At 40.3% G+C, this 43,861-nt stretch carries 34 protein-coding genes; 26 read left to right on the forward strand and 8 right to left on the reverse strand.

Annotated features, from left to right (window positions below; all coding sequences use genetic code 11):
- Positions 1-263 precede the first annotated feature (263 nt).
- The 17 genes from BM015_RS06180 to BM015_RS06260 all read left to right on the forward strand — a co-directional run bounded on the left by BM015_RS06180 (position 264) and on the right by BM015_RS06260 (position 17,052).
- Entirely contained in the window at positions 264-1,169 is a 906-nt protein-coding gene (locus BM015_RS06180) for a DUF2249 domain-containing protein (protein ID WP_090656042.1), read from the forward strand.
- A gap of 30 nt (positions 1,170-1,199) precedes the next feature.
- Entirely contained in the window at positions 1,200-2,051 is an 852-nt protein-coding gene (locus tag BM015_RS06185; protein ID WP_090656045.1) for a DUF2249 domain-containing protein, read from the forward strand.
- A 19-nt stretch (positions 2,052-2,070) separates the two neighbouring features.
- Positions 2,071-3,339 carry a hypothetical protein gene (locus tag BM015_RS06190; RefSeq protein WP_090656049.1) on the forward strand — a complete coding sequence of 423 codons (1,269 nt, stop codon included), beginning with the start codon at positions 2,071-2,073 and terminating at the stop codon, positions 3,337-3,339.
- Entirely contained in the window at positions 3,336-3,662 is a 327-nt protein-coding gene (locus BM015_RS06195; protein WP_090656052.1) for a metal-sulfur cluster assembly factor, read from the forward strand. The genes BM015_RS06190 and BM015_RS06195 overlap by 4 nt, the downstream gene beginning before the upstream one ends.
- 198 nt (positions 3,663-3,860) lie before the next feature.
- Entirely contained in the window at positions 3,861-4,292 is a 432-nt protein-coding gene (locus BM015_RS06200; protein ID WP_090656055.1) for an RrF2 family transcriptional regulator, read from the forward strand.
- Between the two features lie 46 nt (positions 4,293-4,338).
- Entirely contained in the window at positions 4,339-6,504 is a 2,166-nt protein-coding gene (locus BM015_RS06205) for a cbb3-type cytochrome c oxidase subunit I (RefSeq protein WP_245751257.1), read from the forward strand.
- A 5-nt stretch (positions 6,505-6,509) separates the two neighbouring features.
- Positions 6,510-7,523 (forward strand): cytochrome c, encoded by a 1,014-nt coding sequence (locus tag BM015_RS06210; protein WP_090656059.1) that lies wholly within the window; start codon positions 6,510-6,512, stop codon positions 7,521-7,523.
- Entirely contained in the window at positions 7,523-7,789 is a 267-nt protein-coding gene (locus BM015_RS06215) for a hypothetical protein (protein ID WP_090656062.1), read from the forward strand. Before BM015_RS06210 ends, BM015_RS06215 begins: the two co-directional genes overlap by 1 nt.
- A 1-nt stretch (position 7,790) precedes the next feature.
- The gene (locus BM015_RS06220; RefSeq protein WP_090656065.1) at positions 7,791-8,195 is read left to right on the forward strand and encodes a cytochrome C; all 405 of its coding nucleotides are present in this window, start codon (positions 7,791-7,793) and stop codon (positions 8,193-8,195) included.
- Positions 8,196-8,290: 95 nt separating this feature from the next.
- The gene (locus BM015_RS06225; RefSeq protein ID WP_090656069.1) at positions 8,291-8,722 is read left to right on the forward strand and encodes a hypothetical protein; all 432 of its coding nucleotides are present in this window, start codon (positions 8,291-8,293) and stop codon (positions 8,720-8,722) included.
- A gap of 13 nt (positions 8,723-8,735) precedes the next feature.
- Positions 8,736-9,464 carry an iron-sulfur cluster repair di-iron protein gene (ric, locus tag BM015_RS06230; RefSeq protein WP_090656219.1) on the forward strand — a complete coding sequence of 243 codons (729 nt, stop codon included), beginning with the start codon at positions 8,736-8,738 and terminating at the stop codon, positions 9,462-9,464.
- 65 nt (positions 9,465-9,529) lie between these two features.
- Positions 9,530-11,527, forward strand: a complete 1,998-nt coding sequence (locus BM015_RS06235; RefSeq protein ID WP_245751259.1) for a M1 family metallopeptidase — start codon at positions 9,530-9,532, stop codon at positions 11,525-11,527.
- A 125-nt stretch (positions 11,528-11,652) separates the two neighbouring features.
- Positions 11,653-12,420: an SDR family NAD(P)-dependent oxidoreductase gene (locus tag BM015_RS06240; RefSeq protein ID WP_090656072.1), complete on the forward strand. Its 768-nt coding sequence runs from the start codon at positions 11,653-11,655 to the stop codon at positions 12,418-12,420.
- A gap of 99 nt (positions 12,421-12,519) precedes the next feature.
- Positions 12,520-13,350 (forward strand): 5-dehydro-4-deoxy-D-glucuronate isomerase, encoded by an 831-nt coding sequence (gene kduI, locus BM015_RS06245; protein ID WP_090656076.1) that lies wholly within the window; start codon positions 12,520-12,522, stop codon positions 13,348-13,350.
- 135 nt (positions 13,351-13,485) lie between these two features.
- Positions 13,486-13,944 carry a YciI family protein gene (locus tag BM015_RS06250; RefSeq protein ID WP_218148440.1) on the forward strand — a complete coding sequence of 153 codons (459 nt, stop codon included), beginning with the start codon at positions 13,486-13,488 and terminating at the stop codon, positions 13,942-13,944.
- Between the two features lie 111 nt (positions 13,945-14,055).
- Positions 14,056-15,495, forward strand: a complete 1,440-nt coding sequence (locus BM015_RS06255) for a DUF4339 domain-containing protein (protein WP_090656079.1) — start codon at positions 14,056-14,058, stop codon at positions 15,493-15,495.
- Positions 15,496-15,531: 36 nt separating this feature from the next.
- Positions 15,532-17,052: a saccharopine dehydrogenase C-terminal domain-containing protein gene (locus tag BM015_RS06260; protein ID WP_090656083.1), complete on the forward strand. Its 1,521-nt coding sequence runs from the start codon at positions 15,532-15,534 to the stop codon at positions 17,050-17,052.
- A gap of 455 nt (positions 17,053-17,507) precedes the next feature.
- Here the strand turns inward: BM015_RS06260 and BM015_RS06265 are convergent, their stop codons facing one another.
- Together BM015_RS06265 and BM015_RS06270 are read right to left on the reverse strand one after the other, a co-directional pair.
- Entirely contained in the window at positions 17,508-19,454 is a 1,947-nt protein-coding gene (locus BM015_RS06265) for a M1 family metallopeptidase (protein ID WP_245751261.1), read from the reverse strand.
- A 290-nt stretch (positions 19,455-19,744) separates the two neighbouring features.
- Positions 19,745-20,044, reverse strand: coding sequence for a GIY-YIG nuclease family protein (locus BM015_RS06270; protein ID WP_090656088.1), 300 nt, complete (start codon positions 20,042-20,044; stop codon positions 19,745-19,747).
- 318 nt (positions 20,045-20,362) lie between these two features.
- Between BM015_RS06270 and BM015_RS06275 the strand changes: the two genes are divergently transcribed.
- Both BM015_RS06275 and BM015_RS06280 read left to right on the forward strand, forming a co-directional pair.
- The gene (locus BM015_RS06275; protein ID WP_090656091.1) at positions 20,363-21,322 is read left to right on the forward strand and encodes a hypothetical protein; all 960 of its coding nucleotides are present in this window, start codon (positions 20,363-20,365) and stop codon (positions 21,320-21,322) included.
- Between the two features lie 12 nt (positions 21,323-21,334).
- Positions 21,335-21,766, forward strand: coding sequence for a putative quinol monooxygenase (locus tag BM015_RS06280; protein WP_090656094.1), 432 nt, complete (start codon positions 21,335-21,337; stop codon positions 21,764-21,766).
- A 57-nt stretch (positions 21,767-21,823) separates the two neighbouring features.
- On the opposite strand, the gene BM015_RS06285 is transcribed toward BM015_RS06280, so the two are convergent.
- The 3 genes from BM015_RS06285 to BM015_RS06295 form a co-directional block, all read right to left on the reverse strand.
- A complete protein-coding gene (locus BM015_RS06285; RefSeq protein ID WP_090656097.1) occupies positions 21,824-23,137 on the reverse strand; it encodes an MATE family efflux transporter in 1,314 nt (437 codons plus the stop codon).
- 9 nt (positions 23,138-23,146) lie between these two features.
- On the reverse strand, positions 23,147-23,908 hold the full coding sequence (tpiA, locus tag BM015_RS06290; RefSeq protein ID WP_090656100.1) for a triose-phosphate isomerase: 762 nt from the start codon (positions 23,906-23,908) through the stop codon (positions 23,147-23,149).
- A 162-nt stretch (positions 23,909-24,070) separates the two neighbouring features.
- A complete protein-coding gene (locus BM015_RS06295) occupies positions 24,071-25,234 on the reverse strand; it encodes a putative sugar nucleotidyl transferase (protein WP_090656102.1) in 1,164 nt (387 codons plus the stop codon).
- 100 nt (positions 25,235-25,334) lie between these two features.
- Here BM015_RS06295 and BM015_RS06300 point away from each other — a divergent pair, with 100 nt between their 5' ends.
- From BM015_RS06300 to BM015_RS06310, 3 genes are all read left to right on the forward strand, one after another.
- On the forward strand, positions 25,335-26,501 hold the full coding sequence (locus BM015_RS06300) for a serine hydrolase domain-containing protein (protein ID WP_090656106.1): 1,167 nt from the start codon (positions 25,335-25,337) through the stop codon (positions 26,499-26,501).
- 231 nt (positions 26,502-26,732) lie between these two features.
- Positions 26,733-27,602: a succinate--CoA ligase subunit alpha gene (gene sucD, locus BM015_RS06305; protein WP_090656109.1), complete on the forward strand. Its 870-nt coding sequence runs from the start codon at positions 26,733-26,735 to the stop codon at positions 27,600-27,602.
- 369 nt (positions 27,603-27,971) lie between these two features.
- Positions 27,972-28,967: an aldo/keto reductase gene (locus BM015_RS06310; RefSeq protein WP_090656112.1), complete on the forward strand. Its 996-nt coding sequence runs from the start codon at positions 27,972-27,974 to the stop codon at positions 28,965-28,967.
- A 73-nt stretch (positions 28,968-29,040) separates the two neighbouring features.
- On the opposite strand, the gene BM015_RS06315 is transcribed toward BM015_RS06310, so the two are convergent.
- Genes BM015_RS06315 through BM015_RS06325 form a run of 3 tightly spaced genes read right to left on the reverse strand, consistent with a single transcriptional unit; the run spans position 29,041 to position 32,497 of the window.
- Complete coding sequence (locus BM015_RS06315) at positions 29,041-29,997, reverse strand: LysM peptidoglycan-binding domain-containing protein (RefSeq protein ID WP_143075767.1); 957 nt, start codon at positions 29,995-29,997, stop codon at positions 29,041-29,043.
- Positions 29,998-30,018: 21 nt separating this feature from the next.
- Positions 30,019-31,401, reverse strand: coding sequence for a methyltransferase RsmF C-terminal domain-like protein (locus BM015_RS06320; RefSeq protein WP_090656115.1), 1,383 nt, complete (start codon positions 31,399-31,401; stop codon positions 30,019-30,021).
- 4 nt (positions 31,402-31,405) lie between these two features.
- Positions 31,406-32,497 carry an aminotransferase class I/II-fold pyridoxal phosphate-dependent enzyme gene (locus tag BM015_RS06325; protein ID WP_090656118.1) on the reverse strand — a complete coding sequence of 364 codons (1,092 nt, stop codon included), beginning with the start codon at positions 32,495-32,497 and terminating at the stop codon, positions 31,406-31,408.
- Positions 32,498-32,779: 282 nt separating this feature from the next.
- Here BM015_RS06325 and BM015_RS06330 point away from each other — a divergent pair, with 282 nt between their 5' ends.
- From BM015_RS06330 to BM015_RS06345, 4 genes are all read left to right on the forward strand, one after another.
- Positions 32,780-36,412, forward strand: a complete 3,633-nt coding sequence (locus BM015_RS06330; protein ID WP_090656121.1) for a T9SS type B sorting domain-containing protein — start codon at positions 32,780-32,782, stop codon at positions 36,410-36,412.
- A gap of 409 nt (positions 36,413-36,821) precedes the next feature.
- A complete protein-coding gene (gene recG, locus BM015_RS06335) occupies positions 36,822-39,020 on the forward strand; it encodes an ATP-dependent DNA helicase RecG (RefSeq protein ID WP_090656125.1) in 2,199 nt (732 codons plus the stop codon).
- A gap of 53 nt (positions 39,021-39,073) precedes the next feature.
- Positions 39,074-42,706, forward strand: coding sequence for a DUF7948 domain-containing protein (locus BM015_RS06340; RefSeq protein ID WP_090656128.1), 3,633 nt, complete (start codon positions 39,074-39,076; stop codon positions 42,704-42,706).
- A gap of 8 nt (positions 42,707-42,714) precedes the next feature.
- Positions 42,715-43,740, forward strand: coding sequence for a PorP/SprF family type IX secretion system membrane protein (locus tag BM015_RS06345; RefSeq protein ID WP_090656131.1), 1,026 nt, complete (start codon positions 42,715-42,717; stop codon positions 43,738-43,740).
- Positions 43,741-43,861 lie beyond the last annotated feature (121 nt).

Genomic DNA, 43,861 nt, shown 5'->3' on the forward strand with positions numbered 1-43,861 from the left:
CAAATGCATTTGCTTAAAACCAGCACTGCCTAACTCACTTCATAATCTGCCCGAAGCTATAAGTTTAGCTTCGGGCAGATTTCGTTTGTAATGCCCCGGATATGCTTTCGGATTAGCCAGCTTATCTGATAAATATTGCTGACATATTAGATGATAACACGCATTTAATTTGCTCTAAAAAAATAAAAGACAAATTTGTCTTTTATTTTTTTAGCATGTACTTTTGCGTTGTTATTAAACCACACAATTAAAAATTAAACATTATGGTAACGGCAGAAATTTTAGATGTTACCCGGATAGAACCAAAACTTAAACATCCAACTATTTTTAAGCATTTTGATGAGCTGGAGGCCGGTGAAAGTTTTATTATTGATAATGATCATGATCCAAAACCATTGTATTATCAGCTCCTGGGTGAACGCGGTAATATATTTAAGTGGGAATACCTTCAGCAGGGGCCCTTGCGCTGGCAGGTTAAAATTGCCAAAAACAAAAATGAAGAGCAGGAAAATGCTGTGTCGGTTTCTGAAAAAGACCTGCGCAAGGCTACCGTATTTAAAGCAAAAGGGATTGATTATAGCTGCAATACCGGTAAAGCATCTGAAAAAATATCAGAAGGGGAGAAGAAGCATATTGCTTTGCCCGGCATTGATAAACTGCAACTGAATTTTCTCTCAGATTATATCACTAACACGTATCATGCTTATATAAAAAGCAATGCAGAGGTTATAACAGGATTAGCAGAAAAAGTTGCTGAACGGCATGGCAGCCAGTACCCGCAACTAAACCGTCTTGCACAATCCATACCTTATTTTTTTAAGAGCCTTCAGGTGCATATTGATAAAGAAGACAATGCTGTTTTGCCGGCTATCAAACAAATTGCATCAGCAGAAAACAGCAGTGTTGAAGATGAAATAACTGATTTGGATATTGTTAAACAATCACTGCTGTTATTGCAGAAGGAGCATGTGATTATTACAGAAGACCTTGAGTATTTCCGCAGGCTAACTAATAATTACACGCTGCCTGATGGCGCCTGCAATTCATTTACTTATTTCTATCAAAAGCTGGAAGAATTGCATAGCACACTCGTGCATTGTATGCATGTGGAAGAAGATATGCTTTTTCCAAAAGTATCTGCGCTTGAAGCGGAAGCAGCAGAGGTTTAGTTGTGCACATTGCAATAAAATTATATCGCCATGGAAAAAATGATTATCAATGATCATACAAAAATATCGGAACTGATAGCCCTTAATAAGGCGGCCATTGATGCTATTGCAGCAGTTGCAAAACCGTTGCGCCGTTTAAAAAATCCTGTGCTGAGGAAGGTGATGGCTTCAAGGGTAAACATATCAGAGGCGGCAAAAATGGCTGATTGTAATGTAAAAGATATTGTGGCAGCATTAATACCACTGGGTTTCAGTTATGAAATAACTTCTTCAGTTAAAGAAGCAGCTATTCAACCTAAGCCCATTTGGCTGCGCAATACAAAAGAAAGCGATATTATATGGTATGATGTGCGTCCCATAATCGAGTCGGGCACAGACCCGCTGAGAAATATAATGGGAAAGTTTAAAGAAGTGGCGCCTGGCAAAGTATTATGCATCATCAACAGTTTTATTCCAACGCCATTAATTCATTTGCTGAAACAGGAAAAGGCAGAAGACAGTTATGTGGAAGCAAAAAGCAACACTGAATTTTATACTTATTTCCTGAAAAAGCAAAGAGACGATGTTGTAAATAAAGCTGCAGCTAATACAGGTGAGAAAGTGATTATGGATGATGCTGATTCTTTTCAATCGGTACATAATGCTTTTTCAAAAGAAAAGATTAAAGAAATAGATGTGCGCCACCTGGAGATGCCATTGCCAATGCAAACTATTTTAAAAGCATTAGAAGAATTGCCAAAAGGCAATATGTTATTTGTTCATCACAAAAGAGTGCCTGTATATCTTCTTGAAGATCTTGCAAATAAAAATTATGAAGTGCATATTCACACGATTGATGAAAAGAATGTGAAGATGATCTTATTTGAAACTTCATCAGTATAACATTAAATAATCCTGCTCAATGGCAGATATTAATATAGGCAAAGCACCACCCAACAATGCAGTTCTTCCTTTTTATGCAACGGCCACCATCGCATTTTGGGCACTTTGCCTTTTATTGTTTTTTGATGCAGGTAATCTTACAAACCACTATTTCAATCCACACCTGCTGGCAATTGTACATACAGCAGCGCTGGGCTGGGGAACGATGGTCATCTTTGGCGCAGCACATCAACTGCTGCCTGTAATTTGTGAGCGTGATTTGTTCAGCCCAACAATTGCGGCTATATGCTGGTACACATTAACAGCAGGTGTCGCTTTACTTATTGTTGCTTTCTATAACTTTTATACCGGATGGGTGATGATCAGTGGCGGCACGCTGATTGTGTTATCAGCATGTGCTTATTTTATCAATGTATTATTTACAAGCCACATTTGTATTCGTTATTCTGTAGTGAAATTATTTGTTGTTACTTCAGGTGCATGGTTATTGTTTACGGCTATAGCAGGATTACTGCTTGCAATTAATTTACGATATCCTTTCTTCAGCAAAAGCCACCTTGAGATTTTAAAGTTGCACGCACATGCAGGGTTAGCTGGCTGGTTTCTTCAACTAATAACCGGTGTGAGCAGTAAACTTGTGCCTATGTTTTTGTTAGGCAAATCTGCAAGGCAAAAGCTGCTGCTATATGCTTGCTTGTTTCAAAATGCAGGGTTATTATTTTTTCTATTGGATGGTTATTTTTTTGGCATTACTGCAGCAAGGGTTATTATATATGTCATATTGGTTGCTGCCGGTATTGTATGCTGGCTAATGTATTTATATGATGCATTTAGAAGCCGCGTTAGAAAAAATATAGACATTCAAATGAAACATACTTTTATTTCTTTCCTGTGCCTGGGCGCCGCTATATTATTGATACCTGTAATTGTATATGCCGCAGGTTCCCGTTGGGCAATATTATACGGCGCCCTTTTATTTATGGGATGGATAACAGGTATTATACTTGGTAAAACATTTAAAACATTACCTTTTATAGTATGGAATGCGCATTACAAAACGCTTTCAGGAAAAGTAAAGGTTCCTTTACCTAAACAATTGTATAGTGAAGTTCTGGTTAAATGGCAATTCAGGCTTTACATAGCTGCCGTTATATTGCTTTGCGCTGGCATCGTTATAAATGCGACTGTTATTATCCGTATCGCATCTGCAATATGGATAATGGTGTCTTCGCTGTATGTGATAAATGTAATGAAGGTGCTGCTGCATAAAACAAAAATTGTATCATGACTATATCATTAAGCGATCCATTTTCTGAGGAAAAATTAAAAGCACAGGAAGCACTATATAGTGTGATAGACCCGGAGCTTTTTGTGAATGTGATAGACCTTGGGCTGATATATGATGTAGCGTTTGACGGGGATAATATTGTTGTAACGATGACGCTCTCCACACCGCATTGCCCGATGGGCGAAGCCATTACCAACGGAGTGCAAAATGCATTGGAAAAAGTTTTTCCGGGTAAAGAAATAAGAATTGATCTGACATTTGATCCTCCCTGGGGGTTTGAAATGCTTACGCAGGAAGGCAGGATGCAATTGGGATTGAAATGAGCCTGTAAGCACGGCCGGCCCGCGATAGCAGTCTGATCGAAAGGAGGAGTGTGAATATATTTTTGAAATGCTTCATCAGGCCGGCTTCACTGTGCCGATGTAAGATTCCCGCTGCCTGCAAAATTTATTTAGCAAATAAAAGAGTTTTTTATCTTTTATTACAGATTGGGTTTTATCTTTGCACCATAAAAACAAAGAATGTTTTCAAAAACCTGCGAGTATGCTATAAGGGCTATGATATTTATTGCACAAAAAACAAAACAGGATAGCAGGGTTGGTATAAAAGATATAGCCAAAGGCATTAATTCACCCGAACATTTTATTGCAAAAATTTTGCAGGATTTAACCCGCAAAGGCTTGCTGCAATCTGCAAAAGGCCCTTCCGGCGGGTTTTATCTTGATAAGACATCTATGAAACAATCGCTGGCAGACGTTGTGAAGGCAGTGGATGGCGATAAGATTTTTTATGGCTGCGGCCTCGGTTTAAAGCAATGCTCGGAAATAAAACCATGCCCCATTCATTTTCAATTCAAGAAGGTGCGACAGGAGTTATCAAATATGCTGCAAAACGCAAGAATAGATGCTTTTACAGAAGCGCTTGAAAATAATACGGCTTTTTTAAGAAGATAAATTTTTTTGAAATAATAAAAGACAAAAAGGTATTAATATCTTAAATATGAAATGCAGGAATAAATTATTGATGAAATGCCTGGTTATTATCCCATTGCTGTTTACCGCTTTTCCATTGTGGGCGCAGGGCATGAAACCATCGGCTTTTTCGTTTGAATCAAAAGAAGCATGGCTGTGGCTTATGCTAATCATTGCGCTTATGCTGCTCATAGCTGCCGTTATGCTTAAGGAAAAGGTTTCAGCATTAACGAGCAATTATAAAAAGCACAAAACAGAAGCATATAAAGAGAAGCTAAAGGAATATACACAGCAGCTCAACAGCAAACAGATTGAACAATTATTGCAGCACCGTAATAAAAAATCTTTCCGCAATGCAGGCAATATTCTCTTAATCTTTTTTGCATCATTATTTATTTTTTTACCAGGCAGCCTTATAGCTCAAACACCCGAAAAGCCCGATGCATCTTCATTGCTGGGCGAAGGCGGCATTATTATTACCATCATACTAATTCTAATTCCTATACTGGCCGGCCTTATTCTTCTTACCATTAAAATAAGCAATGCCATAAACCGGCAGCGGAATAAGATGCGGCTTGAAGAAGCCGCAAAGCTGGCCGAATACCTTGAAACATTGCCGGATGAAGAAATAAATGATGTGTTGAAGAAGAGAAAAGAAGCGCTCGATTATTCGCTTACGCATAATGAATTGTCAGGAAGCGAACCCGCAGAAGATTCAAGAGGTTTGCTGAACATTAGCCAGGAGCCGGGCATGCCGATAGTTGCCATTAAAAAGAAAGCCTTGCCGCGGCCTAATATTGATCCTGCTTTATCCCGGCTGGTACTTTGGTATTTAGGTTGCGCTGCATTTTGGTTGCTGTTTGGAACCACTATCGGCGAATACCTCGGTATTAAATTCGTGGCGCCCGATGCTGACCATGTGAGCTGGCTTAGCTTTGGCCGTTTACGTCCTGTGCATACTAATTCTGTATTCTGGGGCTGGGCTTCACTGGGCATGCTTGGGCTGGGTAACTATATAGTGCCGAGGGTAAGCAATGTAAAAATGTATAGCATAAAACTTGGCTGGTATGCGCTGTTCTTTATTAATGCGGCGGTTATTATTGGTTCTGTTTGTTTAATGGCAGGCATTAATAACGGCGGCGGCGAATACCGCGAATATATATGGCCTGTAATGCTGCTATTCGGTATTGGCCTTGCACTCAGCCTCATCAATTATATTAAAACCATTGCCGTCCGAACCACAAAAGAAATTTATATCTCTAACTGGTATATGGTATCGGCTATTATTTTCACTATCGTAATCTCACTAACTGCTTATATTCCTTCCTGGCAAAATGGTTTGGGAGAAACCATCGTTCAGGGTTATTACATGCACCAGGGTGTAGGAATGTGGTTTATGTTGTTTACACTTGGCATTGTGTATTATTTCCTGCCGCAGCAACTTAATAAACCTATTTATTCCTACAGCCTTGGTATTCTTGCTTTCTGGACACAAATATTATTTTACACGCTTATCGGCACACACCATTTTGTATTCAGCGCTATACCCTGGTGGCTGCAAACCGTAGCTATAGTTGGCAGCGGGGGCATGGCTATTCCGGTAATTGCAGGCACCACTAATTTCCTGATGACTTTTAAAGGCGCCTGGTATAAAATAAAAGACAGCTATACGCTTCCTTTCTTTTTGGTAGGTATCATCTTTTACTTCACAGGTTCCATGCAGGGTACGGCAGAAGCATTCCGTTCTACCAATCTTATCTGGCATTTTACTGATTTTACCGTAGCGCATTCCCATCTAACCATGTACGGTATTATATCTTTCTTTTTATGGGCCTGCATATATGCTGTGGTGCCAAGGCTTACCGGCAAAGAAGCACCGCAAATAACAGTGGGCGCTCATTTCTGGATGGCCCTGATAGGATTACTTTTTTACACTGTGCCGCTTATGTATGGCAGCACATTAAAAGGTTTATTGTGGCTGAATGGCAAGCCTTTTATGGATGGTGTAAAGCTAATGGAACCTTACTGGTTATGGCGGGCAATTGGCGGCACCCTTATGTGGCTTTCTCATGTATTCTTTGCTTATAATATGTATAAGATGATAAAACGCACTAACGAAGTAGATGTAAAATCATCTGCTATTCAGCAACTCGAAAAAGACAGTTCATTCATTTCACCTGCCAAATCATATTAATCATAATGGAATTCTTTAATAATCATAAAAAGCTTTTTGGTACTGCCACGTTAATGTTTGTTGGTTTAACGTTGATGGTGGCAATTCTGCCGGCTATCCATAACCAGGAAAATAACCAGCAATTGCCCGGAGCAGAAAAATTGAGTGCTGACGCTGTGAAGGGCAAAGCATTGTTTGTAGCGAATGGATGTGTTGCCTGCCATACGCAACAGGTACGCAATGTGGATATGGATAAAAGCTGGGGCAGCCGCCCCAGCCTTGCGGCAGATTATGCTGGTATAAAACGCACCGATTTCTGGCGTAACACTGCCACATTAATGGGAACAGAACGTACAGGCCCGGACCTTACTGATGTGGGTAACCGCCAGCCATCAAAGGACTGGAACCTTGTGCATCTTTTTAACCCGCGCATTGTGGTGAAGGAATCTGTGATGCCTGCTTATTCCTGGTTGTTCACCATAAAAAAAGAACCTTCAAAAAATGATGTGGTGGTAAACGTTCCTGCGGAATATTTAAAAGGGAAGGAAGGCAAAGTGGTGGCAACAAAAGATGCCCTGTATTTGATTGCTTATCTCCAGTCGCGCAAGCAAACCAAGTTGCCAGACGGAACTGCTCAACCAGAATTCTTATATAAAAGAGAAGTAAAAAAAGAAGCTGCGGGCGGCGCTGCTGCTGAAGATGCAGGTGCAAACGGACAAGCATTATTTGTTGCCAACTGCCAGTCATGCCACCAGGAAAATGGGGAAGGCCTGCCAGGTGCATTTCCGCCGTTAAAAGGAAGCCCTGTGGTATTGGGCGATGACCTTGAGTTATATGTGAATATTATAATGAATGGTTATGATGCAAGGCAGGAATACGGTGTAATGCCGGCAGTAGGAACCAATATGAGTTTCAGTGAAAACGAAGTGTCTGCTATCATCAATTATGAACGCAGCAGTTGGGGTAATAACGGCAAACACGTGACGCCTGAAGAAGTGAAGAAGATCATGGATTTTGTAAAATTAAACGCCCCCAAATAATGAAGAAATTAATAAACAGTATCCTTATTTTTTTTGTCGCATCAGTGGGCACTGTTGCGGCATGCCCTGCCTGTGAACAGAGCCAGCCTAAAATTTTAAGAGGCATTACACATGGTGCGGGCCCGGACAGCCGCTGGGATTATCTTATCGTATATATAGCTGTCATAATTGTGTTAGCAACGCTTTTCTTTTCAGTGAAATGGCTTGTAAAGCCAGGTGAAAAATCGAAAGAACACATTAAGCGAATGATTTTAAACAACCAATAATATGCGTGATAAAAGTACCATATTCATTTTTATTGATGAGGATACCAAGCCTGTGGCAGAAGTGCTTTCACCGGTGAGTTTTGAATTAGATACCCGCAAGCTTACGGATGGAGAACATATATTGAAGATTGTGAGTAAAGATCCTGCGGGCAAAGAAGGCATCCGTAAAATTCCGTTCGTTGTGCGCAATGGCCCTGCCATAGCGGTTGAAGGGATTAAAGAAAATGCGGTAGTAGATGGCGTGCTGCCCTTGATGATTAATGCTTATGGCAAAGGCGATCAGAAATCTTTTCTTATTGAAGGAAGTGAAACGCCGCAAAGCATTCCTGCCTGGGTTTGGATACTTATCATTGGCTTTACAGGATGGGCGCTGTTTTACCTGGTGAGATATTTTGCTGCATCATAAATCTTGAATGGCAGCGGCATAAAGCGTTTCATCATAGCAAATAATAATGAATTAACTGAAATTAATCTTATTAAAAAGCTCAATATTCATTCAACATGGCAACAGTAAAATTACCCGTAGCAATTGTTATCACTTTTGTGTGGATTGGCTTTGTTTGCGCTATCAGCTTTATGGAATCATGGATTAAATTCCGGGCGCCTAACGTTACACTTTCTGTGGGGCTCGGCATAGGCCGAATTGTTTTTAAAGCGCTCAATCGTGTGGAAATTTTATTATCGGTTATCATATTTATTAACCTGCTGCTTTCAGGAAACCAACTGTTAACACTCCGTAATCTTACTTTTTTTATTCCATTATTAGTCGTTCTTATGCAGGCTTTCTGGCTTTTGCCGGCGCTCGATGCACGTGCTGAGCTACGCATGCAGAATGCAGTGCTGCCGCCATCCAACCTGCATTTTTATTATATAGGAACAGAAGTGCTTAAAGTGGCATGCCTGTTCATATTTGGCACTTCTCTTTTCAAATAAAAAATATTTAATCATGAATAATATAACAGCGCATACCATCGTGGGCCAACTGGTAGCCAGCGATTATAATACTGCATCCGTATTTCAATCTTATGGCATTGATTTTTGCTGCAAAGGCAATAAGACTATTGACGAAGCCTGTGCGAATCAAAAAATAGATGTAAATAATTTGTTGAATGCATTGCAACAGGCTACTGCGAAAAGTGATGAAAAGGCAATTGATTATAATTCCTGGCCATTGGACCTGCTTGCCGATTACATTGAAAAAAAACATCACCGTTATGTAGAAATGAAAACAGGAGAGATAAAACCTTTTCTCAACAAAGTAGTAAGCGTGCACGGTTCGCGGCATCCCGAGCTTGAAGAAGTGCAGCAATTATTTGATGAATCTGCAGGTGAATTAGCCATGCACATGAAAAAAGAAGAATTGATTTTATTTCCGTTTATAAGAAAAATGGTGGCTGCTGCAAACAGTGGCGACGATCTTACTGCGCCGCGTTTTGGAACAGTACAAAATCCTATTGCTGCAATGCTGCATGAACATAATGCGGAAGGTGATCGTTTTGGCAGGATAGCAGCGCTTACGCAAAACTATACGCCGCCTGCTGACGCCTGCAACACATACAGGGTTACTTTGGCTATGCTGAAAGCATTTGAAGAAGACCTGCATTTGCACATTCACCTGGAGAATAACATTCTTTTTCCAAAAGCTATTGCAATGGAAGAACAAATGCTGCATTAGAGTTTGAATGGTTGCTGCTTATAATTAGGAAAAGGATGAAGCATTGAATTCGTTTAATTTGCAACATGCAACACTTAATTATAAGCCGCAACATGATGAAGCATTCCATCTTATTACTATTAGTTGGTTTTGTATCAGCAAACTCGTTTGCCCAATCAGTTGAACAATCTGTATATAACCCTAAAGAATTGTTCGCACAAAATTTCTTTACTAAGAATGGAAACGAATTCCGCTCATCAAACGGCGCTCCCGGCCCGCAATACTGGCAAAACAAAGCAGACTATAATATTAAAGCAGCCATCGACACCGTATCTAATATTTTAACCGCTGCTGAAACCATTTATTATACTAACAACGGTCCTGATTCATTGCCTTCTTTATGGTTAGAAATTGATCAGAATACCTATAAAGAAGATGCCCGGTCAAACTTTTACACAACAGGCCGGCGTGTAAATAAAATGCATACAAACGGGTATGAATTTAAAAGTATTTCAACCGGGTATAAGGGCAAAACCTCAACAGCAGATTATATTATTACCGATACAAGATTGCAGTTAAGGTTAGCGAATGCGTTACCGCCAAAACAAAGCATAACCATTAATATCAGTTATCAATATACTATACCGGGCGCTTTTGGCGGAAGAACAGATTACTATGCAACCAGGAATGGAAAGGTGTATGAAATAGCACAATGGTACCCACGTATGTGTGTATATGATGATTTAAATGGCTGGGCAAATCTTCCTTTTCTTGGAAGCGGCGAATTTTATTGCGAGTATGGCGATTTTGATTATACAGTTACTGTACCTCAAGGGATGATTGTTGCGGGCAGCGGAGAATTGCTGAACGAAAAAGAAGTATTGTCACCAGCACAAATAAAAAGATTGAATGATGCAAGAGCAAGCAATGAAACTGTAATGATAAGAACGCAGGATGAAGTGAACAATGATGCTCAAAAAACATTCAGCAACAAAACCCTTACCTGGCATTTTAAAATGAACAATACACGCGATGTGGCATTTGGCGTATCAAAGGCATATATGTGGGATGCCGCAAAAGTGAATTTACCTGATAGCAAAAAATGTTTGGCAATGTCTGTTTATCCTGTTGAAAGCGCAGGCAATGATGCATGGGGCAGGGCAACGGAATACCTGAAAAAATCAATTGAATATTTTTCAGAGAAATGGTTTGTATATCCATATCCTGTTGCTATAAATGAAGCAGGTGTGGCAGGTGGCATGGAATATCCCGGAATTGTGTTTGACGGCTGGCGCGATAAGTCTGATGAATTGTATTGGGTAACGGCGCATGAAATTGGCCATAACTGGTTTCCAATGATTGTGGGCAGTGATGAGCGCCGTTATGCATGGATGGATGAAGGCTTCAATACATTTATTGATGTATATGCGGCTGATGATTTTAATAAAGGCGAATATGCGCCTAAACGCGATGGTGAATATGCACCTAAGAAAGGTAATCCTGCTGATGAAATTGTGCCGTTATTAAAAGATTCATTGGCGCCTTCTATGATGAGCCGCGCCGATATGCTTACAGAAAAATACCGCCATCCATTGGTGTATTTTAAACCGGCATTTGGTTTGGTTTTACTGCGTGAAGTTATATTGGGTCACGACCGTTTTGATTATGCATTTAAAAAATACACCGAACGATGGGCTTATAAACATCCTTCACCGGATGATTTTTTCAGAACCATGAATAATGAAGCAGGCGAAGACTTATCATGGTTTTGGAAAGAATGGTTTGTACACAATTGGCAATTGGATATTGCAGTTGCAGATGTAAGCAATAAAACGGAAGAAGGCGCAAACGCCGCAACCATTGTTATAAATAATCTGCAAAAAATGGCCATGCCCTGCACCGTTGAACTGACTTTAAAAGATGGCAGTAAACAGCTTGTGCAATTGCCTGTGGAAACATGGCTGCAATCAGCCAAATTTATATTGCGTGTAAAAACATCGCAGCCGGTACAATCAGTTATTGTAGATCCCAAACATGAATTGCCTGACAGTAACAGGAATAATAATGTATGGAAAGCAAGTTGAATATAATCCCGGCGATTTATATATAATGGCTAAAACGTTTTCGTAAATAAAGGCTTTGGTTCTATCAGTCATAAATAATATACTTCGTACACTTGCTTCTTTAATTCATTACAGGATAAATTATAATGAGCTTGCAATCTTTATTTGATCTTTCAGGAAAAACGGCACTGGTTACCGGTTGCGATAAAGGTATTGGTAAAGCATACGCAATTGCTTTGGCCGAAGCCGGTGCAGATATTATTGGCGCATCCCGTTCACTGGAAAGCGGCAGCAGCATTGAAAAAGAAGTTACAGCGCTTGGCAAATTATTCAAGCCCTATAAAGTTGATCTTGGCGACAGGGCGGGCATATATGCTTTTATAGAAAAAGTAAAAGCTGAAAATAAAACCATTTATATACTTGTAAATAATGCAGGCATTATTATGCGCAAGCCTGCGGCAGAACATCCCGATGAATATTGGGATAAAGTGATTGACATAAACCTTAATGCCCAGTTTATTTTAACCCGTGAGTTTGGAAAAGATATGATTGAAAAAGGCTTGGGTAAAATTGTGTTTACCTGTTCGTTGCTTTCTTACCAGGGCGGTATTACGGTGCCAGGTTATACAGCAAGTAAATCAGCTATAGCAGGACTTGTAAAAGCATTTGCCAACGAATGGGCTGGCAAGGGCGTTAACATAAATGGCATTGCGCCCGGTTATATTGCAACAGATAATACAAAACCTTTGCGTGAAGATGCAGTAAGAAATAAATCAATCCTCGAACGTATTCCGGCTAACCGCTGGGGCACACCCGAAGATTTAAAAGGCGCAATTGTATTTTTATGTTCACATGCATCAGATTATGTAAATGGCACTATATTAAATGTTGATGGCGGCTGGATGGCGAGGTAAGGAGAAGCAGGAATAGGGAATTGGGTGTAAGGAGTTAGATATAATTGCAGAGACTTACATTCACGGTTCACTTTTGACAATTCACGAAAAAAGATAATCATGGAAATAAGATTTGAACACGGTATTAAAGAAACAGCAGCAATGCAAACAGAAGAATTGCGTTCATCTTTTCTGGTTGACAAGCTGATGCAGGATGATAAAATTCAATTGGTATATTCTCATTATGACCGCGTAATTGTTGGCGGCGCCAAGCCCGTTAATCAAAAATTATTTTTAGATACACATGCAGAACTGCGTGCTGATTATTTTTTACTGCGCCGTGAGCTGGGTATTATTAACGTTGGCGGCAAAGGAAAAGTTACTGCCGATGATGTTGTGTATGAGCTGGATAAACTTGACTGTTTATATGTAGGCAAGGGCATACAAAAAGTTTTTTTTGAAAGTGCTGATGCAACACAGCCCGCCGTTTTTTACCTGTTGTCGTCGCCGGCGCACGCTGCATATCCTGTGCAGGTTGCCCGAAAAGCAGAAGTGGAAAACGCAGTGCTTGGTTCTTTGCAAACCAGCAATGAAAGAACCATCTATCGTTATATTCATGAGAATGGTTTAAAGAGTTGCCAGCTTGTAATGGGTTTAACCATTTTAAATACCGGAAGTGTTTGGAATACCATGCCCGCACACACTCATACACGCCGCATGGAAGCTTATTTTTATTTTGATGTGGCCGATGACCAGCGTGTATTTCATTTTATGGGCCAGCCACAGCAAACAAGACATATTGTGGTGGCTAATCATGAAGCGGTTATTTCACCGTCGTGGAGTATTCATGCAGGCTGTGGCACCAGTAATTATGGATTTATATGGGGCATGGCCGGCGAAAATTATACTTATTCCGATATGGATGCGGTAGCTATTGCTGATTTAAAATAACATGGTATTGACCTTCGTCTTCGCAGCAAATCAGGTATTCAACCTTGATTATATTTACAAACATCAATAAAGGCTCTTTAAAAGATTTGCAGGCTTAAGTGACCGATTATTTAAATTTGAAATAAACAAATTAATATGAAAACACTTATGCTAACCTGCATTTCCATGCTCTTTTGTTTTTGCCAGTTGCAGGCACAAACAAACAGTAATTATGATTCGGTGCTTGCCAAAAAATTACAGGCCGATGATTACGGAATGAAATCATATATTTTAGTTATGCTGAAGAAGGGAAGTGCTGCTGATACATCTAAAACAACCCTTGCAACTATTTTCAGGGGGCACATGGACAACATAAAAAAACTTGCTGCTGAAAATAAATTAGTGCTTGCCGGCCCAACAGGAAATAATGATAAAGGCTACGAAGGCATATTTGTTTTTAATACTTCCAACATTAACGAAGCCAAACAGTGGTTAAGCACCGACCCTGCTTTTCAATCCAAACACCTGGATGCAGAACTGTATGAATGGTATGGCCCTGCAGCCTTGCAGGAAATAATTAGCCTGAATCAAAAAATTACAAAAAAGAGTTTCTGAACTTATGAATGCTTTCTTTTAACAGGCATATTAACTGCTGCCGGAAATTTTATCATAGCATTTACAATAAATAAATGAAATTGGTCATTATATATTTATTCGTATTAAACTATGAGTGTAAAAGTATATCGCCTGTTGCGCAATAATAGAGAAGAAGGCCCTTTTACGGCAGAGGAGCTTATTCAAAAAAGCCTGCAACCATACGATTTAATATGGGTTGATGGCAGCAGTGCGGCATGGCGTTACCCTGGAGAAATACCGCAGTTTAAACAATACGCGCCTTTGCCCGGTGAAAGCAATGCCATGCAACCGGCAATGAACAACTTTCCAAAAACAACGAAACCTGCTGCGCATGTTGCAACTGCAGTTAACAATAATATTTCGCCGGTTGTAAAGGAAAAACCCCGTTATAAGGTTTCTGCGGCGTGGAGCAAAATTCAAACAGCGGCTGCGCCTGCCATTAAAAATAATCAGCCTGAAAATGAAAAGAAAAGCAGTGTAAAAAAGAGCATGGTTACAGGCCGTTTAAATAGCGTATCATCAAAATCTTTAAGCTGGGAAGATGCATGGCTGGATTGGGAAAAAGAAAAGGATGGCATATCGGCTACCGCACAAAAAATACTTTTTAATACAAGGAACGCACCTGATAAAAAAACACCAACACTTCAAACGAAATATGCACAGCCGCTTCACGCATTGGAAGATAAATACATTGATAATATTTTGCAGCAAAAGCAAAAAACAAAACGGTCGTTTTCATTTGGCAAAACAGGGGATTTTATATTGCCGGCGTTTGCTTTGATCATAATTTTCAGCATTGCATACTGGCTTTTTCATGACACGGACATGCCCGCGATACCTTCACCCGCTTCAAAAAAGCAGGTAGTTTCCGGCGCTAATACAGCCAATTCAATTCAAACTATTAATGCCTCCACAGGTGAAAAGCCCGGCACTTCGTCCACACAGCAGCAGGCTGATTTAATTTCTAAAAACACAGTGCTGGCTGAACGTGCTAAAGAAAGGAAAAAAGTATATGCACAGCCTGCCGTTAACCATGATTCGAAACCTGCTGATAAAACTGTGGCAATATTACCTGTATCAATGCAGAATGCACAGCAATCCAGCGATGATATTGATAAGGCACAGGCACTCAATAATGAGGCTGCGGATAATTCAAAGCCGGTTGGGAACAGCAAAGATGAAGGTATTAGCGTAAAGAATATTACTGCGGCAAAGCCGTTAATAAGCAGTAAAAAAATTATAGCGAATTATGTGAAATTGCCATCGCAGGTTGAAATGAAGAATGGTATAGCCAATATTAAAATTGAAAATGTGGGCGATGTTGATCTCGACCTGGTTGTTGTGGATGTGCAATATTTTAATGCCGCCAACAACTTTAAAAAAGGCGAAACATTTTATTTGCATAATTTAAGGGCAGGCAGGGATGTAACAATTAAAACTCCGAAAGATGCAGCTTCTGCTTACGCTACGTCTAAAATTTCTCTCATTAGTTCGGATGCAAAACAGTTATATGTAGTGAATGATAACTGACCTATACATTCCTAAATTTGAGTACAAATTTTTATAATGCCAGTTGAACTTACCTCGAAACATATTGTGTTATTTGGCGCCGGGAAATCTTCATCCGTTCTTATTGATTATCTTAAACAATTAGCTGCAGCAAAGAAATGGCAGGTTACTGTTGCAGATAACGATCTCCAATTGGTGCAGCAAAAAGTTGGTACACATAAAAATGTTACAGCAGTATCTGTAGATATAACCAATGCTGAACAAAGAAAAAAGTATATAGGCAGCGCGGATATTGTTATTTCTCTAATGCCGGCGCAGTTGCATTACCTGGTGGCTGTTGACTGCATTGAATTAAAAAAACATTTGCTCACGGCTTCTTATGTTGATGATAATATAAAGAAGCATGCGAATGACATCAAACAAAGCAATCTTTTATTTTTATATGAAATGGGGCTCGATCCCGGTATTGACCACATGAGCGCCATGCAGCTTATTCATTCAATAAAAGAACAGGGCGGCAGGGTTATTTCTTTTAAATCGCATTGCGGCGGATTGATTGCCCCAGAAAGCGATGATAATCCCTGGCATTATAAAATAAGTTGGAACCCGCGCAACATAATTATGGCCGGAAAAGCAGGGGCGGTATATAAAGAGAACGGAGAAACTGTTACTTTAAAATATGAAGAATTATTTTCCGGGAAGCACGGTGTAAATGTGCCGGGCTTAGGCTGGTATGCATTTTATGCTAACCGCGATTCGCTTGGATATATGTCGTTATATAATCTTGAGGAGGCGGAAACTTTTATGCGCACAACATTAAGGCATCCGGATTTTTGTTTTGGCTGGAAAAATATTATTGACCTTAAATTAACCGGTGAAGAAAAGGTGTATGAAACGGATGGGCTAACCATATCATCTTTTTTCAGGCAGCATTTTGAAAAGCATGGCTTTGGTGAATGGCTTACGCAATTGCTTAGCTCAAGGCTTGAATATGCAAAAAAAATGATGGAGCAGCTAATGAACCTTATGCAGGCGGAACAGGATGCTATAAGCGAAGGAGAGGAGCCTGAGGATGATTTTATGATGATTGATGAAAAAGGTAACCTGACAACGCTTAATGTGGATGATGTAAAAAGTAAAGCGGCCGAAAGTGTGGCAATCCAGATGCATGAAGCCAATCTTACGCTGAAACAATTATTTTTCCTCGGTTTGAATGATGATACGCTTATCAATAAAGGGTTGTGCAGTGCTGCGGATATTATGCAGTTTGTTGCAGAAAAAAAACTGGCATTGCAAACCGGCGATAAGGACATGATAGTAATGCTGCACGAAATAGAATATGAAACTGATAATAAAAAATCTGCTGTAAAGTCTTCGCTTATTGTAAAAGGCGATGATAATATTCATACGGCGATGGCTAAAACGGTGGGGCTGCCGCTGGGCATTGCCGCCAAATTAATACTGGAAGGAAAAATTAATGAAACAGGATTGCTTATTCCAAACCTTCCTTCTATTTACCAGCCTGTTCTTGAAGAATTAAAGCAGCACGATATTGCCTTTAGCGAAGAAAAAGCATAACCGCATTGTTTTCTTCTTTCCGGATACCCATAAACTTTTTAGCTGCTGATTTCGACTTCGCTCAATAATAGTCTTCGGCTCCGCTCAGACTATTGCAAATCCATCCTCCCAAATACGGGATTTTTCCCCTATTCAACGGTATAAATCACGTAAAAAATTATATCGCTGCAACTTTATTTTGCATGCAAAGGTTTAAAACAGTTCACCCCTAAAACTATTTTAAGATGTACCTATGCAAACATCAGTGGATTTTAAGGCAAAAAAGGCGTGCATTTAAATGCACGCCTTTATTTTGTTTATATAACTAACTTATTGTGCTATTAAAATTTTAGAGAGTATCTATTAAATAACGTTCTTAATTCGTCATGTCGGGGGATAACGAGACATTTCTGCACTTGTTATTGTTGTTGAAATGACGGTTCAATCTCCTTTATAGTTAAGCAGCATAACAGCTATTAATTGCCTTCCAGTACATTGTTTGATGTATCAATATCAGGATAATCATGATCCGGATCTATGGTAACCTTTACAACTTTGCTGGCCGAAGGGTAGCGGAAAGTCCATGAACCGCCGCGCTGCCATATTTCAGCAGGCAGGGTGATAGTATCTTTTTTACCATTCTCCTGTTCAATCAGCAATGGCACCGGCAACACCATTTGTTCGTTGTTTACAACAGTTATTAAGGCGCCTTTTGCAGGATCATTTTCAACGTATTTAATTTCCTTAACGCCCTGGTCCAGCTTATCGTTGGTCATAAACCAACCGCGCCAGAAATAGGAGAGGTCTTCACCGCCCACGTTTTCCATTGTTCTAAAGAAATCATACGGCGTTGGATGCTTAAACGCCCATCTTGCAATGTAAGTTCTGAAAGCAGAATCAAATGTTTCTTCGCCCAAAATATGCTTACGTAAAATATCAAGCCCGGCGCCCGGTTTCCGGTAAGCTGCATTGCCCAGGAAAGGCTGTTGCGTTACATCGGGAATGGTCATAATAGCATCAGCATTCTTTCTGAACATAGAGGTTGCCGCACGCTGCACATCAGCCTTCCTGTAATATTCACCTTTATTAAATTCTTTGGTGGCAATACCATTGATGAAAGTATTAAAACCCTCATCCATCCAGGGATATTTTCTTTCATTGGAACCAACGATCATGGGAAACCAGTTATGCCCAAACTCATGGTCGGTTACGCCCCATAATCCACCGTTTTTAGCTTTCCATGAACAAAACACGATGCCGGGATATTCCATACCGCCCACACGGCCTGCCACGTTGGTGGCTGAAGGATAAGTAAATTCATACCATTGCTTAGAATTAAATTCAATGGTGCCCTTTGTGTATTCGGTAGAACGGCCCCAGGCTTCGTTGCCGGCGCTTTCAACAGGATAAACAGATTGCGCCAATGCCTTCTTGCCGCTTGGTAAGTTTATGCGGGCAGCATCCCAAATAAATGCCTTTGATGCAGCCCATGCCACATCCCTTGTTTGTTTGCACAGAAAATGCCAGGTAAGCGTGGGTTTATAGGGATGATAAGTATTGCCGTTTAATTCATCTGCGCCAACAATGGTAACTGTTTTTTCGCTGTTTTTTGCCTGTGCAATGCGGTTTAAAACAGTTGGCGTATACACCTCTTTGGGGTTTTGTATTTCACCTGAGCCAACTATAATTAAGTTAGACGGTGCAGTGATAGTATAATCAATATCGCCGTATTCCAGGTAAAATTCACCGGCGCCGAGATAAGGCAAGGTGTTCCAGCCAAGCACATCATCAAACACACACATGCGCGGGTACCATTGTGCAATTTCATATACCCAGCCATTTTGCGTATTCAGCCTTGCCATGCGGTCTGTGCCATATTCCGGCACTGAAAATGAATAATCAATTTTCAATTGAACCGTGCCGGTTTTTGCTTTCAGTGTATCGGGCAGCCAAACCTGCATGCGCGTATCGCTTATGCGGTATTTGGGTTTTATTGATTTGCCTTTGGATAATATTTCAACTGAATTTATTTCATCACCGTTGGTAAAAGTGCGGGCTGCCCAGCGGCCGCCTGATTGGAGCGTGGTAGCCTGGGCGCGGCTGTCTTCGCGATAGATATTCTGGTCTAACTGCAGCCAGAGAAATTTCATCGCGTCGGGGCTGTTGTTTTTGTAGGTGATAACAACAGAACCGGTAACCTTATGCTGTGCCGTATCCAGCGTAACCGCAATTTTATAATCTGCGCGGTTTTGCCAGTATGCCGGGCCAGGTTCGCCACTGGCACTGCGGTATTCATTTCCATTACTCGGATAAAAAAGCGGGTTAAATGCAATGTGCTGATCGTAGCGGGAGCTGTCGTTTTGTGCAGCAACAAAGCCACAAGCCACCATCAGCAGCGTTAAGCTGAGGAATAAATGTTTCATGAAATTTAATTAAGTGATGGCCGCTAAGATAAATGCTAAAGTGCTTTAACAAGCTAAAAAAAGTTTAAGATTTGCGGCCTGCACCCATGCAGCGGAAAAACAGCCTGGGGCCTGCTTACTTAACGTGAGCCCGGGATAAGACATATTTAAAACCGGATTACCAAATTAAGGATGACTGCAAAATATAAGGCGCTTCGAACGTCATTCCGACGACAGGAGAAAAAACGCAAAGCAATTCACCGGGGCCTAAAAAAATAAATATGAATTTAATAGCACAACACGTTAATACCTCACCATTTTTCAATTTCAATCCACAGGTCAATCCAATTTGGTTTTATTGAATTGATCAATTTTTCTTTCTTTAGCCTGCCCCACTTTTTTATTTGTTTTTCTCTCAGGATTGCTTCTTCTATTGAAAAAAAGTTTTCATAATACACACAATATTCCAGGTTGTATTCATCAGTAAAGCTGCCTTTGAAAAAATGATTTTTATGCTGGCGGATTCTTGCCTGTAAATCTGACGTTACTCCAATATATAGAGTCGTCTTTAACTTATTTGTCATTATGTAAACACTTCCACCTTTTGTCATTGTGTTGAAAAATGGTTATTCTAAGATATATTATTTTGGCTCCCACCCTTAATTTCGGGAGATTTCTCAGTCGCATGAATGATTTGTTTAAAAGACAATCATTCTGCAATGCTCCTTCGAAATGACGGGCCGCTTATAAATTAAACTTACTAAATCAATAAGATCGCAAAAACACAAACCACTTCGAACGTCATTTCGACGACAGGAGAAACCTCCCGAAATGGATGGGTTATGATATTATAGCATGAGAGTGCAGGTTTGTTGGGCTGATGCCTGGACTGACAATAATGCTTTGCGGGCTGGGGGAGCGTAGTTTGGATGGATACAACAAAAGTTGAACCGAAATTTACAGGGTTTACAAGCGCTGGTAAGTTTGACAACATTATTGCAGTTACAGAACAAAACAGTGATGAATGGAGCAGTTATTATTTTACAAAACAAGGTAGAATTATTGGCAGGGACAGTTTATACATTTTTGATAATGGTGCTGATTGTGAAAGTGAGGGCTTTATTCGTTTCAGAGACCAAAAAACCGGCAAAGCTGGAATGTTTAATAAAAACGGAGATATTGTAATTCCTGCCATTTATAATGACTTGTCAAGAGTTAGAAATGGAATGGTAGCCGCATTGAAAGGTGTGGAGAAAAAATATTGGGAAGGCGGGGAACATTATAGTTGGGTTGGCGGGCAGGAGTTTCTTATTGACACTAACAATAATATTCTTATTGAAGATTTTAAGCTTAATAATAATTTGAATTTTTTTTCACTTGAAAAAACAAAAGCCCCGCCGTCAGACACAACAAGAAAATCATTTTTAGCAATAGATGGCAGCTATTATTCATTTGTTGATTTTGAGAAAGAATTTAGCCAGTGGATTAAAAAAGAATTACTAACCAATTTAACTATTGAAAGGTTAATTGCTAATTCCTGCGATACAATTACCTGGGAAACACCAAACGGATGGAGAAGTGCCAATAAAGAAAAACTTATTACCGGCAATTTTACAATTCTGAAAAATGGGTTATTAGAAATTTTGCAACCCCAAACCGGCTACTTCATTTCAAGCGATGGACTAAACCCATTTATGTTTAAAGGGGATGAATTTGAAAAATATTTCAATAATTGTGGTGAACCAAAAGATTGGATTTACCCTGCAATGTCTATAATAATTTCCCATAAAAACAAAAAGAGCTTTACGCAAAACCATTATGAATTTTTACGGACAGGAAACGGTTATAAACTAATGTGCCTGGTAATAAGAAACGGAAAAATGAAATAGTTTTACTTTTTTATGCAAACATTACCCGCAAATTATAAACGTAAACCTGGCGGCGCTAAACCACTGGTTGCAGTCATGGTATTTTTAGCAGTAATGCTTACGTTTAATATAAAGCTTATGGCACAGGAAAAAATGCAAATGGTTAGGTTGGCAAAAATTAAAGTGGACTCTTTGCAACTGGAAAAATATAATGCTGCATTGCGGGAACAAATGACAACCGCTATCCGTACTGAGCCGGGCGTATTAACGTATTATGCTGTTGCTGATAAAAATGATCCTTCCAATATTACCATACTTGAAATATATGCAGACAAGGCAGCTTATGAAATGCATATACAAACACCACATTTTAAAAAATATAAGGAGGTTGTAAAAAATATGGTTCAATCGCTGGAGCTTGTTGATGTTACATTGGTTGGCTCAGCCAAAAAGCCAGGCTTGTAATTTGAATGCCTTCATCGCCGGGCATTCATTCAGTTTGCAAAGGCATTTGCTATGTCTCTAACCCTTCACGGCTTTCAGCAGAGACAGCAGCCAGTCGTAATCAGATTTCTTCCATTTAAAAAATCCGGCGAAATGCAGCGGGTTGTTGCGGTAATAAAACCACACTACAATAGCAGTATTAACAAAGTAACTAATGGTGCTTACAATGGCGGCGGCAATTATACCATACTTTGGCACAAAAATGAGGCCGCCAATAATGGTTATAACCAGGCCGGCAATTGCTGCATACAGGTTTACGCTTACTTTTCCTTTCCCATTAAAATAGGCCGATAATAAGGTTGCCACGCTTAAGGCAAAAATGCCGGGTATTAAAATAAGCATGGGCAATTGCATCTTATTAAAACTCTCGCCAAATACAATAGTGAAAAACTGTTTGCCGAATATGGCTATGCCAATAAAAATCAATAAAAACAATTGCGAAAAAATTCTTGACATCGCCATAATGGCATTGTTCAGTTTATTATCGTCGGCGCCGCTCGCCGTGGTAGGAAAAACAACCACAGCAATTATCTGCGGAATGATGAGCATCATTTGCCCGATCTTGGAAACCTGTATATAATTGCCCAGGTCTTCCGGCGTGCAAACAGGGCTGTATTTCACAAACACATAATCAACCCTGTACACCAAAAAGAAAATGGCGTTGGCGCCAAGCGCTGTAAAAGAATATTTAAGCAATTGCCTGAACAGGCTGCCCGCAGGAAAGCCGGGTTTGCCTTCTTTTCTGTAAAGGATGATATATGATGCAAATACCAGCAGGCCACCAGCGAAATAAGTGGCGAAATATAAAAACGTTATCCATTGCACCTGGCCTTCATCCGGCATAGATGCCTTGCCGGGAATAAGCAATACATACAAAATGTTTACAAGCGATAATAAAATATTGGGCAGGTAATAATTCTCTTTTGTGTAATAAATGGCTGACCCATAGTTGGCCAGCGACAGGCCGGATACAAATACAAACCCGTATAAACAATACCAGGTTATTTCAGTTGAAGTGGCAGCAGGATTAATTAAGTAATATAGATAAATCAACAGCGCCATAATAGCGCCTGCAGCCATGCTCCAAACTGCGGCAATGGTAAGCAGTTTATTACGGTGAATAATATTGGCCGATGCAAAATAGGTTAAGCCCGGTTCGCCACCGAGGCTTAACACCACCTGCATAAAAGAAAAAATAATGGATATAAAATAAAGGTTGCCCGTAGCGCCTGCCCTTAAATAACGGGATAAAAAAACATTTACCAGCAGCACTGAAAAAAAGTAGAGGCTACGCCAGATGATACCTTGCGTTAAAAGTTTTTTTAAACCCATTGGGTTAGGTTATTTCAGGCTTTTTATGATGGTAATAAACTCATCGGCAATAAGCGATGCGCCGCCCACCAGGCCACCATCAACATCGGGCTGTGAAAAAATTTCTTTGGCGTTGCTGGCCTTTACGCTGCCGCCGTATAAAATACTGATGTTGCCGGCTACTTCTTTGCCAAACTTGCCGGCCAACACTTTGCGCAGGTGCGCATGCATTTCCTGCGCTTGTTCGCTGGTAGCAGTTTTGCCCGTGCCAATTGCCCATATTGGTTCATAGGCAATAACGATTTTTTGAATATCATCTTTTGAAAAATGAAATAAAGATTCTTCGAGCTGTGTGGCCACAAATTCGTTTTGTGTGCCTGCTTCGCGAATGCTAAGCGGTTCGCCGCAGCAAAAGATAGGAGTGATGTTATATTCTAAAGCAATATTTAATTTTTCTGCTAAAAACTGGTTGCTTTCCTGAAAATATTCACGGCGTTCAGAATGGCCAAGCACAACATATTGAATGCCGAGCGACTGCAGCATTTCTACAGAAACTTCGCCTGTATAAGCGCCGGATTTTTTGCTGTAACAATTTTCTGCTGCAATAAAATAATTGTGTTTTCCTTCAATGGCTTTTTGCGCCAGTTGCAGGTAAGGAAAAGGCACTGCAAAAACAGCGGCCTGATCTTGCCCGGGCTGAATACCGGCAGCAACAATATCATTAATCAAAGTTTCGGCTTTATCAACTGTAAGGTTCATTTTCCAGTTTGCTGCGGCAATTTGCTTTCTCATTGTATGTTTTGTTTTTTATTGTGATTATTATTAGAGAAGTCTGAGACTTCACGCATAATTCCTGCGAAGCCCGGAGACTTGGCAGAGCGGTTTAAGTTTTTTCTGACCAGAAGAAATTTTTCGCTGCGCGAATATGTATAACCTATGCCTGCTCATTAAATTTTAACGGCGGTCAAAAATATACTTTAGCGCAGATATTTCGGCAGAAGATAATTTTTCGCCTTTTAATTCTTTCCAGTTATTGATGTGCTCAATAGCTTTTTCAAATTTATAGCTGGTTGATTGTTGTAAGTTCCAGGTAAAGTCTTCAATAATTTTTGGCGTTAGCCCTTTGCTAACGATATTACAGCAGGTACCTATTATTGAGCCGGTATTGATTGAAGTATTAATGGCAGTGCGTGAATAATCGCCCATAATTACGCCAAACTTTCTGCCTGCATCTACGTTTACGCCATAAGCTTCATGAAATATGTTTACAAGCCCCGCTGTGTTTTTAATATTACTGTTGCTGGTGCCTGCGCCAAGGTTGCACCAACTGCCGATAACAGAATCGCCAAGATAGCCATCGTGTGCTTTATTGCTGTGCGATTGCAAAATGCTGTTTTTAATTTCGCCTCCTGCAACACAATAGGGGCCAATAGTTGTGGCGCCATAAATTTTGGCGCCCATTTTTACAGTAGCAAATTCACCTATAGCAACAGGGCCACGCAATATAGCGCCTTCCATTATAGTTGCATTTTTGCCAATATAAACAGGGCCTGTTGAAGCATTGATGATGCAATGTTCAACCACAGCGCCTTCTTCGATAATAATATTTTCAGGCTGGTTTGTTTTAATGACCTGAGGTAAAGGCTGGCTCATGCTTCTTGCAAACAACAATAAAAAATCTTTACGCAGTTGTTCATCATTCCATAAAAATAATTGCCAGGGATATTGCAGCCGTATAACATTTTCAGCTTCTGTAAAGCTTGTAAAATATTTTTCGGGTTTATTCAATGTATCATTGTCAATTAAAGCTGTTGCCCTGCATGCAATGATGCCGTCATCATCCCTTAAAGTTTCACCAGGCTGGAGGGAAAGAATTTGTGAGCGCAGGTTATCCTCATCTTTCAGCGAAGCGTCTATATATAAATATTCATCATCAGGCGGAGCTTCGTATAAGCCTGCGAGATAATCTTCAGCCTGTATAAACACCGGCAGGCCGCTTATGGTTTCCCATCGTTCTTTGATGGAAAAAATACCATAGCGTATATCGGCTACAGCTTTTGTTTGTGTAAGTGGGTATAAATTTTGCTTTGCATTTGTGTCAAATAAAATAATTACCATAAGTGTAAAGATATTGTTGTAAAAAAATTTGAAATGAAATTTTATACACTATCGCATTACATTTACCGCGAACAAAGTATTACAATAAAGTAGCCGATTCATGCAGCATACACGAATTTTAGCCCTTTTTTTTGTTTTAGTTTTTTGTTTTGTTTTTATAAGATGTTCATCGGGCACTGCTAAAAGCAATGCCGGTAAAAAAGATACGGTTGGCCTTACAACAGATTTTAAATTTACAGGTTTAAGCGCTGCGCAGGCTGCGGCATACACCAATGCTATTGATGAATTTTATCAAAAGAGGCTGGTAAGAACGGGCTTTAACGGCGCCATACTTGTTGCCAAGAACGGGCAGGTTTTGTTTGAACAATATCGCGGGTATGGAAATTTTATTACCAAAGATTCTGTTACGCCGCATACGCCTTTTCATATTGCTTCCACTTCAAAAACATTTACAGGTATGGCTGTTTTGAAGTTGTGGGAAAATGGAAAGCTTTCGCTTGAAGATACGCTGCAAAAATATTTTCCGCAACTGCCGTATAAAGGCATTACTATAAGAAATTTATTAAGTCATCGCAGCGGCTTGCCCAACTATTTATATTTTATGGATAGCATTTGGGACAAGCATAAAGAAATGACGAATGAAGATGTGCTGAATGCAATGATTGTGCATAAACCGCGTATCCAGAATTTGCCTGACAGAAGGTTTCAATATTGCAATACCAACTTTGTTTTGCTGGCTTTAATAGTGGAAAAAATAACGGGGCAAAAGTTTCCTGATTACATGAAGAAAACGCTGTTTGAACCGCTGGGCATGCACGATACTTATATTTTTTCCATAAAAGATACGGCTAATTATAATCCTACCTGGTCTGTTTCAAGAGGATTCCCGATGGATCAATACGATTGCACTTACGGTGATAAGAATGTATATAGTACAGTGCGGGATTTGCTTGCCTGGGACAAATCTTTATATCAGCATACTTATTTAAAAAGGTCAACGCTGGATATGGCTTTTACACCATTAAGCAATGAAGTGCGGTCTATGCATAATTATGGTTTAGCCTGGCGTTTATTTATTAAAAATAAAGACACGGTTATTTATCATAATGGTAAATGGCACGGTACGAATACATCGTTTATAAGATTGGTGCAAGATACAGCCACCATTATTGTTTTGGGTAATAAGGAAAACAGGAACATTTACCAGGCGAAAGAAATGGAATCCATCTTTAATGGCAAGCTGCAGATAGATAAACTGGATGAATGATAAACGTGAAGCAGCAATCGTGAAACGTGAATATAAGTTCGTGAAGATTTTAAATGTAAAACTGAAATCAAGCCCGAACAAAAGAAGATGAATAATAAGCCTGTCAATAATAATAATCAAATTTCGCCTTCACGTTTGACGTTTCATGATTCACTAAATTCAATCATTTTATTATCTTCATCCGCAAACTAAAAACTAACTATTATTTTTGCGGACTTTAATAAACTACACATGAGCGTATTGCTGAACAAGAATTCAAAAGTAATTGTACAGGGTTTCACCGGTACAGAAGGCAGTTTTCATGCCAGCCAGATGATCGAATATGGAACCCAGGTTGTTGGTGGTGTTACGCCCGGCAAAGGCGGCAGCACACATTTGGACAGGCCAGTTTTTAATACCGTTGCCGATGCTGTAAAAGATAGCGGCGCTAACGTGAGCATTATATTCGTGCCTCCTGCTTTTGCAGCCGACGCTATTATGGAAAGCGCCGAAGCAGGTATTGAACTGATCGTTTGTATAACAGAGGGGATTCCTGTGCAGGATATGGTAAAAGTAAAAAATTACCTGCAGGGAAAATCGTCAAGGCTTATTGGTCCTAACTGCCCTGGTGTGATTACAGCAGATGAAGCCAAAGTAGGCATTATGCCCGGTTTTATTTTTAAGAAAGGCCGCATTGGCATTGTTTCAAAGTCCGGTACATTAACGTATGAAGCTGCCGACCAGGTTGTAAAGGCCGGCCTTGGCATAAGCACTGCCATTGGTATTGGCGGCGATCCTATTATTGGCACTACCACTAAAGAAGCTGTGGAATTATTTATGAATGATGATGAAACAGATGGTATTATTATGATTGGTGAAATTGGCGGTGGCATGGAAGCTGAAGCCGCCCGCTGGATAAAAGATAACGGTAAAAAACCGGTTGTTGGTTTTATTGCAGGCCAAACAGCACCTCCGGGCCGCAGGATGGGCCATGCAGGCGCCATTATTGGCGGCGCTGAAGATACGGCTGCCGCTAAAATGAAAATATTAAGCGAATGTGGCGTGCATGTGGTGGCCAGCCCTGCCGACATTGGCAAAACAATGGCTGAGGTATTGAAATAAATTCATTGTTATATTTTGGAAAGCTGAATTGTAAGCCCTGCTTATATTTCAGCTTTTTTATTTAGTGCAGATTATACTTGTGCCGGAATATATCTTTATTATATCTATAATTTTGAAAGGCACATTAACCGGAATATGTTTATAGCAGCATATATTTTATCAAAATAAAACAAACAGTAAATAAAAACCTATAAGGTTTTAAAGACCTTATAGGTTTTTTTAACAGCCCTGTTTATATTTCAGCTTTTTTATTTAGCGCAGATTATACTTGTGCCGGAACATATCTTTATTATATCTATAATTTTGAAAGGCACATTAACCGGAATACGTTTATAGCAGCATATATTTTATCAAAATAAAAAAAACAGTATGGAGTACAGAAATTTAGGCGATTCAGATCTTCAGGTGTCAGTAATAACTTTTGGTGCATGGGCTGCAGGCGGCTGGATGTGGGGCGGTACGGAAAGGAGTGAAGCTGTAAAAGCTATAAAAGCAGCATATGATTTAGGCGTAACATCTATCGATACAGCGCCAATTTACGGGCAAGGCACCAGCGAAGAAATAACGGGCGAAGCTATTAAGGGTATACCACGCGATAAAGTGCAGATACTTACAAAATATGGCATGCGCTGGAATGAAACAAAGGGTGCTTTTGCTTTTAAAAGTAAAAACAATAACGGGGAAGATATTGATATTTATAAGTATGCAGGCAAGGAAAGTGTTATTAAAGAATGCGAAGACAGTTTAAAAAGGCTCGGCACAGATTATATAGACCTTTACCAGATACACTGGCCTGATGTAACTACTCCCATACAGGAAACTATGGAAGCCGTTGCCAAACTTATTGAGCAGGGCAAAGTTCGTTATGCAGGTGTTTGCAATTATAATGTTGAACAAATGCAGGAAGCTAACAAATACATTAACCTTGTTTCAAACCAGGTGCCATACAGTATGGTAAAGCGGGATATTGAAAAAGATGTGGTTCCTTATTGTATAGAACATAATAAATCCATCCTTGCTTACAGCCCGCTTGAGCGCGGCTTACTTACCGGAAAAATGAAGCCGGGACATCATTTTGCAGAGGGCGACCATCGTGCCGGTTTATACTTTTTTAAAGATGAAAACCTTAAACGCACCGATGCATTTCTTGAAAAAATAAAGCCACTCGCTGAAGAAAAAAAAGCAAGCCTTGGTCAATTAGTTATCCGCTGGACAATAGAACAGCCCGGCATTACAATTGCACTGGTTGGTGCAAGAAATGAAAAGCAGGCTGTGCAAAATGCAGCCGCTATTAATATACAATTGAGTAAAGATGAAATAAGTTTTATAACTGCCGAACTGAATAAACTTGAGCTTATTAAATAAAGCTCTTTAAGATTGTATAAAAATATAATGCAGCCCTGAAAATCTCAATAAAGTTGAGGGCTGCATTTTTTTATCAGAAGCTCACATTCAAATTAAAACTGGCTGCATCGTTCACATGTAAAGCGGCGGCCGTTGCATTGCTTATCCGAAAATTAATGCCGGCATTGTCTTTCAGATCACCCATATTCCAGAGCACTTTGGCATAAACAGCACTGCCATTATCGGAACTGAGTTTTACAATTGTTCCCGGTTCTATATCGTTGGCAAGAATATAATATTTGCCATCGGCCCATCCGCTGGCCGTTTTAAATGTTTTGGAAACACCGGATACAGTTTGCATATTCTTGCCTTTCTTTTCTTTAAACTGCTGCGCAAAAAAGCCATCTCCCGAATAAGTGGTAACATCTTCTGCAGGGGCAGACATGTTGCTTACCGTTTGCATGGCAGGCGAAATATTACCTGTTGCCGCTGTTGAATTATAATCGGGCTTGCTTTCTTCAACGGGTTCTTTTTGTGGCGGTGGCGCTGCAGTTACTGCTGCTGTTTGCTGCCTTTGCGGCGCAGGAGCCTTAGCCATTTTATTTAAGCCGCTTTCATTAACTATTAATAAAGTGCCAAGCCTGGCGCTGTTATCTGTAAGATTGTTCCATGCCTTAAGCTGGTCAACCGTAACGTTATATTTTTTACTGATGCTGTACAATGTTTCACCCTTTGCAACCAGGTGTGTTATTTCACCTGATGAAGAAGGAGCGGCCTGCGCCGGTGTATTCACAACCGGCCTGCTGTTTCTTTCAGCGGCCTGTTGTTTTGCAGAAGGTATTTTTATGTTTGAGCCATAAACCAGCTTGCTGTCTGCATGCATGCCATTGGCACGCATAATGTCTCCAACAGAAGTATTGTATTGCCTGGCAAGCGCAGATAAAGTTTCACCTTGTTTCAGTGTATGATTAATGTAATTTGACTGGGCCTGCAATGTTTGTGCAGAAAGAAATAAAGCCAATGCTGCTGCGGTTACTTTTATATACTTCATGCTCTATATTTTGTTGCAAATTTATTCTTTACGGATACGCCATTCTGTTGGATAATAATTATTAACACGGTTGTGCAAAATTTTTACCCATCCAAGCGAAAAATTTTTATATGTGCATAAACTCCATCCTTTACGCGTGGATTCTAATACAACGTCTTTTTTTCGCAGGTATTGTAAAGCCTGTTCTTCATCCAATTCAATTTTAAAAATATTATCATTGAATATTGTGCTTAAGGCAAATTCATGGTGCGGGATTAAACCATTGCCTTTTATTTCGCCAATGTTAATGCCTGCTTTTTTGAGGTATAATTTTTTTTGAAGCAGCGCAACATCGCTGCCCCATTGTTTATGAACAGCACGAAAAAAATCTGCCTGTTTAAAAAACAGCCAGTCGTTTGCTGTTACATATTGCTGCATCAAAGCAGCTTCTTTATTAGTTGTTTTAAGTAAAGATTGCTGACCGTATTTTGTGAAAGTTTCCGTTTCATTTTTTTGCATGGCACATATAAAAAATCCTTCACCTTTTAACTTATGCGGCCAGAAACGGTAGCCATAACATTGATGAAGTTCAGATAGCGTTTCATCAATATGCCAGTTATCATCAACTTTAAACTTTAAACTTTCAACCTTAAACATCGCCTTCATCCAGTCTGCTATATCTTCATCTTCTTCCTGCGAATAAGAGCAGGTGGAATAAATTAAAATACCATCATGTTTTAAAGAAGAATATATATCTGCAATAATGCGCTGCTGGCGCTGGCTGCACAGCTTTACATTGTTTTCACTCCATTCATCAATTGCATCTTCGTCTTTCCTGAAAAGCCCGCTGCCACTGCACGGCGCATCAATTACAATCAAATCAAAATAATTTTCCAGGCGTTGAAAATCTGCAGCATCGTTATTAGTTACAACCACATTTTCCGAGCCCCACTTGGTTATGTTTTCATATAAAATATTCGCCCTTGTTTTTATTACTTCGTTTGAAACAATTAAGGCGTTCTTAAAATAAGAGGCCAGTAGCGTACTTTTTCCGCCGGGCGCTGCACAGAGGTCTAAAATTTTTATATCGGCATCTCTTTTAAATAATTGTTGCAATGCCGTCCATAAAAACATGCTGCTTGCTTCCTGCACATAGTAAGCGCCTGCATGCAGCAATGGATCGAATGTAAACTGCGGCCTTTCATCTAAATAAAAACCATATTCGCACCAGGGTACTTTTTTATCTAAGCTGAATTGAGGATGTTTTGTAACAGAAGAATGCTGAAAATGCTCATACTTTTTTTCATTAAAACGCACCGAGGTTATTATTTGAGGATGATAATGCGCTGCTTCAAAAGCTTGCTGATTGAAACCTTTTATATCGGCGATATTTTTTATTAATTCTTCGGGTAATTTTCTTTCCAAGATATCAGGATAAAATATTAATAAGTTCTTCTATTTCGTCAATGGTGTTAAAAGCATGTATGATAATGCGAAGCCTTTCTTTATTCAAAGGCACAGTGGGGTATAAAATCGCTCTTACATCAAAGCCTTCATGCTGCAATTGTGCCGCAATTTTTTTTACTGCTTCATTGCCCGGTATCATTACAATTTGAACGGGTGTAGCCGAAGACAGTTTCTCAAATTTTATAGCAGCCTGCTGAAAATATTCAATCAATCTTTGCAAATGTGCCCTTTCTTCTTTTAAAAAAGGAAAGGTGTTATAACTTGCTTGTATAACGGCTGCTGCATGCTCGGGCAGGGCCGTTGTATAAATAAAACTTCTTGCAAAATTGATAAGATAATCTTTCAATTGCTGCGAACCGCAAACAACAGCACCGTGACAGCCACAGGCTTTGCCAAACGTATAAACCCTGCAAAATATTTCCTGTTCTGAATTTTCAAACTGGCATAAGCCTTCGCCGTTCTCACCAATAACACCAATGGCATGCGCTTCATCAATTATTACATGCGCATTGTATGTTTTTGAAAGCGCAATAATTTTTTGCAGCGGGCAAAAATCACCGTCCATGCTAAACACCGATTCTGTTACAATGAAAATATTACCGCTTGCCGTTTTCAGCTTTTTTTCCAGTTCTGCCATATCATTATGGCCAAATGAAAAGCTTTGTGCAAAAGATAAACGAATGCCATCGCGGATGGATGCATGACAAAGGGCATCGTACAAAATGGTATCGCCTTTTTGCGGAATGGAGCTTAACACGCCGGTATTGGCATCATAACCTGAATTAAAAATCAAAGCCGCTTTGCATTTATGAAATAATGCAATCTGTTTTTCGGTTTCTTCAATTAAAGCATAATTGCCTGCAAGCAGCCTCGAACCGGCAGAACCTGTTTTAAGACCGGCCTTTATTTTATTATGCAATAAATTGTTATGAATGATACCAAGATAATCATTGGAACAAAAATCAATTTTACCTGCAGGCATTTTTAACTGCCTGAAAGCATTTTGCTGCTTTCGCTGGTTTAATTTTTTTTCAAGAAAAGAATCGTCGTACATCGCACTTTGTATGGTTCAAAGCTAAGAAGATGTTTCAATTAAATTTTTTCATGGCGGGAAGGAGTTGCCAACGGTTTTGCATTAATGGTTGTCAATTGTTTTGCATAGTATTTTGTTTTTGTTGTCTATTATTGCTGTTACCGGGATGCTGGTTAAATGTTTTTGCCGCGGGTGCAGAATTTTATTTGATAGTTCGTTAAGATTTAATAAAACCTTTTTAAACAGCTTCTTTGGTTTACAACAATTGATAACACGGAACGTTTAATACATAAATTTTTTTATTTGAAGCGTTTTTTAGCATTTATAATTTTAATGTTTACGGCAGGATATACCTCTGCGCAATATTTTCAGTTTGTTGAAAACAAGGGGCAGTGGGATAGTTCAATAAAGTTTAAAACAGATTTTAAAGGAGGGCTGCTTAATTTAACGCCTTCCGGCTACCGGGTTGTTTTGCATAACCAGGCCGAGTTGAAAGAGCTGGCTGAATTTTATAGCGGTCATCAGGCAGAGCAAACAGATACCGGTAAAAGCGGCGAGGCTGTTAAAGCCAAAACATTACGGCTGCTAAAATTGCATTCACATGCTTATGAAATAGTTTTTCTAAATGCAAATGAAAATGCGGTTGCTGTTCCAGATAAGCCTACACAGCTTGTAAATAATTACTTTGTGGGTAAAGACAGTACAAAATGGCGCAGGGGGTGCAGGGTGTATAATGCCGTTACCTATAAGAATATTTATAAAAACGTTGATATAAGATATTATTCAGATAATGGCAACCTTAAATATGACATTATCATCCACCCCGGCGCCGATGTGTCGAAAATTGCCATGCAGTTTAAAGGCCTTGATGGGTTATTGCTGAATAAGTACGGCAATCTTGCCCTTAAAACTTCCGTTGGGGAAGTATATCAAAGCATTCCCTTGAGTTACCAGGTTTTAAGTAATGCAAAAACCAATGTTAAAGTGGCTTTTAAACTGGAAGGAAATACAGTTCGGTTTAATTTGGGTAAATATGATAAAAAGGCTACGCTGGTTATTGACCCCACAATGATATTTTCCACTTTTGCCGGCAGCCTGGAGGATAATTGGGGTTACACGGCTACCTATGATAATGATGGTAATTTTTATGCAGGTGGTATTGTGTTTGGCAATGGTTACAATCCGCGCAATGTGGGTGGATATGATCAAACTTTTGGCGGCGGCGATAATAGTGAAGGCCCTATCGGCGGATATGATATTGCTTTAATTAAATTCAACCCAACCGGCACACAGGCATTATTTGCAACCTATTTGGGTGGCGCCGGTAATGAACAACCGCACAGTCTTGTTTGTGATTCAAAAGGCAATTTGATAATATCCGGCAGAACAACTTCAGCAGATTTTCCCGTAACCAGTGAAACTTATGGCCCGGGCGGTTCTTTTGATATATTTCTTGCCAAATTAAGCACTGACGGTTCAACCTTGCTGGCTTCACGGAAATTTGGTGGAACGGGGCCGGACGGAGTAAATATTGATCCAAAATATATTACAAGGAAGTTAGACCGTACCAGGAGAAATTATGGCGATGATGCGAGAAGCGAAGTAATAGTAGATGCTGCTGATAATATATATCTTGCAAGCTGTACACAATCCGGCGATTTTAAAACTACAGATAATGCCTTCAAAAAAACACTCGGTGGTTTCCAGGACGGAGTTTTTATTAAAGCCTCATCTGATTTAAGCAATATTTACACCTGCTCCTTATTAGGAGGATCCGGAGCTGACGCTGCTTTTGTTTTAGCAATAAACAATGTTACAGGTAATATTTATATAGCGGGTGGAACAACCAGTGCCGATATGGCCTTGAATGGAAATAATGCGCCACAGGGTATTGTACATAACGCTTACCAGGGCGGAGATGTGGACGGTTTTTTGTCTATTTTGAACCCGGCCGGGACAGCGCTACTGAAAACCTGTTATATAGGCACAGGGGGAAATGATATGGTGTACGGCGTACAGGTTGATAAATTTGGTTACCCTTATGTGATGGGCACAACTACCCAAAGTTTTCCGGTTGTTAATTCTCCGTTTAATGCAAATAATAATCAAATAAAAGGGAACCAGTTTATTACAAAACTTAAACCAGATCTTACGGGAATAGAATATTCTGCCAACTTTGGAAAAGGTTCCGGTATTCCCGATATTTCTCCCACAGCTTTTCTTGTGGACATTTGCGGTAATGCGTATGTTTCCGGATGGGGTGGTATAGGAAATATTGACTATTACAGAACACAAACAGTTTCCGGAATGAGCATTACAGCCAATGCTATTTCGAAGCAGACGGATGGGAGTGATTTCTACTTTTTTGTGTTGGAAAAGAATGCAATGAGCCAGTTGTTTGGCAGTTATTTTGGTTCTGTGGGATCTGCCGATGCTGCCGACCATGTAGATGGCGGTACCAGCCGCTTCGACCGGCGTGGGGTTATCTACCAGGCTGTATGTGCCAATTGTGGCAAAAGAGGTACTTTCCCAACCACAACAGGCGCCTGGAGCTCAGGCAATCCTGCACAGGGAGGCAACCAGTGCAATGAGGCTGCAGTAAAGATTGCCTTTGAATTGTCGGGCATTTTTTCGGGCGTTCAATCTTCCATTAACGGCGTTGCAAGGGATAGCATTGGATGTATTCCGCTCACAGTGGATTTTAAAGATACCGTTTCACTGGGTAAATTATACTGGTGGGATTTTGGCGATGGCAGCGGTGATACAACTGCAGCTCCCAATGCCAGCCATACTTATACCAATACCGGCACTTACAAAGTAAGGTTGATAAGCATTGATTCTGCTTCCTGTAATATTGCCGACACTTCATATATAACCATCAGGGCAAAAAATAATGAAGCGAAGATTGGTATGAATGTTACTAAGCTCCCGCCTTGTGAATCGTTCAATTACCAATTTTCTAATACTTCTGTGGCGCCGGCCGGATACAATTTTAACCCTGGCACTTTTACCTGGGATTTTGGCGATGGAACGGTTATTCAATCCGATGCAGCTTCCATTACACACCAGTATACGGCGGCTGGCACTTACATGGTGAAGCTCTATTTTAATGATACTTCTTTCTGTAATTCTTCCGATTCTGCGGTGTTTGAATTAAGGGTGGCTTCCGTATTAGCGGCAAACTTTACAGCGCCTTCATCCGGCTGCACACCATTTGATGTTACGTTTACCAACACATCAACAGGTGGGCAAAGTTTTATGTGGAATTTTGGTGATGGTAATACTTCAACAGATGTATCACCAACTCATCAATACATCACACCGGGAACTTATACCGTAACCTTAACAGCTACTGATAATTTTACCTGCAACCCCACAGATGATACCAGCATGGTTATTACTGTATATGACGGGCCAACGGCATCATTTACTTATACACCTGCAATACCAACTGAAAATACACCATACGAGTTTACAAACACATCCATCAACGCCACCAATTATAAATGGTTTTTTGGTGATGGCGATTCGCTGGTAACAAGCTCCATGCTGCCTGTTTCGCATATTTACAATGCATCAGGCCAGTATAATGTTTGCCTTATTGCCTACAATGAACATGGCTGCACCGATACAACCTGTGCTGCGGTTACTGCTATCATAACTCCTGTTGTGGATGTGCCTAATGCTTTTTCACCCAATGCAGATGGGGCAAACGATGTGATTTATGTGCAGGGTTTTGCCATCAGTAAAATGAGCTGGCGAATATATAACCGTTGGGGGCAGTTGCTTTTTGTATCATCAGGTATTAATAATGGCTGGGATGGCCGCTTTAAAGGTGCTTTGCAACCGCAGGATGTATATGCCTATACATTAAGCATCGAGTTTTCTGATGGCACTAAGCTGAACAAGAAGGGAGATATTACTTTGTTGAGATAAATTCAATCATCCTTCAATATAAATTTCCCTATTTTTTATGCCTCATTTTTGAAGAAAACCGCAGACAAATAAGTTTTCCTATTTGTTCACAACACCCTGCGTTTCATTTACCAACAAAAAGAACGCGTTTACTGATTTGTTATTTATGCAGGTTTTGACTGTAGTAATTTTAGCCCTGGTTATAAAAAAATACCAGACATAAGCTTATCAGCAGGTGTTTATATAGCAGTAATAACAAACACCGATATTAAAACAACCAAAACTACCATGCTGATGAAAAAGTAAAACGGAACCTGCTTACCTCCGTTTTATAAGATGCGGGTGTACAATTAATATTGTATGCCCGTTTTCTTTTAAGAGCTGTAAACCTTTTTTTATACCTGCTATTGCCACCATTATTCGCGAAGGCATGTTAAAAACTTATTTTAAGATTAAACTTCTTGCGCCTGTTTGCTGGTTATACATTCATTCAGATATTTGTCTCCAAACAAGCGTCATTAATTATTCGTCTTCAATATTAAGTTCGCCTATTGAATATTTAAAAGGCGTTGGGCCTTTAAAAGCTGATCTTTTAAAAAAAGAGCTCGGCATTTTTACGTTTGAAGATTTGCTCAGTCATTACCCGCTTCGTTATATTGACCGCACTAAAATAGATGCCATCGCCGGCATTAATCCGCAAACAGAATATATACAGGTGGCCGGCAGAATAACGGGTATAGAAATACTCGGTCAACGAAGCTCAAAACGTATGGTTGCCTGGCTGGAAGACGGTACAGGCATGATTGAACTAACATGGTTCCAGGGTATTCATTGGGTTCAGAAAATGTTGCATGAAGGCGGCGATTACCTTGTGTATGGTAAAGTGGTTTTTTTTAACGGCAGGCCGCAAATAACACATCCGGAAATAGAATTATTTACGCCGGAGCTAAAAAGCGGCAAATCTTTTTTAGAACCTGTTTATTCAACCACAGAAAAATTAAAAGCCAAAGGATTAAATGCAAGGCAAATTGCCAGGCTCACATCAGCCTTAATTCCATTACTCTCTGAAAAAGATTTGTATGAAAATATACCGGGGGATGTGCTGCAGGCATTAAACCTTATGCCTCGTTATGAAGCGGTTATCAATATTCATTTCCCAAAAAGTTTTGAAATTTATGAGCAGGCTGCAAGGCGTTTAAAATTTGAAGAATTTTTTCTCGCACAAGTGCGCATGGGCATGATTCGCGGCAGGCGGCACCGCAAAAGCCGCGGCGTGGTATTTGAAAAAGTGGGAGAATTGTTTAACTCTTTTTATAATGATTACCTGCCTTTTCAATTAACCGGTGCGCAAAAAAGGGTGATTAAAGAAATAAGGGCAGATACTGCAAAAGCGCACCAGATGAACCGCCTGCTGCAGGGCGATGTGGGCAGTGGTAAAACCATCGTCGCTTTGCTGGTAATGCTCATTGCCGCAGATAATAATTACCAGAGCTGCCTGATGGCGCCAACAGAAATTCTTGCACAACAGCATTTCAATAACATAAAAAATTTACTGAAAGATTTACCCGCGGGAATTGCTTTACTAACAGGCACCACAAAGCAGGCTGAGCGAAGATTGATATTAGAAGAATTGAAGAAAGGCAACATTCACATATTGGTGGGCACGCATGCGGTAATTGAAGATGTGGTGCAGTTTAATAACCTCGGTTTGGTGGTGATTGATGAGCAGCACCGTTTTGGTGTGGCGCAGCGGGCAAAGCTTTGGGCAAAGGCTGAAGTGCCGCCACATGTGCTCGTAATGACGGCAACGCCCATTCCGCGTACACTCGCTATGACGGCTTATGGCGATCTTGATTACAGTATTATAAATGAATTACCACCGGGAAGGCAACCGGTGATTACGGTTCACCGTTATGAAACCAAAAGAGCCAGCGTAATGGATTTTGTAAAAACGGAAATTAAAAGGGGCAGGCAGGCTTTTTTTGTTTATCCTTTAATTGAAGAAAGTGAAAAATTGAGTTATGAAGACCTGATGCAGGGTTACGAGCAGGTGAAGAGTTTTTTTCCTGAGCATAAATACAGCATCAGTATGGTGCATGGTAAAATGCCGGCGGAACAAAAAGATGTTAATATGCAACGTTTTAAATCCGGCGACACTCATATACTCGTTGGTACTACGGTGATAGAAGTTGGTATTGATATCCCCAATGCATCCGTTATGGTAATTGAGAGTTCGGAGAAATTCGGGCTGTCGCAACTGCACCAGTTACGTGGAAGAGTGGGGCGGGGGAGCGATAAAAGTTATTGCATTTTGCTTACGCCTTATAAACTAAGCAATGATGCAAAGGAAAGACTGAAAATCATGTGCGCTACCAACGATGGCTTTAAGATTGCTGAAAAGGATTTGGAGCTGCGTGGCCCCGGCGAAATTGAAGGCACGAGGCAAAGCGGCATGTTAAACTTTAAGCTGGCCAGTTTGGTCAATGATAAAGATTTGCTTGATGCTTCAAAGTTTTATGCAGATGCGGTTTTATCGGCTGATGAAGAATTAATCAAGCCTGAAAATACAGGTTTGAAATCCTTTTTGCTGTCGCAAAAAGGAAAGACAGTTTGGAGTAAAATTTCTTAACAACAAATTGAAACCAACAAGCGTTTAATTTGTAACTTAAATAAAATTTTCGCTTGAGGCATATTCTTATACTGGTTGTCATTTTATTTACGGCCTTTACTGCACAAAGGCTGAACGCCCAGTATTTGCAATTTGTTGAGAATAAAGGCCAGTGGGATAATTCTATAAAATTCAAATCAGATTTTAAAGGCGGTGCATTATACCTTAAACCATCCGGTTATAAGGTGGCATTGCATGATAAGGATGATATGCGGAAACTTGCTGATTTTTTTGGCGGCCATCTCGACAGCACGGCGATTAAAGGCAGGCTAAAATCCCTTCCTGGTCTCGTATTGCATTCCCATGCTTATGAAATAAGTTTTTTAGGTGCAGATTCAAATGCTGTTGCCGTTCCGGATAAACCGCTCAGCATCGTTAATAATTATTTTATTGGCTCAGACAGCAGCAAATGGAAAACCGGTTGCAGGGTTTATAATGGCATTACCTATAAAAATGTGTATAAAAATATTGATGTAAGATATTATTCAGATAATGGAAACCTTAAATACGATATCATCATAAATCCCGGCGCAGATATAAGTAAACTGGCTATGCGGTTTAACGGCCTTGATGGCCTGCTGTTAAACAAATATGGGAACCTCACCATGAAAACTTCTGTGGGTGAAGTTTATCAAAGTATTCCTTCTTCTTACCAGTTAGGCAAAGCCGTGCGCACAGCTGTAAAAGCAGCATTTAAGCTGGAAGGAAATACTGTTCGTTTCAAACTGGATAAATATGATAAAAGCCAGACACTGATCATCGATCCCACTGAAATTTTCTCAAGCTTCACCGGCAGTCTTTCCGATAACTGGGGTTATACTGCTACTTATGATAATGAAGGAAATTTTTATGCGGGCGGAATTGTGTTTGATGATGGTTTTGACCCACGGCATGTTGGCGGCTACGATCAAACATTTAATGGCGGCGATGCGAGTGAAGGAAGGGCGGGCGCTTATGATATTTCTTTAATCAAATTTAATCCCACAGGTTCGCTTGCTTTATACGCCACTTATTTTGGCGGCAGCGGCGATGAGCAGCCGCATAGCCTTGTGACAGATTCGAAAGGCAACCTCATTATATCCGGCCGCACCAGCTCTACCAATTTTCCCACTACAGCCGATACTTATGGTAAGGGTGGTGGCTTTGACATTTTTCTTGCAAAATTCAGCCCTGACGGCAAAACGCTTCTCGCTTCCCGCAAGTTTGGCGGCAGTGGTGCAGATGGCGTTAATATCTCTCCCAAATATGTTTCATCCGGCGCATCCACCACAAGAAGAAATTATGGCGATGATGCAAGAAGTGAAGTAATTACAGATTACCAGGATAATATTTACCTGGCAAGCTGTACACAGTCTGAAGATTTTCCCACCACATCCAATGCTTTTGATAAAGCGCTCGGTGGCACGCAGGATGGTGTATTCATCAAAGCTTCCTCTGACCTCGGCAATATATTTACCAGCACTTTAATAGGCGGAAAAGGTAATGATGCGGCATTTGTTTTAAATATAAGCCCGACAACAGGCACCATTTACATAGCCGGCGGCACATCAAGTTCCGACCTGGCAGTAAGGGGAAGCAATGCTCCCCAGGGCATAATATATAACAGCTACCAGGGCGGCGATGTGGATGGTTTTATTGCTGCTATAAGCAGCGATGCCAATACCCTGCTTAAGATTTGCTACGTGGGTGGAAAAGGCAACGATATTGTTTATGGCGTGCAAACGGATAAGTTTGGTTATCCTTACATAATGGGCACAACCAATGTGAGCCTGCCTGTATATAAATCCACGTTTAACAGCGTAAGCGGGCAGCAGGATGGAAAACAATTTATTACCAAGCTGAACCCCGATCTTACCGAAGTTATTTATTCTGCCAATTTCGGCAGTAAAAGTGGTGTTCCTAATATATCGCCTACGGCTTTCCTTGTGGATATTTGCGGCAATGTGTATGTTTCCGGTTGGGGAGGAAAAGCAAACAATGAATATTATGGTTCCTCTCAGTCCACGGTAGGCATGAGCACCACCGCCAATGCAATTTCGAGGCAAACAGACGGTAATGACTTTTATTTTTTTGTGTTGGAGAAAGATGCTATGGGACAGTTGTTTGGCAGTTATTTCGGGACATTTGGTACAGACCCCGGCGTATATGGGGATCATGTGGATGGCGGCACCAGCCGGTTCGACAGGCGTGGCGTTATTTACCAGGCTGTGTGCGCCAACTGCAATAAGACCGGTGTTTTTCCAACTACTACCGGCGCCTGGAGTTCCGGCAATCCGGCACAGACCGGGGCATATTGTAATGAAGCTGCAGTGAAAATAGCGTTTGAACTATCCGGCGTAATTGCTTCTATTCAGCCTTCTATTAATGGTGTGCCGCGGGACAGCATAGGCTGCACCCCGCTAACCGTTGATTTCAGGGATACGATAGCATTGGGCAAATTATACAGGTGGGATTTTGGCGATGGCAATCAAACTACAACCACAGCGCCAACAGCAAGCCATACTTACAATAATGTTGGCGATTACAGGGTGCGATTGATCAGTATTGATTCATCATCCTGCAATGTTGCAGATACAGCTTTTATTACTATAAGGGCCAGGAGCAACGAAGCAAAACTTGGCATGAAGGTTACTAAACTGCTGCCTTGCGAATCTTTTAATTACCAGTTTGACAACACTTCAATACCGCCTTCGGGTTATACATTCCAGGCCGATGATTTTACCTGGGATTTTGGTGATGGCACTGTAATAAACACCAACGCCACTACTTTAACGCACCAGTATGCAGCCAGCGGCGTTTATAATGTGAAGCTTTACCTGCACGATAGCATGTTCTGCAATTCGCCTGATTCTGTCGTATATCAGTTGAGGGTTGCTTCCACATTAAAGGCTCAGTTTGAAACGCCCGCAACAGGCTGTGCGCCTTACAATGCTGTGTTTAACAACACTTCGCTGGGCGGGCAAAATTTTCTTTGGGATTTTGGAGATGGAGAAACTTCTGCAGATGCCTATCCAATACATTTATATGAAAACCCGGGCACTTATACTATTAAATTAACGGTAACAGATAATTTAACCTGTAATCCCATTGACGATACAACAGTGACTATAAGTGTATATGAAGGCCCTGTTTCGTCTTTCATCTATTCACCCACAACGCCCAAGGAAAATACGCCTTATGAATTCACTAATTCATCCACCGGCGCTGTGAATTATAAATGGGAATTTGGTGATGGCGATTCTTTAATTACTTCATCCATGTTGCCTGTTACGCATATTTATAATACCGCAGGCAGTTACAGGGTTTGCCTTATAGCGTTTAATCAATACGGATGTTCAGACACATCGTGCCAGCAGGTTACAGCCATCGTTACGCCTGTAGTAGATGTACCGAATGCATTTACACCAAATGGCGATGGCGCTAATGATGTTGTATTTGTAAAAGGGTATGGTATTGATAAAATGTCGTGGAGAATTTATAACCGCTGGGGCCAGTTGGTGTTCGTGTCAACAAATATAAATTTTGGCTGGGATGGCCGTTTTAAGGGAGCTTTACAGCCTCAGGATGTATATGTTTATACATTAAGTGTTCAGTTTACGGATGGAACAAAATATTCAAAAAAAGGTGATATAACTTTATTACGATAGGAGGTGGTATGAAAAAGAATATAAAAAGCGCTTTACTGTTATTAGTGATGTTTGTGGCTGCGGCTTATGCAAAAGCACAGGACCTTCATTTTTCCCAATACTTTAATGCCCCGTTATTAATCAATCCTGCCAATACAGGTTTTGAACCAGATGCCGACTGGAAGGTTGGCGTTAATTACCGCAATCAATGGGCAGGCGTTTTAAATAATCCTTATAAAACCATGAGCGCCTGGGGCGATGCGCAATTGTTTAATAACCGGTTTGAAAATGGCTGGGTGGGCGCAGGGTTTGCCTTGTTAAAAGATGTAGCAGGCAGCGGCGATTTAAGCAGCACAAAAGTGTATGGTTCTTTGGCATATCATCAAATGCTTGGCTATAACAGTTTGCTGAGTGGGGGCTTTGGTATAGGCGCTGTGAATAAAAGGATTGATATTACCAAGCTTACATTCAATAATCAATGGAACGGTAAATTTTTTGATGTTACCATTCCTTCCAATGAAGCTTTCAGCGCTACTTCTGTTTGGTACCTCGATTTAAATGCAGGCCTTAATTACGCCGTCTTTCCTTCAGATAATGCTTACCTCAATGCAGGTATAAGCGTGAATCATATAAACATGCCGCGTGAATCTTTTTTCAGCAACACAACTGCTGATGCAAAAGTGCCTATGCGTTTTAATGCTTTTGTAAACGGCAGCTTTAAATTAAATAACCAGTGGATCATAAACCCGAATGCTTATTTCAGCATGATGAGTAAGTCAACGGAAATTGTTGGCGGTTTGAATGCGCATTACAATTTAAGCGGGGATGGAACAACACAGTTAATCGGCGGTTTATATTATCGTGTAAAAGATGCTATCATACCAATGGTTGGCGTGGTTATAAGCGGCATTACTGCAACCGTAAGTTATGATGCTACCAGTTCCAGCCTCGGCACTCATAGCCAAACATTGGGTGCTTATGAAATATCGCTTACAAAAACAGGCTTGTTTTCCGAGTTTGGCAGCAATGTAAAATGTCCTTCTATAAAGTTTTAGGACTGCATTGATTGACCAGTATGTTCTTAATTAATTCAAGTTGCTAGTTAATCAGGTAAGCTTATCAAGAGTAAACCCAAGAATAAACATTACCAGTTTTATTAAAAACCCTTTGAAAGTT

This window comes from Parafilimonas terrae (genome assembly GCF_900115755.1).
GTDB classification, from domain to species: Bacteria; Bacteroidota; Bacteroidia; order Chitinophagales; family Chitinophagaceae; genus Parafilimonas; species Parafilimonas terrae.

Coding starts and splice junctions, on each gene's coding strand:
- BM015_RS06190 (WP_090656049.1), top strand. CDS start 2,071: ATGGCAGATATTAATATAGGCAAAGCACCACCCAACAATGCAGTTCTT.
- BM015_RS06315 (WP_143075767.1), bottom strand. CDS start 29,997: ATGAAGTATATAAAAGTAACCGCAGCAGCATTGGCTTTATTTCTTTCT.
- BM015_RS06265 (WP_245751261.1), bottom strand. CDS start 19,454: ATGAAACATTTATTCCTCAGCTTAACGCTGCTGATGGTGGCTTGTGGC.
- BM015_RS06210 (WP_090656059.1), top strand. CDS start 6,510: ATGGAATTCTTTAATAATCATAAAAAGCTTTTTGGTACTGCCACGTTA.
- BM015_RS06225 (WP_090656069.1), top strand. CDS start 8,291: ATGGCAACAGTAAAATTACCCGTAGCAATTGTTATCACTTTTGTGTGG.
- BM015_RS06205 (WP_245751257.1), top strand. CDS start 4,339: ATGAAATGCAGGAATAAATTATTGATGAAATGCCTGGTTATTATCCCA.
- BM015_RS06295 (WP_090656102.1), bottom strand. CDS start 25,234: ATGGTAATTATTTTATTTGACACAAATGCAAAGCAAAATTTATACCCA.
- BM015_RS06275 (WP_090656091.1), top strand. CDS start 20,363: ATGGATACAACAAAAGTTGAACCGAAATTTACAGGGTTTACAAGCGCT.
- kduI (WP_090656076.1), top strand. CDS start 12,520: ATGGAAATAAGATTTGAACACGGTATTAAAGAAACAGCAGCAATGCAA.
- BM015_RS06310 (WP_090656112.1), top strand. CDS start 27,972: ATGGAGTACAGAAATTTAGGCGATTCAGATCTTCAGGTGTCAGTAATA.
- tpiA (WP_090656100.1), bottom strand. CDS start 23,908: ATGAGAAAGCAAATTGCCGCAGCAAACTGGAAAATGAACCTTACAGTT.
- BM015_RS06185 (WP_090656045.1), top strand. CDS start 1,200: ATGGAAAAAATGATTATCAATGATCATACAAAAATATCGGAACTGATA.
- BM015_RS06345 (WP_090656131.1), top strand. CDS start 42,715: ATGAAAAAGAATATAAAAAGCGCTTTACTGTTATTAGTGATGTTTGTG.
- BM015_RS06270 (WP_090656088.1), bottom strand. CDS start 20,044: ATGACAAAAGGTGGAAGTGTTTACATAATGACAAATAAGTTAAAGACG.
- BM015_RS06240 (WP_090656072.1), top strand. CDS start 11,653: ATGAGCTTGCAATCTTTATTTGATCTTTCAGGAAAAACGGCACTGGTT.
- BM015_RS06180 (WP_090656042.1), top strand. CDS start 264: ATGGTAACGGCAGAAATTTTAGATGTTACCCGGATAGAACCAAAACTT.
- BM015_RS06285 (WP_090656097.1), bottom strand. CDS start 23,137: ATGGGTTTAAAAAAACTTTTAACGCAAGGTATCATCTGGCGTAGCCTC.
- BM015_RS06300 (WP_090656106.1), top strand. CDS start 25,335: ATGCAGCATACACGAATTTTAGCCCTTTTTTTTGTTTTAGTTTTTTGT.
- BM015_RS06250 (WP_218148440.1), top strand. CDS start 13,486: ATGAAAACACTTATGCTAACCTGCATTTCCATGCTCTTTTGTTTTTGC.
- sucD (WP_090656109.1), top strand. CDS start 26,733: ATGAGCGTATTGCTGAACAAGAATTCAAAAGTAATTGTACAGGGTTTC.
- BM015_RS06220 (WP_090656065.1), top strand. CDS start 7,791: ATGCGTGATAAAAGTACCATATTCATTTTTATTGATGAGGATACCAAG.
- BM015_RS06215 (WP_090656062.1), top strand. CDS start 7,523: ATGAAGAAATTAATAAACAGTATCCTTATTTTTTTTGTCGCATCAGTG.
- BM015_RS06200 (WP_090656055.1), top strand. CDS start 3,861: ATGTTTTCAAAAACCTGCGAGTATGCTATAAGGGCTATGATATTTATT.
- ric (WP_090656219.1), top strand. CDS start 8,736: ATGAATAATATAACAGCGCATACCATCGTGGGCCAACTGGTAGCCAGC.
- BM015_RS06260 (WP_090656083.1), top strand. CDS start 15,532: ATGCCAGTTGAACTTACCTCGAAACATATTGTGTTATTTGGCGCCGGG.
- BM015_RS06235 (WP_245751259.1), top strand. CDS start 9,530: ATGCAACACTTAATTATAAGCCGCAACATGATGAAGCATTCCATCTTA.
- BM015_RS06255 (WP_090656079.1), top strand. CDS start 14,056: ATGAGTGTAAAAGTATATCGCCTGTTGCGCAATAATAGAGAAGAAGGC.
- BM015_RS06325 (WP_090656118.1), bottom strand. CDS start 32,497: ATGTACGACGATTCTTTTCTTGAAAAAAAATTAAACCAGCGAAAGCAG.
- BM015_RS06280 (WP_090656094.1), top strand. CDS start 21,335: ATGCAAACATTACCCGCAAATTATAAACGTAAACCTGGCGGCGCTAAA.
- BM015_RS06195 (WP_090656052.1), top strand. CDS start 3,336: ATGACTATATCATTAAGCGATCCATTTTCTGAGGAAAAATTAAAAGCA.
- recG (WP_090656125.1), top strand. CDS start 36,822: ATGTTAAAAACTTATTTTAAGATTAAACTTCTTGCGCCTGTTTGCTGG.